The organism is Allobosea sp. RAF48 (genome assembly GCF_052114025.1).
In the GTDB taxonomy this organism is placed as follows: domain Bacteria; phylum Pseudomonadota; class Alphaproteobacteria; order Rhizobiales; family Beijerinckiaceae; genus Allobosea.
Genome location: NZ_JBFRDZ010000010.1, coordinates 114,853 through 171,135 on the forward strand (window position 1 = coordinate 114,853; position 56,283 = coordinate 171,135).

General features: G+C 66.7%; 53 protein-coding genes and 2 pseudogenes (2 of these 55 cut by a window edge). 27 read left to right on the plus strand and 28 right to left on the minus strand.

All coding sequences use genetic code 11. The features are described from left to right. Positions 1-503, minus strand: the beginning of a protein-coding gene (locus AB4Z10_RS18775) for an NAD(P)/FAD-dependent oxidoreductase (RefSeq protein WP_441471906.1). The gene continues 775 nt to the left of window position 1, outside the view; 503 of the gene's 1,278 nt are visible here — the first part of the coding sequence; the start codon lies at positions 501-503; its stop codon lies beyond the left edge, outside the window. 11 nt (positions 504-514) lie between these two features. Beyond that, positions 515-1,183, minus strand: coding sequence for a haloacid dehalogenase type II (locus AB4Z10_RS18780; protein ID WP_441471907.1), 669 nt, complete (start codon positions 1,181-1,183; stop codon positions 515-517). A gap of 321 nt (positions 1,184-1,504) precedes the next feature. Here AB4Z10_RS18780 and AB4Z10_RS18785 point away from each other — a divergent pair, with 321 nt between their 5' ends. The 7 genes from AB4Z10_RS18785 to AB4Z10_RS18815 all read left to right on the plus strand — a co-directional run bounded on the left by AB4Z10_RS18785 (position 1,505) and on the right by AB4Z10_RS18815 (position 9,995). Continuing rightward, entirely contained in the window at positions 1,505-2,356 is an 852-nt protein-coding gene (locus AB4Z10_RS18785; RefSeq protein ID WP_441471908.1) for a GNAT family N-acetyltransferase, read from the plus strand. A gap of 14 nt (positions 2,357-2,370) precedes the next feature. Further along, positions 2,371-3,747, plus strand: a complete 1,377-nt coding sequence (locus tag AB4Z10_RS18790) for an aspartate aminotransferase family protein (RefSeq protein ID WP_441471909.1) — start codon at positions 2,371-2,373, stop codon at positions 3,745-3,747. A gap of 287 nt (positions 3,748-4,034) precedes the next feature. Continuing rightward, positions 4,035-4,751 carry an HAD-IA family hydrolase gene (locus AB4Z10_RS18795; protein WP_441471910.1) on the plus strand — a complete coding sequence of 239 codons (717 nt, stop codon included), beginning with the start codon at positions 4,035-4,037 and terminating at the stop codon, positions 4,749-4,751. Positions 4,752-4,815: 64 nt separating this feature from the next. Further along, positions 4,816-6,429, plus strand: a complete 1,614-nt coding sequence (locus AB4Z10_RS18800) for an ABC transporter substrate-binding protein (RefSeq protein ID WP_441471911.1) — start codon at positions 4,816-4,818, stop codon at positions 6,427-6,429. 88 nt (positions 6,430-6,517) lie between these two features. Then, complete coding sequence (locus AB4Z10_RS18805) at positions 6,518-7,468, plus strand: ABC transporter permease (RefSeq protein WP_441471912.1); 951 nt, start codon at positions 6,518-6,520, stop codon at positions 7,466-7,468. Between the two features lie 2 nt (positions 7,469-7,470). After that, on the plus strand, positions 7,471-8,328 hold the full coding sequence (locus AB4Z10_RS18810) for an ABC transporter permease (RefSeq protein WP_199086288.1): 858 nt from the start codon (positions 7,471-7,473) through the stop codon (positions 8,326-8,328). Then, entirely contained in the window at positions 8,328-9,995 is a 1,668-nt protein-coding gene (locus tag AB4Z10_RS18815) for an ABC transporter ATP-binding protein (protein WP_441471913.1), read from the plus strand. Before AB4Z10_RS18810 ends, AB4Z10_RS18815 begins: the two co-directional genes overlap by 1 nt. Positions 9,996-10,135: 140 nt before the next feature. Here AB4Z10_RS18815 and AB4Z10_RS18820 read toward each other — a convergent pair whose 3' ends face one another. Then, entirely contained in the window at positions 10,136-10,624 is a 489-nt protein-coding gene (locus AB4Z10_RS18820; RefSeq protein WP_199086284.1) for an Lrp/AsnC family transcriptional regulator, read from the minus strand. A 219-nt stretch (positions 10,625-10,843) separates the two neighbouring features. On the opposite strand from AB4Z10_RS18820, the gene AB4Z10_RS18825 reads away from it, so the two are divergent. From AB4Z10_RS18825 to AB4Z10_RS18850, 6 genes are all read left to right on the plus strand, one after another. Beyond that, complete coding sequence (locus AB4Z10_RS18825; RefSeq protein ID WP_441471914.1) at positions 10,844-12,169, plus strand: NAD(P)/FAD-dependent oxidoreductase; 1,326 nt, start codon at positions 10,844-10,846, stop codon at positions 12,167-12,169. 143 nt (positions 12,170-12,312) lie between these two features. Further along, complete coding sequence (locus AB4Z10_RS18830) at positions 12,313-13,056, plus strand: ABC transporter substrate-binding protein (RefSeq protein ID WP_441471915.1); 744 nt, start codon at positions 12,313-12,315, stop codon at positions 13,054-13,056. 22 nt (positions 13,057-13,078) lie between these two features. Beyond that, a complete protein-coding gene (locus tag AB4Z10_RS18835) occupies positions 13,079-13,735 on the plus strand; it encodes an amino acid ABC transporter permease (RefSeq protein WP_441471916.1) in 657 nt (218 codons plus the stop codon). A 2-nt stretch (positions 13,736-13,737) separates the two neighbouring features. Then, the gene (locus tag AB4Z10_RS18840; RefSeq protein ID WP_441471971.1) at positions 13,738-14,466 is read left to right on the plus strand and encodes an amino acid ABC transporter ATP-binding protein; all 729 of its coding nucleotides are present in this window, start codon (positions 13,738-13,740) and stop codon (positions 14,464-14,466) included. A gap of 11 nt (positions 14,467-14,477) precedes the next feature. Then, entirely contained in the window at positions 14,478-15,788 is a 1,311-nt protein-coding gene (locus tag AB4Z10_RS18845) for an NAD(P)/FAD-dependent oxidoreductase (RefSeq protein WP_441471917.1), read from the plus strand. A gap of 87 nt (positions 15,789-15,875) precedes the next feature. Then, positions 15,876-16,775 (plus strand): LysR family transcriptional regulator, encoded by a 900-nt coding sequence (locus AB4Z10_RS18850; protein WP_441471918.1) that lies wholly within the window; start codon positions 15,876-15,878, stop codon positions 16,773-16,775. A 10-nt stretch (positions 16,776-16,785) separates the two neighbouring features. Here the strand turns inward: AB4Z10_RS18850 and AB4Z10_RS18855 are convergent, their stop codons facing one another. Genes AB4Z10_RS18855 through AB4Z10_RS18870 form a run of 4 tightly spaced genes read right to left on the minus strand, consistent with a single transcriptional unit; the run spans position 16,786 to position 22,536 of the window. Continuing rightward, positions 16,786-18,168: an FAD/NAD(P)-dependent oxidoreductase gene (locus tag AB4Z10_RS18855; protein ID WP_441471919.1), complete on the minus strand. Its 1,383-nt coding sequence runs from the start codon at positions 18,166-18,168 to the stop codon at positions 16,786-16,788. Next, positions 18,165-18,482: a (2Fe-2S)-binding protein gene (locus AB4Z10_RS18860; protein ID WP_441471920.1), complete on the minus strand. Its 318-nt coding sequence runs from the start codon at positions 18,480-18,482 to the stop codon at positions 18,165-18,167. Before AB4Z10_RS18860 ends, AB4Z10_RS18855 begins: the two co-directional genes overlap by 4 nt. Then, positions 18,479-20,467 carry a hydantoinase B/oxoprolinase family protein gene (locus AB4Z10_RS18865; RefSeq protein ID WP_441471921.1) on the minus strand — a complete coding sequence of 663 codons (1,989 nt, stop codon included), beginning with the start codon at positions 20,465-20,467 and terminating at the stop codon, positions 18,479-18,481. The genes AB4Z10_RS18860 and AB4Z10_RS18865 overlap by 4 nt, the downstream gene beginning before the upstream one ends. 5 nt (positions 20,468-20,472) lie before the next feature. Beyond that, complete coding sequence (locus AB4Z10_RS18870; RefSeq protein WP_441471922.1) at positions 20,473-22,536, minus strand: hydantoinase/oxoprolinase family protein; 2,064 nt, start codon at positions 22,534-22,536, stop codon at positions 20,473-20,475. A gap of 184 nt (positions 22,537-22,720) precedes the next feature. Between AB4Z10_RS18870 and AB4Z10_RS18875 the strand changes: the two genes are divergently transcribed. Further along, positions 22,721-23,863, plus strand: a complete 1,143-nt coding sequence (locus AB4Z10_RS18875) for an NAD(P)/FAD-dependent oxidoreductase (protein WP_441471923.1) — start codon at positions 22,721-22,723, stop codon at positions 23,861-23,863. A 13-nt stretch (positions 23,864-23,876) separates the two neighbouring features. Here AB4Z10_RS18875 and AB4Z10_RS18880 read toward each other — a convergent pair whose 3' ends face one another. Next, entirely contained in the window at positions 23,877-25,931 is a 2,055-nt protein-coding gene (locus tag AB4Z10_RS18880; RefSeq protein WP_441471924.1) for an oxidoreductase, read from the minus strand. A 169-nt stretch (positions 25,932-26,100) separates the two neighbouring features. Here AB4Z10_RS18880 and AB4Z10_RS18885 point away from each other — a divergent pair, with 169 nt between their 5' ends. Then, positions 26,101-27,096 carry a LysR substrate-binding domain-containing protein gene (locus AB4Z10_RS18885; RefSeq protein ID WP_441471925.1) on the plus strand — a complete coding sequence of 332 codons (996 nt, stop codon included), beginning with the start codon at positions 26,101-26,103 and terminating at the stop codon, positions 27,094-27,096. 426 nt (positions 27,097-27,522) lie between these two features. Here the strand turns inward: AB4Z10_RS18885 and AB4Z10_RS18890 are convergent, their stop codons facing one another. From AB4Z10_RS18890 to AB4Z10_RS18900, 3 genes and pseudogenes are all read right to left on the minus strand, one after another. Next, positions 27,523-28,755 carry an anion transporter gene (locus AB4Z10_RS18890; protein WP_441471926.1) on the minus strand — a complete coding sequence of 411 codons (1,233 nt, stop codon included), beginning with the start codon at positions 28,753-28,755 and terminating at the stop codon, positions 27,523-27,525. Between the two features lie 5 nt (positions 28,756-28,760). Then, a pseudogene (locus tag AB4Z10_RS18895) lies at positions 28,761-29,195 on the minus strand (MFS transporter); the annotation flags it as partial. Between the two features lie 246 nt (positions 29,196-29,441). Next, positions 29,442-30,569: a trans-sulfuration enzyme family protein gene (locus tag AB4Z10_RS18900; protein ID WP_441471927.1), complete on the minus strand. Its 1,128-nt coding sequence runs from the start codon at positions 30,567-30,569 to the stop codon at positions 29,442-29,444. A gap of 127 nt (positions 30,570-30,696) precedes the next feature. Here AB4Z10_RS18900 and AB4Z10_RS18905 point away from each other — a divergent pair, with 127 nt between their 5' ends. Genes AB4Z10_RS18905 through AB4Z10_RS18935 form a run of 7 tightly spaced genes read left to right on the plus strand, consistent with a single transcriptional unit; the run spans position 30,697 to position 36,647 of the window. After that, a complete protein-coding gene (locus AB4Z10_RS18905; protein WP_441471928.1) occupies positions 30,697-31,887 on the plus strand; it encodes a M20 metallopeptidase family protein in 1,191 nt (396 codons plus the stop codon). Positions 31,888-31,923: 36 nt separating this feature from the next. Beyond that, the gene (locus tag AB4Z10_RS18910; RefSeq protein ID WP_441471929.1) at positions 31,924-32,787 is read left to right on the plus strand and encodes a transporter substrate-binding domain-containing protein; all 864 of its coding nucleotides are present in this window, start codon (positions 31,924-31,926) and stop codon (positions 32,785-32,787) included. A 19-nt stretch (positions 32,788-32,806) separates the two neighbouring features. Then, on the plus strand, positions 32,807-33,532 hold the full coding sequence (locus AB4Z10_RS18915) for an ABC transporter permease (protein WP_441471930.1): 726 nt from the start codon (positions 32,807-32,809) through the stop codon (positions 33,530-33,532). A gap of 2 nt (positions 33,533-33,534) precedes the next feature. Continuing rightward, positions 33,535-34,236 (plus strand): ABC transporter permease, encoded by a 702-nt coding sequence (locus AB4Z10_RS18920; RefSeq protein WP_441471931.1) that lies wholly within the window; start codon positions 33,535-33,537, stop codon positions 34,234-34,236. Then, on the plus strand, positions 34,233-35,006 hold the full coding sequence (locus tag AB4Z10_RS18925; protein ID WP_441471932.1) for an ABC transporter ATP-binding protein: 774 nt from the start codon (positions 34,233-34,235) through the stop codon (positions 35,004-35,006). Before AB4Z10_RS18920 ends, AB4Z10_RS18925 begins: the two co-directional genes overlap by 4 nt. A 10-nt stretch (positions 35,007-35,016) precedes the next feature. Beyond that, positions 35,017-35,739 (plus strand): GntR family transcriptional regulator, encoded by a 723-nt coding sequence (locus AB4Z10_RS18930; protein WP_441471933.1) that lies wholly within the window; start codon positions 35,017-35,019, stop codon positions 35,737-35,739. Then, positions 35,736-36,647 (plus strand): homocysteine S-methyltransferase family protein, encoded by a 912-nt coding sequence (locus AB4Z10_RS18935; RefSeq protein ID WP_441471934.1) that lies wholly within the window; start codon positions 35,736-35,738, stop codon positions 36,645-36,647. The genes AB4Z10_RS18930 and AB4Z10_RS18935 overlap by 4 nt, the downstream gene beginning before the upstream one ends. 631 nt (positions 36,648-37,278) lie before the next feature. On the opposite strand, the gene AB4Z10_RS18940 is transcribed toward AB4Z10_RS18935, so the two are convergent. The 3 genes from AB4Z10_RS18940 to AB4Z10_RS18950 all read right to left on the minus strand — a co-directional run bounded on the left by AB4Z10_RS18940 (position 37,279) and on the right by AB4Z10_RS18950 (position 38,841). Further along, positions 37,279-37,533 carry a DUF2171 domain-containing protein gene (locus AB4Z10_RS18940; protein ID WP_441471972.1) on the minus strand — a complete coding sequence of 85 codons (255 nt, stop codon included), beginning with the start codon at positions 37,531-37,533 and terminating at the stop codon, positions 37,279-37,281. Between the two features lie 127 nt (positions 37,534-37,660). Then, on the minus strand, positions 37,661-37,942 hold the full coding sequence (locus tag AB4Z10_RS18945; protein WP_441471935.1) for a chaperone modulator CbpM: 282 nt from the start codon (positions 37,940-37,942) through the stop codon (positions 37,661-37,663). Continuing rightward, positions 37,939-38,841: a DnaJ C-terminal domain-containing protein gene (locus AB4Z10_RS18950; protein WP_441471936.1), complete on the minus strand. Its 903-nt coding sequence runs from the start codon at positions 38,839-38,841 to the stop codon at positions 37,939-37,941. The genes AB4Z10_RS18945 and AB4Z10_RS18950 overlap by 4 nt, the downstream gene beginning before the upstream one ends. Positions 38,842-38,975: 134 nt before the next feature. Here AB4Z10_RS18950 and AB4Z10_RS18955 point away from each other — a divergent pair. Next, positions 38,976-39,095 (plus strand): annotated as a pseudogene (locus AB4Z10_RS18955) (IS3-like element ISMxa1 family transposase); the annotation flags it as partial. Positions 39,096-39,108: 13 nt separating this feature from the next. Here AB4Z10_RS18955 and AB4Z10_RS18960 read toward each other — a convergent pair. The 14 genes from AB4Z10_RS18960 to AB4Z10_RS19025 form a co-directional block, all read right to left on the minus strand. After that, a complete protein-coding gene (locus AB4Z10_RS18960; RefSeq protein ID WP_441471937.1) occupies positions 39,109-39,258 on the minus strand; it encodes an enoyl-CoA hydratase-related protein in 150 nt (49 codons plus the stop codon). Positions 39,259-39,333: 75 nt separating this feature from the next. Beyond that, on the minus strand, positions 39,334-39,531 hold the full coding sequence (locus tag AB4Z10_RS18965; RefSeq protein WP_441471938.1) for a Clp protease/crotonase-like domain-containing protein: 198 nt from the start codon (positions 39,529-39,531) through the stop codon (positions 39,334-39,336). Between the two features lie 138 nt (positions 39,532-39,669). Further along, a complete protein-coding gene (locus AB4Z10_RS18970; RefSeq protein WP_441471939.1) occupies positions 39,670-40,962 on the minus strand; it encodes a TRAP transporter large permease in 1,293 nt (430 codons plus the stop codon). Beyond that, positions 40,959-41,504, minus strand: a complete 546-nt coding sequence (locus tag AB4Z10_RS18975; protein ID WP_441471940.1) for a TRAP transporter small permease — start codon at positions 41,502-41,504, stop codon at positions 40,959-40,961. Before AB4Z10_RS18975 ends, AB4Z10_RS18970 begins: the two co-directional genes overlap by 4 nt. Positions 41,505-41,565: 61 nt before the next feature. After that, positions 41,566-42,597, minus strand: coding sequence for a TRAP transporter substrate-binding protein (locus AB4Z10_RS18980; RefSeq protein WP_441471941.1), 1,032 nt, complete (start codon positions 42,595-42,597; stop codon positions 41,566-41,568). A gap of 59 nt (positions 42,598-42,656) precedes the next feature. Next, the gene (locus tag AB4Z10_RS18985) at positions 42,657-44,183 is read right to left on the minus strand and encodes an AMP-binding protein (protein WP_441471942.1); all 1,527 of its coding nucleotides are present in this window, start codon (positions 44,181-44,183) and stop codon (positions 42,657-42,659) included. 4 nt (positions 44,184-44,187) lie between these two features. After that, positions 44,188-44,898, minus strand: a complete 711-nt coding sequence (locus tag AB4Z10_RS18990) for an ABC transporter ATP-binding protein (protein WP_441471943.1) — start codon at positions 44,896-44,898, stop codon at positions 44,188-44,190. Further along, a complete protein-coding gene (locus AB4Z10_RS18995) occupies positions 44,895-45,626 on the minus strand; it encodes an ABC transporter ATP-binding protein (protein ID WP_441471944.1) in 732 nt (243 codons plus the stop codon). Before AB4Z10_RS18995 ends, AB4Z10_RS18990 begins: the two co-directional genes overlap by 4 nt. Then, positions 45,623-46,633, minus strand: a complete 1,011-nt coding sequence (locus AB4Z10_RS19000; RefSeq protein WP_441471945.1) for a branched-chain amino acid ABC transporter permease — start codon at positions 46,631-46,633, stop codon at positions 45,623-45,625. Before AB4Z10_RS19000 ends, AB4Z10_RS18995 begins: the two co-directional genes overlap by 4 nt. After that, the gene (locus AB4Z10_RS19005; protein ID WP_441471946.1) at positions 46,633-47,508 is read right to left on the minus strand and encodes a branched-chain amino acid ABC transporter permease; all 876 of its coding nucleotides are present in this window, start codon (positions 47,506-47,508) and stop codon (positions 46,633-46,635) included. Before AB4Z10_RS19005 ends, AB4Z10_RS19000 begins: the two co-directional genes overlap by 1 nt. A gap of 67 nt (positions 47,509-47,575) precedes the next feature. After that, the gene (locus AB4Z10_RS19010; RefSeq protein ID WP_441471947.1) at positions 47,576-48,796 is read right to left on the minus strand and encodes an ABC transporter substrate-binding protein; all 1,221 of its coding nucleotides are present in this window, start codon (positions 48,794-48,796) and stop codon (positions 47,576-47,578) included. 67 nt (positions 48,797-48,863) lie between these two features. Continuing rightward, positions 48,864-49,916, minus strand: coding sequence for an alcohol dehydrogenase (locus AB4Z10_RS19015; RefSeq protein ID WP_441471948.1), 1,053 nt, complete (start codon positions 49,914-49,916; stop codon positions 48,864-48,866). Positions 49,917-49,933: 17 nt separating this feature from the next. After that, positions 49,934-50,704 (minus strand): SDR family NAD(P)-dependent oxidoreductase, encoded by a 771-nt coding sequence (locus tag AB4Z10_RS19020; protein WP_441471949.1) that lies wholly within the window; start codon positions 50,702-50,704, stop codon positions 49,934-49,936. A gap of 20 nt (positions 50,705-50,724) precedes the next feature. Next, entirely contained in the window at positions 50,725-52,248 is a 1,524-nt protein-coding gene (locus AB4Z10_RS19025; RefSeq protein WP_441471950.1) for an aldehyde dehydrogenase, read from the minus strand. A gap of 262 nt (positions 52,249-52,510) precedes the next feature. Between AB4Z10_RS19025 and AB4Z10_RS19030 the strand changes: the two genes are divergently transcribed. The 4 genes in view from AB4Z10_RS19030 to AB4Z10_RS19045 are tightly spaced (at most 11 nt apart) and all read left to right on the plus strand, a layout consistent with a single transcriptional unit that may run on beyond the window. Beyond that, entirely contained in the window at positions 52,511-53,734 is a 1,224-nt protein-coding gene (locus AB4Z10_RS19030; protein WP_441471951.1) for a CaiB/BaiF CoA transferase family protein, read from the plus strand. Between the two features lie 11 nt (positions 53,735-53,745). Continuing rightward, complete coding sequence (locus AB4Z10_RS19035) at positions 53,746-54,912, plus strand: acyl-CoA dehydrogenase family protein (RefSeq protein ID WP_441471952.1); 1,167 nt, start codon at positions 53,746-53,748, stop codon at positions 54,910-54,912. Between the two features lie 5 nt (positions 54,913-54,917). Beyond that, complete coding sequence (locus AB4Z10_RS19040) at positions 54,918-56,171, plus strand: acetyl-CoA hydrolase/transferase family protein (RefSeq protein WP_441471953.1); 1,254 nt, start codon at positions 54,918-54,920, stop codon at positions 56,169-56,171. Continuing rightward, positions 56,168-56,283: the start of a CaiB/BaiF CoA transferase family protein gene (locus AB4Z10_RS19045; RefSeq protein ID WP_441471954.1), read on the plus strand. Its footprint extends 1,087 nt past the window's final position; the window shows 116 of its 1,203 coding nt (coding positions 1-116); it begins with the start codon at positions 56,168-56,170; its stop codon lies beyond the right edge, outside the window. The genes AB4Z10_RS19040 and AB4Z10_RS19045 overlap by 4 nt, the downstream gene beginning before the upstream one ends.

Genomic DNA, 56,283 nt, shown 5'->3' on the forward strand with positions numbered 1-56,283 from the left:
AAGCTATCGGAGCCGATCTCGCCCGCAAGCTCGGCCCGGCTCAGCATGGCTGTATCGGGATCGGCCTCGCGATGCAGCACCTCGAAATTGCGGGTGAGCGAGGCGACATGTTCCGGCTTCGAGGCGAGCTTGAGCTTGCCGGCGCGCCGAAAGGAGCAGTCGATGCCCTCCTCGGCGACGATCCGCTCGATCGTATCGACGGAATCGTCGAAGGCCTTGTAGAGGGCGACGGCACGCTCAGTGCCCATCGCCGCCTTGGCGGCGATAAAGCTGTGGGCGAGGCCATTGTTGAGATGGCCGCCATTGCGGCCCGAGGCTCCGTATCCGACGCTTTCCGCCTCCAGCACCACGACCCTGGCGCCGGCCATGGCAAGTTGGCGCGCAGCGGCGAGGCCGGTGAAGCCGCCGCCGACGACGGCCACGTCATAGATGCCTTCGACCGGCCCTTCGGCGGCGCCGGAGAAGCTGTTGGCCGTATCATGCCAATAGGATTTGAACTGCATCGGCCGCGGCCTCAGAGCCCGAACACGCCGGGCAGCCCGCCGATGTCCTTGATCTCGGTGTAGCCGTAATAGGGGTTCGCCGGCTCGTGCCCGCGATTGACCCAGACCTTGTTCTTGATCCCGAGGTCATGCGCCGTCATCAGGTCGTAGCGGAACGAGGAGGAGACGTGGCAGACGTCCTCCGGGCCGCAGCCGAGCATATCGAACATGTATTCGAAGCCCTTCATACGCGGCTTGTAGGACCGGGCCTGCTCGGCCGTGTAGACGGCATGGAAGGGCGCGCCGAGCCGAGCGACGTTATGCGGGATCTGGTCGTTCTGGGCATTTGACAGGATGACGAGCGGGATTTCCTTCGCCACCTTGGCGAGGCCAGCCGGCACGTCCGCATGCGGCCCCCAGGTCGGCACCTGCTCATAGATCCAGCGCGCATCCTCGGGGCGGAAGGCGACGCCGTTACGGCGACAGGTGCGCTCCAGCGAATTGTAGACGACCTCTTCATAGGGCTTCCAGTCGCCGAGGATCTCGTCGAGCCGGTAGGCCGAGAAATTCGTGATGAAGGTCCGCATCGCCGGCTCGTCCAGCTTGTCGCCGTAAAGCGCGCGCGCGGCCTTATCCATCGCGAAATAGATCAGCGTGCCGTGGCAGTCGAAGGTGACGAATTTGGGCTTGAAGACAGTCATCCGCTGAAATCCCCTATGGCGAAACGGTTGTGTCCGTTAGCGGGGATCATAGACGGGGGCAGAACGGCGCGAGCACCGCATTGCCCGCGGCAGGAAGCACAAACTGCCGTCCGTCCATAAGGCTGTGGCAGAGAGTTGCGCCCGCATCGCCGCCCGGCCCCGCTCTGCCCTGTGACTACCGACTCCGTCTGGGGGTTCGTGGCATTCCATGCGGTCGCCCCGCATTCCTACGGTCGAAGATATCGCCCGGCACCGTTCCTTAGGAGCAACTGCGCCGGCGCACGGCCTATCCATGATGCAACGGATACGAAGTGAAGCATCATGAACCCGGAAACGATCGATCTCGTCGCATTCGACGAACACCATCTCGATGGCGCAGTTCTGCTTTCACGCGAGGCTGGCTGGCCCCACCGGCGCGAGGACTGGGCGATGCTCCTGACCCTCAGCCACGGCTTCGTCGCGCTTCAGGGCGATGTCGTGGTCGGCACCGCCATGTTGACGCCGTTCGGGGACAATTGCGCGACCGTGAACATGGTGATCGTCGCAGCCAGCATGCGCGGACGGGGCCTTGGCCGGAAGCTCATGGATGCCGCCCTGCATGCCTGCGGCGCGCGCGAATGCCGGCTCACCGCGACCGCGGACGGCCTGCCCCTCTATGAAAAGCTCGGATTCAACGCGACTCACGAGATCCGTCAGCACCAAGGCATTCCCGCGCCGCTGCCGGCGGATGCGGCGAACGACGCCATCGAACTGGATTGGGTCGGTTCGGAAAACTTCCCTGCGGTCGCCGCGCTCGATCTGGAGGCGCAGGGGATGGATCGCCGCCCTCTGCTCAGGCTCCTGGCCGAAGCCGGGCGAATGGTCATCCTCCGTGAAGCCGGCCGGGTCGTCGGCTATGCCGCGCTGCGCCCTTTCGGCCGCGGCGAGGTGATCGGCCCCGTCGTCGCGAATACGCTGGAACAGGCGCAGAGCCTCATGAGCTTTCTGATCGCCAGCCGCCCGGGCGCCTTCCTGCGCGTCGACACCGCCGAGTGGCCCGAGCTTTCGCCATGGCTTTCCGCGCGCGGCCTGGTGGGCGTCGGCGGCGGCATCGTCATGGACCGCAACGCGACCGGCCGGCAGCCGCCCGGCCCCGCCAAACCCTTCGCTCTCGCCAGTCAAGCGCTCGGATAGTCTGGAGAACCGCCATGTTGAGCAATTCCCTGATCGAACTCGATCGCGAACATTGGATTCACCCGGTCGCCTCCTATCGCGGCCATGAAAAGGCCGGTGTGCGCGTGCTGCGCTCGGCGAAGGGCGCGACCATTACCGACGCGTCCGGCAAGCAGCTCATCGACGGCTTTGCCGGGCTATGGTGCGTGAATGCCGGCTACGGGCAGGACAGCATCGTCGAGGCCGCGGCGAACCAGATGCGCGAGCTGGCCTATGCGACGGGCTATTTCGGCCTAGGCTCCGAGCCCGCGATCCGGCTGGCGGCCGAACTCGCCGAGCGTTCGCCCGGGGATCTCAACCGCGTCTATTTCACACTCGGCGGTTCCGACGCGGTCGACAGCACGGTCCGCTTCATCCGCTATTACCAGCAGGCCCGCGGCAAGCCGCAGAAGGACCAGTTCATCTCGATCGAGCAGGGCTATCACGGCTCCTCGACCGTCGGCGCCGGCCTCACCGCCCTGCCCGCCTTCCATGCTGGCTTCGGCGTGCCCTATGATTGGCAGCACAAGATTCCGTCGCATTACACCTACCGCAACCCGGTGGGCTCCGCGCCGGAAGCCGTCATCGCCGCCTCGCTGGCGGCACTGCGGGCCAAGGTCGAGGCCGTCGGCGGCACCGATCGTGTCGCAGCCTTCTATTGCGAGCCGATCCAGGGTTCCGGCGGCGTGCTCGTTCCGCCACCAGGCTGGGTCAAGGCGATGCGCGAGCTCTGCCGCGAGCTCGACATCCTCTTCGTCGCCGACGAGGTCATCACCGGCTTCGGGCGCACCGGCCCGCTCTTCGCATGCGAGGACGAGGACATCGTCCCCGACCTCATGACGGTCGCGAAGGGGCTGACCTCGGGCTACGTGCCGATGGGCGCCGTGCTGATGTCGCAGAAGGTCTACGACGTCATCGCGGACGGCTCGGGCGCGGCGGCGGTCGGCCACGGCTATACCTATTCCGCCCATCCGGTCAGCGCGGCCGTGGGCCTCGAAGTGCTGCGTCTCTATGAGAACGGCCTCCTCGACAATGGCCGCAAGGCCGGGGCGCGCTTGATGGCAGGCCTCGAAAGCCTACGCGACCACCCGCTGGTCGGCGAAGTGCGCGGCCGCGGCATGCTGGCTGCCGTCGAGCTCGTGACCGACAAGGCGAAGAAGACGYCGCTGCCGGCCGCTGCCCTCCCGGCCCAGCGCGTCTTCGACCGCGCCTGGGACAAGGGCCTCGTCATCCGCGCCTTCGGCAACGGCGTGCTGGGCTATGCGCCGCCCTTGTGCTGCACCGATTCCGAGATCGACGCGATCGTCGAGCGGACCCGCGCGACGCTCGACGAGACGCTGGCCGATCCGGATGTGCGCGCTGCGATGGCCTGACATTCGCAGGATCTGCGGGGATCGAGCGGAGGTAAGGGTGGCCCCCGCCTCCACTCTTCACCTCCGAGATTCCGCGAAGGCTGCGAATACGGAATTTTGTGCCGCCGGGTTTTGGACATTCAGCGTATCCGGCGACCATGGCGTGGGAAACTCCCATACGGCCGACGGAGATCGGCCGGGGAACACAAGCGCGACCGTCGCGACCAGCGACCGAATGATCCGAAAGCGACGCGACCGCGCTCGGTGACGATTGCCCGCACGCAACAGGCGGGAGAAGCGGAGAGGCGATGGCTAAGAGTTTCGGCGACTTCCGCTATATGACGTTCGACGTCGTGGGCACCCTGATCGATTTCGAGGGCGGCCTCGTCGATAGCCTGGCGGCCATCGCTCGCGAGGCCGGGGTGCCGTTCGATGGCGAGGAAGCCCTCAGTCTCTACCGGGCGGCCCGGTATATGCCCGATGTCCAGCATTTCCCTGATGATCTCGTCCGCGTCTACGGCGTCATCGCGCCGAAGCTCGGCCTGCCGTCCGGCGAGAGCCATGGGCAGCGCCTGCGGGACGCCGTCAAGGACTGGCGCCCCTTCCCGGACAGCATCGATGCCCTGGCCCGGCTGTCGAAGCGCTACAAGCTGATCGCGATGACCAATGCCCAGCGCTGGGCCTTCGAGCATTTCTCCCGCGCCCTCGGCAACCCGTTCTATGCCAGCTTCACCGTCGACGACACCGGCACGGAGAAGCCGGACCCCGCCTTCTTCGAGCAGGTCTTCTCCTTCGTCGAGAAGGATGGCGGCTCGCGCGCGCAGATCCTGCATGTCGCGCAGAGCCAGTATCACGACATCGGAATCTCGCGGAAGCTCGGCCTGACCAATTGCTGGATCCAGCGGCGCCACGCCCAGCCCGGGTATGGCGGCACGATCGAGCCGGAACGCTTCACCGAACCCGACTTCCACTTCACCTCGATGGGCGCGCTCGCCGACGCCGTCGAGGCCAGTCTGGTGGCCTGAAGGAACCCGTAACGAAGAAGACCAACGCCGGAACAACGGCGCAAATCAGAACAGGGGAATGAGCATGACCGACAAGATTTCTTCCAGCTGGACGAGCGCCGACGACGCCATCGTCGAGAATGCGATCCGCCGCGGCGCCAGCCGCCGCGACCTCCTGCAGATGCTCATGGCCGGCGGCCTGGCAGCCTCCGCCAGCAGCCTCGTGCTGGCGCGCGCCACCTCCGCGCTCGCGGCGACACCGGTCAAGGGCGGCAACCTGAAGGCGGCCGGCTGGTCCTCCTCGACCGCCGACACGCTCGATCCGGCCAAGGCTTCGCTGTCGACGGACTATGTCCGCTGCTGCGCCTTCTACAACCGCCTGACCTTCCTGGACGGGGACGGCAAGCTGCAGATGGAGCTCGCTGACAAGTTCGAGACCAAGGATGCCAAGGTCTGGACCGTCACGATCAAGAAGGGCGTCACCTTCCATGACGGCAAGCCGCTGACCTCCGCCGACGTCATCTACTCGCTGAAGCGCCATCTCGACCCGGCCGTCGGCTCGAAGTCGAACTCGCTCGCCAAGCAGATGACCGAATTCAAGGCCGTCGATCCGCTGACGGTCGAGATCACGCTGGCGGCGCCGAACGGCGACCTGCCGACCATCCTGTCGACGCACCATTTCATGATCATCGCCGACGGCACCACGAACTTCGCCAAGGCGAACGGCACCGGCGCCTTCACCTGCGAAAGCTTCGAGCCCGGCGTGCGCTCGATCGCGGTCAGGAACAAGAACTACTTCAAGTCCGGCGGCGCGAACCTCGACTCCTTCGAGTTCTTCGCGATCACCGACGACACCGCGCGCGTCAATGCGCTGCTCTCGGGCGACATCCAGCTCGCCGCCGCCATCAATCCGCGCTCGATGCGCCTGGTCGAGAGCCAGCCCGGCGTCGTGCTGTCGAAGACCACGACCGGTAACTACACGAACCTCAACATGCGCCTGGACATGGCACCGGGCAACAAGATGGATTTCGTGACGGGCATGAAATACCTGCTCAACCGCGAGCAGATCCAGAAATCGGCGTTGCGCGGCCTCGCCGAGATCGCCAACGACCAGCCCGTTCCGCCGATGAACGTCTATCACAACAAGGATCTGAAGCCGAAGGCGTTCGATCCGGAGCGGGCGAAATCCCTCTTCCAGAAGGCAGGCGTCCTCGGCCAGTCGATCCCGATCGTGGCCTCGGATGCCGCCGGTTCCTCGGTCGACATGGCCGTACTCGTCCAGCAGGCCGGCAACGCGATCGGCATGAAGTTCGACATCCAGCGCGTTCCCTCGGACGGCTATTGGTCGAACTACTGGCTGAAGGCCCCGGTCCATTTCGGCAACATCAACCCGCGGCCGACGCCGGATATCCTGTTCTCGCTTCTCTACGCCTCCACGGCGCCGTGGAACGAGAGCCAGTACAAGTCCGAGAAATTCGACAGGATGCTGCTCGAGGCGCGCGGCTCGCTCGACGAGGCCAAGCGCAAGCAGATCTACGGCGAGATGCAGGTGATGGTCGCCGACGAGGCCGGCACCGCGATCCCGGTCTACATCTCGAACGTCGACGCGATCTCGAACAAGCTCAAGGGCCTGCTCCCGAACCCGCTCGGCGGGATGATGGGCTACGCCTTCGCCGAGTACGTCTGGCTCGAAGGCTAAAGCCTTTTTCTCCTGCGGGCCGGGCGCGTGCGTCCGGCCCTCATTTCGTGTCACACTCCGATCGGAGGTGTCAGCTGCGGGAGCGTCGATGAACCTTCACCTGTTGTCCCTGCTTGGCGGACGGCTGCTCGTCGCACTGCTGACGCTGCTGATCGTCTCCTTCGTGGTGTTCTGCGCCACCCAGATCCTGCCCGGCGACGTGGCGGAGGTGCTGCTCGGCCAGGCGGCGACGCCGGAAGCCGTGGCGGGCCTGCGCGCAGCGATGCACCTCAACGACCCGGCGATCCTGCGCTTCTTCCGCTGGCTCGGCGGAATGCTGACCGGCGATCTCGGCATTTCCTACGCCAATAACCGGCCGATTGCGGAACTCATCGCCGGGCGCCTGGGCAATTCGCTCCAGCTCGCGGCGGCAACCGCGCTCTTCTCGGTTCCGATCGCGCTCGCGCTCGGGATCAGCTCCGCCATGCTGCGCGGTTCGCTTTACGACCGCTCGATCACGATGGCGACGATCACGGTGATCTCGGTGCCGGAATTCATGATCGCGACAGCAGGCGTGCTGATTTTCGCGGTCTGGCTGAAATGGCTGCCGGCGCTCTCCTTTGCGCGAGACATCCACTCCTTCGGCGAGATGCTGCGGATCTACGCGATGCCGGTCTTCACGCTGAGCTTCGTCATTTCCGCCCAGATGATCCGCATGTCGCGCGCCGCCGTCGTCGAGGCGCTCAACACGCCCTATGTGGAGATGGCGCAGCTGAAGGGCGCATCGCGCCCGCGAGTCGTGTTGCGCCATGCGCTGCCCAACGCGCTCGGTCCTATCGTCAACGCCGTTGCGCTGTCGCTCTCCTACCTGCTGGGCGGCGTCATCATCGTCGAGACGATCTTCAACTATCCCGGCATCGCCAAGCTGATGGTCGACGCGGTAGCGACGCGGGACCTGCCGCTCATCCAGAGCTGCGCGATGATCTTCTGCGTCGTCTACCTGCTCCTTATCACGACGGCGGACGTCATCGCCATCCTGTCGAACCCGAAATTGCGCTGACCATGGCCATCGACGCAGCCAATACGACAACCGCCAGCCAGCGCCGCGCCGGGTATCGGTTCAACCTCACCGGCTGGATCAGCCTGATCGTCATCCTCGCCTGGGCGCTGATCGCGATCCTCGCGCCCTATGTCACGCCCCACGGCATCAGCGACATCGTCGACACCGACTATTTCGGCCCGATGAGCCTGCAGTTTCCGCTCGGCACCGACTATCTCGGGCGCGACATGCTCTCGCGCATCCTGTTCGGCGCGCGCTACACGGTCGGCATATCGCTGGCCGCCACCTTGATCGCCTGCAGCATCGGCGTCACGCTCGGCATGGCTGCGGCCGTGACCGGCGGCTGGTTCGATACGGCGCTGAGCCGCTTCATCGATGCGTTGAGCTCGATCCCCAGCAAGCTGTTCGCTCTCGTCGCCGTTGCCGGCGTCGGCTCCTCGATCCCCGTGCTGATGCTGATCCTCGGCATCATCTACACGCCCGGCTCCTATCGCTTCGCCAGGGCGCTCGCGGTCAACGTCAACACTGCGGATTTCGTCACGGTGGCACGCATTCGCGGCGAGAAACTGAGCTACCTGATCCGCGCGGAAATCCTGCCGAACATCATCGGCCCGGTGCTGGCCGATGTCGGCCTGCGTTTCGTCTTCATCGTGCTGCTCCTGTCCGGCCTGTCCTTCCTCGGGCTCGGCGTGCAGCCGCCGGAGGCCGATTGGGGTTCGCTGGTGCGCGAGAATATCGGCGGCCTGCCCTTCGGCTCGCCGGCCGTGATGGCGCCCTCCTTCGCTATCGCGAGCCTGACGATCGCGGTGAACATGCTGATCGACAACCTGCCGCAGAAAATCCGCGACCGGAGCGAATGATGAGTCCTCTCGTCGAAATCCGGGACCTGAAGGTCGAAGCGACCACCGATGCCGGCCGCCGCGTCGAGATCATCAAGGGGGTAAGCTTCGAGATCGCGCCCGGCGAGATCGTCGCGCTGATCGGCGAGAGCGGCTCGGGCAAGACCACGATCGCGCTGACCCTGCTCGGCTACACCCGCGCGGGCTGCCGCATCACCGGTGGCAGCGTCCGCGTCAACGGCCGCGACATGGCCGGCTTGCCCGAGAAGGAGCGAGCGAAGGTCCGTGGCGTCACGGTCTCCTATGTGCCGCAGAGCGCGGCCGCCGCCTTCAATCCGGCGCAGCGGATCATGGACCAGGTGATCGAGATCACCCGCATCCATGAACTGATGCCGCGTGCCGAGGCCGAGGCCAAGGCGGTGGACCTGTTCCGAGCACTGTCCCTGCCCTCGCCGGAGACGATCGGCGGGCGCTATCCGCACCAGGTTTCCGGCGGCCAGTTGCAGCGTTTGTCAGCGGCCATGGCTCTCATTGGCGATCCGAAGGTCGTGATCTTCGACGAGCCGACGACGGCGCTGGACGTCACCACGCAGATCGAAGTCCTGCGCGCCTTCAAATCCGTGATGCGCCAGAGCCGGATGGCCGGCGTCTATGTCTCGCACGATCTGGCCGTCGTCGCGCAGATCGCCGACCGCATCGTCGTCCTGAAAGGCGGCGTCATCCAGGAGATCGGTGCCACTGCACAGATATTGTCGGCGCCGAAACACCCCTACACCCAGGAATTACTCGCAGCCTTCGCGCCGCCCGGCCGCGTCCCTGCACAGGTGGCGAGCCCGGAAGGCGCGGCTCCCCGCCCCGTGCTCGAACTTGCATCCATCAGCGCCGGTTACGGCAAGCTGCAGGCGGATGGAACGCCGCTGATCCTGGCCGTCGACAAGGTCAGCTTCAAGCTGGAGCGCGGGCGCAATCTCGGCATCATCGGCGAGTCCGGCTGCGGAAAATCGACGCTCGCCCGCTCCATCGCCGGCATCATCCCGCCCTCCTCAGGCACGATCGCCTTCAACGGCAAGCCGATGGCGCCGCGGGCGCAGGACCGCAGCGCCGATGAATTGCGCAAGCTCCAGATCGTGTTCCAGTCGGCCGATACCGCGCTCAACCCGGCCAAGTCGATCGAGGACATCCTGGGCCGGCCGCTCACCTTCTACCATGGCCTGCGCGGCGCCGCCCGCGATGCGCGCATCGACCGCCTGCTCGAACTGGTGCATCTGCCGCGTGCGCTTAAGCATCGGCTGCCAAGCGAATTGTCGGGCGGGCAGAAGCAGCGCGTGAACCTGGCACGCGCGCTCGCCGCCGATCCCGAACTGATCCTCTGCGACGAGATCACCTCCGCGCTCGACACCGTGGTGGCCGCGGCCATCATCGAATTGCTGAAAGACCTGCAGCGCGAACTCGGCCTGTCCTACCTCTTCATCAGCCATGACCTGACGACGGTGCAGGCGATCTGCGACGAGGTCGCGGTGATGTATCGCGGCGTAAAGGTCGAGCAGTTGCCGGCCGACCAGGTCGGCAAGGCCGGCGGCCACCCCTATGCGCGGCTGCTGATGTCCTCGGTGCCCAAGCTCGACCCATCCTGGCTCGACAAGCTCGAACGCGATCCGGAACTCGTAGCCGCCTTCGCAAAACGCTGAGCTTTCCCAAGGAAGCACGCCGCCATTCCGGACAAGCCACGAAGCGGCGCAGATCCGGAATCCATCATAAGATCTGCACTCCACGATGGATCCCGGGTCAAGCCCGGGATGACGGCCTGTCCGCGCGAGATCAGCAGGGCCTAGCTCGTCGCCGTAACCGGGAACAGGCTGGTCAGTGGCATATGCGGCTTCACGATCGGCGATTTCAGCACGACGAAGCTGAAATACTTGTCGATGCCGATGTCGAGGTCGATCAGCCGCTCCATCAGCGTCTGGTATTCGATGATGCCGCTGGTGACGAACTTGACGAGATAGTCGTAGCCGCCCGAGACCAGATGGCATTCGATCACCTGGTCGAGCTTCTCGATGGCGGCAAGGAAGCGCGCGAAATCGATCTGCCGGTGGTTCTTGAGCGTCACCTCGGTGAAGACCGTCAGCGTCTGGCCGAGCTTGCCGATATTGATGCGGGCGGAATAGCCGGTGATGTAGCCGTCCTGCTGCAGCTTCTTGACGCGCATCAGGCAGGGGCTCGGCGACAGGTTCACCAGCTCGGCCAGCTCGACATTGGTGATCCGGCCATTCTTCTGCAGCTCGTAGAGGATCTTGATGTCGATCTGGTCAAGCTTCATGGGGGTCCCCTTCGATCGACAGATGGCCACGCCGCGCCTTCCGGCCCGGCGCTCCGGCAGCAGATCATGCCGCGAACCATGCGCAGTGTCTAACAGGTGCCAGGCGCAAGCGATGGCAGAATTGGGCTGTCGAAACGGAAGGAAATGCTGCGGCGATCCGATCTGCGGTGCACATGCCCGGTGGCCGGCGGATAGTCTCCTCTCCGCAAGGAGACCGCGATGCCAGCGCCACTGTCCGAGATCGAGACCAGCCCTGCCCTGCCCGAGCGTGCCGATGTCGTCATCATCGGCGGCGGCATCGTCGGCGTCTCCGCGGGCTACTATCTCGCGCGCCGCGGCTTGAAGGTCGCGCTCGTCGAGAAGGGCCGCATTGGCGCCGAGCAGTCGAGCCGCAACTGGGGCTGGTGCCGGCAGCAGAATCGCGATGCCCGCGAGCTGCCGATGGCGACGGAAAGCCTCACGCTCTGGGATCGCTTCGCCGAAGAGATCGGAGAGGATCTCGGCTTCCGGCGCTGCGGCCTGCTTTATCTGAGCGATGACGACGCGCAACTGGCTGCCTGGGCGAAATGGCGCGATTTCGCGGTCGGCGAGGGTGTCGTCACCCATATGCTCTCCGCTGACGAAGCCTCGGCCCGCGGCAGCGCGACCGGCAAGCGCTGGAAGGGCGGCGTGTTCTCGCCGACGGACGGCACCGCTGACCCCGCCCGCGCGGCGCCAGTGATCGCGCGCGGCATCCTCAAGGCTGGCGGCAGCGTACATCAGTTCTGCGCCGCGCGCGGTCTTGAGACGGAGGGCGGGCGCGTCTCGGCCGTCGTGACCGAGAAGGGCACGATCCGCACGGCGACGGTCATCCATGCGGGTGGCGCCTGGGCCTCGTCCTTCCTCAACCAGTACGGCATTCGCTTCCCGCAATCTTCTGTCCGCTCGTCGATTCTGTCCGTCGCGCCAGGCGCAATCGGCCTGCCCGACGCGCTGCATACGGCCGCAGTCTCGGTGACGCGGCGCAGCGATGGCGGCTACACGCTGGCCATCAGCGGCGGTGCCCGCGTTGACCCCACGCCGCAGCAACTGCGCTTCGCCCGACAGTTCGTGCCGATGTTCCTGCGGCGCTGGCGCAGCCTCGCCATCGGCGGGTTCGAAGGCTGGAAGGCCGGCCACGAGACGCTTGGTCGCTGGAAGCTCGACGCACCCACCCCCATGGAGGCCAACCGCATCCTCGACCCGACGCCCGATCCGCGCCAGATCGCCGAGACCCACGCGCGCGCCCAGCGCCTGCTGCCGGGCCTCAAATCCGTGCCGGTCGCGGCACGCTGGGCCGGCTACATCGACAGTACGCCGGATGGCGTGCCGGCCATCGGCGAACTCGCGGGCCTGCCGGGGTTCATTCTCGCGGCCGGGTTCAGCGGCCATGGCTTCGGGATCGGCCCGGGCGCAGGTCACATGATCGCGGATATCGTGACCGGCGCGAAGCCGATCGTCGATCCGCGACCCTACCGGCCCGAGCGGCTGGAGGGCTCAGCCTTCGGCAAGGTGGCGGAGTTCTAGGTGGCGGTGCTGCTCGCAGCAAACCGCATAAGTCCGTCTTATGGTTCCGAAACAAATCCGTCTTGTCGTTCGCTCCGGCAGGTACGGATGCTGCATGGCCCGGCTCCGATTCTGGGTAACTTCAACGCAAAAAGGGGAATGGGATGATCGGGTTCAGAACGGTTGCAGCGCTCGGCATGATGATTGCCGCGGCGACCGCCCAGGCACAGACAGTCTACAAGGTCGGCTCAACGCCGACGGGGACGCCCTTCACCTTCCTCGACGCCAAGACCAATACCATCCAGGGGATGATGGTCGACGTGATCGAGGAAATCGGCAAGGACGCCGGCTTCAAGGTCGAAATCCAGCCGATGCAGTTCTCGACGCTGATCGCCTCTCTTACCTCGGGCAAGATCGATATCATTTCCGCCGCCATGTACGGCTCTCCGGAGCGCGCCAAGGTCGTCGACTTCAGCCAGGACGTCTACGCCTATGGCGAGGGTCTGGTGGTTCAGTCGGGCGATGCCAAGGACTATGTCGGCTTCGAGGATCTCAAGGGAAAGAAGGTCGGCGGCCAGATCGGCACCCGCTATATCGACGCCCTCAAGGCATCGGGCGCGCCGGCCGAGGTGAACGCCTATGACAGCCTGCCCGACATCCTGCGCGACGTCTCCAACGGCCGCCTCGACGCCGGCATCGGCGACTATCCGATCCTGGCCTACAATCTCGCGCAGGGGCGCTTCCCGCAGCTGCGGCTGGTCAAGTCCTACAAACCTTCGGTGCCGGGGCCGATCAACATCGCCGTCAAGCAGGGCAATGCCGAGCTGCTGGCGAAGATAAACACCAGCCTCGCGAACATGAAGAAGGATGGCCGCTTCGAGACGATCCTGAAGAAGTGGGGTCTCTAAGCGCTAGGCGTCCCATCCGGCCATGACGCATTTTCTCACCCAGGTTCCGACGTATCTGCCGATCCTGATGCAGGGCGTCTACCTCACTCTGCTGGTCACGCTCGGCGCCTTCGTCCTCGCGACGGTGCTCGGCCTGGCCTGGGCCTTCATGCGGGTGAGCGGCATCGCGCCGCTCGCCTGGACGGCGCGCACGATCATCGTGATCGTGCGCGGCATCCCCGGCATCGTCACCCTGTTCTACATCTATTTCGTGCTGCCGGATCTCGGCCTGTCGCTGAGCGCCGTGCAGGCGGCCGTCATCGGCCTCGGCATCGCCTATTCGCCCTACATGGCCGAAGTCTTCCGCGCCGGCATCGAGGCGATCGACCGCGGGCAGACGGAAGCCGCGCTCTCGATCGGCATGGGCTGGGGGCTGCTGATGCGGCGCGTCGTGCTGCCCCAGGCGATCCGCGTGGCGCTGCCGCCCTATGGCAGCACGATGGTCATGCTGCTCAAGGATTCCTCGCTGGCCTCGACGATCACGGTCGCGGAGCTGTCGCTTCAGGGCAAGCTCCTGGCATCCTCGACCTTCGAGAACACCACGATCTTCACGCTGGTGGCGCTGATCTACCTTGCCATGAGCTTGCCGCTCACGGCCTTCAACAGCTGGCTCGAACGCCGCATGAGGCAGGCCCGATGAGCATCATCGAACTGCGCAACATCCGAAAATCCTTCGGCACGCTCGAGGTCATCCACGACGTCTCCTTCGCGGTCGAGAAGGGTGAGGTGGTCTGCATCATCGGGCCGTCCGGTTCCGGCAAGTCGACGCTCCTGCGCTGCATCAACGGCCTGGAGACCTATCAGGGCGGCGAGATCACCGTGCATGGCGAGCGCGTCGACACCGGCTCGTCGAGTATTCGCCAGGTGCGGACCCGCGTCGCGATGGTCTTCCAGCGCTTCAACCTGTTTCCACATCGGACAGCGCTCGAAAACGTCGCGGAAGGCCCGGTCTTCGTGAAGAAGGAGCCGCGCGACAAGGTTCTCGCCCGCTCGCGTGAGCTGCTGACGCGAGTCGGGCTCGGCACCAAGATCGACGCCTATCCCGCCCAGCTCTCCGGCGGCCAGCAGCAACGTGTCGCGATCGCCCGCGCGCTCGGCATGAAGCCCGACGCCATCCTGTTCGACGAGCCGACGTCGGCGCTTGACCCGGAGCTGGTCGGAGAGGTCCTCGCCGTCATGCGCTCGCTTGCCGACGAGGGCATGACGATGGTCGTCGTCACCCACGAGATGGGGTTCGCCCGCGAGGTCGCGGACCGCGTGCTGTTCCTCGATGGCGGCGTCCTCGTCGAACAGGGCTCGCCCGAAGCCGTGCTGAGCCGGCCGCAGCATCCGCGTACGCAGGATTTCCTGCGGCGCATCCTGCCATCCTGAGGGTTACGCGCATGGCACGCCTGTCCGGTCCGTTCTTCAGCGACGACGCGGTCGACACGCCCTATTGGTGGGACGCCGCGAGGCCCGCGGCGCAGGCCCCGGTAGAACTTCCCGCACAGAGCGACGTCACCGTCGTCGGCGCCGGTTTCACCGGCCTCAATGCCGCGCTGACCCTGGCGCGTGCCGGCAAGCAGGTGACCGTGCTGGACGCGGAAGCGCCCGGCTGGGGCGCCTCCTCCCGCAATGGCGGGATGCTCGGCCCCGGCTGGGCGACCTTCGACACCGCGATGGCCTATGGCCCGGACAAGGCGCGCGCCATCGTCGAGGAGAGTTTTCTCGCATTGCAGCACGTCAAGGATGTGGTGGCGCGGGAGGCCATTGACTGCGATCTGGCGGTGGTCGGCTATTTCCGGGGAGCGATGACGCCGCGTCTCTACGAGGCGATGGGGCGCAATCTCGACCGCATCCGGCAGGTCATGCCCTGCGATGCCTACCTGGTGCCGCGGGCCGAGCAGCAGGGCGAGATCGGCACCGAACTCTACCATGGTGGCCTCGCCATGCCCGGCTATGCCGGCCTACATCCTGCCCGCTATGTCGCGGGTCTCGCCGAAGCCGCGCGGCGGCTCGGCGTGCATATCGTCAGCGGCGCCCGGGTCACGGCGATCTCGCCCCAGGCCGGCGGGTTCAGCCTTTCCGTCGGGCGACAGAAGACGGCGACGAAGCAGCTGCTCGTCGCGACCAACGGTTACACCGGGGCGCTCCTGCCCTTCCTGCAGCGGCGGATCATTCCCATCCGCAGTGCGCTGATCGCGACCGGCCAGCTCCCGGCCGAGGTGATGGATCGCCTCATGCCGAAGCGGCGCATGCTGGCGGGCAGCCAGCGTGTCGTGACCTATTACCGCCCCTCGCCCGACGGGACCCGGATTCTTTTCGGCGGACGCGTGCTCAAGGTGACCGGGGAGAATGTCGCCCACGCCAATGCCGGGCACCTGCGCAAGCAGATGCTGCAGGTCTTCCCCCAGCTGGAACGGACGCCGATCACCCATTACTGGCACGGCCAGACCGGCTTCACCTTCGACAAGCTGCCCCATCTCGGCGAGCAGGAGGGTGTCTTCTATGCCTGCGGCTACAACGGCACCGGCATCGCTCGGGCGAGCTGGTTCGGCCACAAGATCGCGCAGCGCATGCTCGGCAACACGGATGCGCCGAGCGCCTATTCCGATCTACCCTTCCGCAGCCGCCCGCTCTATTTCGGCAAGCTCTGGTTCCTGCCGCTCGCCGTGCTCTTCTACGAAATGCGGGATCGCTGGGACCAGCGATAGACCGGGAGCAAACCCGAGGGCGGTTGAGGCTGGACATCCGCGCCGGCGGCGGCGATGTCTGCGCTATCGCCGTTGATGGGAGGACAGATGCGGGCGCGCCAACTCGAAGTCTTCTGCACGCTGATGCGCTGCGGCACGGTCACCGGCGCGGCCGCGATGCTGAACATCTCGCAGCCTGCCCTGAGCCAGATCCTGCTTCATGCCGAGGACCAGCTCGGCTTCAAGCTGTTCAACCGCGTGCGCGGCCGGCTTGTGCCAACGCAGGAGGCGGAGGAGCTGTACTCCCAGGCCGAGCACATCTTCGGCGAGCTCGATGCGCTCAGGCGACGGACGGTCGACATGCGGCACGGGCGCACCGGCCTCGTCCGGCTCGCCGCGTCGGCTCCGCCTTCCATGTCGATCGTGCCGCGCGCCCTGACCGCTTTCCGGGAGGAGCATCCCGAGATCGTGGTGCGCTCGCTCATCGCCTCGCAGACATCCATCGTCGAGATGCTGCGCAATGGCGAAGTCTCCCTCGGCATCGCCATGAACAACCTGCCGCATGCGGGCATCCATGCCGAGACGGTCGGGCGCGCCACGCTGGTCTGCGTCGTGTCGGCCGGGCATCGGCTGGCCGGGCTCGACCGCGTCTGCTTCGCCGACATCTGCGACGAGACGCTGATTTCCTACCGCGCCGACACGTTGCCGGGACGGTTGCTGGCAGCATCGGCTGAGGCCGAAGATTTTGCTTACGCCCCGGCGATCGAGATCGACCTATCGATCACGGCCCTGCCCTATGTGCGGGACGGGCTCGGCATCGCCATCGTCGACAGTCTCCTGCCCTGGGAGCAGTTCAACGGCGTCGTGACCCGGCCGTTCGAACCCCGGATCGAAGTGCCCGTCGCCATCCTGACCAGCAAAGACCGGCCACTCTCGGCCAGCCATGAGCTGATGCGCAATTGCCTGCGTGCCGCCTGCCGGGACCTCAATCACCCGCCCGGCGCCTGAGCTCTCGATCCTATCCGTCGGCAGGCGCATCCTGAATCAGGGCAGCGATCGGCGCTGGCCTCACCGGCGCTTGTCCGCGCAGCCGGCCCGCCGCAGCCGCGCAAGCATGCCCCGCGCTGCCGGCGACGATTTCCGCGGCGGCCAGTTCGCAATAGCGGCCCTGGCAGCGCCCCATGCCGGCGCGCCCGAGCGATTTGACGCGATTGACCTCGCCACCACCAAAATCGACGGTCCGGCGCAACTCGCCGGCCGTAACACCTTCGCAACGACAGACCACCGTCTCATCCGGCAATTCGGCCGCCGTCTCGGCCGGCCAGGGAAAAGCCTCCGCGACGCCGCGCGCGAAGCGGCCGAACCGGGCCAACCGGCGCTTATCCGCCGCCATGTCCGGTGCCGGCAGACCGAGATCCTTCAGACAGGCCGCCGCGGCGAGCCGCCCTGCGACCTCGGCCCCATCGGCGCCGAGTATCCTGAGCCCGTCCCCGGCGAGATAGACGCCGCGTCCGGCCCGCCCCATGGCGTCGGCCTGCGGCAGCCATTGCCGCCAGGTCTCGTCATAGGCGAAGTCGCAGCCGGCCAGGTCCGCAAGACGGGTCTCTGCCCGCAGGTGCCAACCCATGCCGACCGCATCACAGGCCGTACGCTGGCTCCGGCCCGCTTCATCGCGCCAGAACAGGGCGACCGGGCCGCGCTCATCCACCTCGATGCGATCCAACTGGACGCCGGCATGGTAGAGTCCGGCCAGGCGCCGGCGCATCATCAACCCGCGCAAGGCAAAGAGCGGCCTTGCCGAGAGGCCTGAGAAGCCGCGAAATTGCTGGCGCATGGACGCGGTATCGAGGACCGCCGCGATCTGCCCTCCGGCCTTGAGCAATTGCACCGCGAGCAGTGTGAGCAGCGGGCCGGAGCCGGCCAGCACGATGCGCCGTCCCAACGCGGCCCCCTGCGCCTTCAGCGCGATCTGCATCGCGCCGAGCCCGTAGACGCCGGCATTCTCCCAGCCCGGCACGGGCATGATGCGATCCATGGCTCCCGCAGCGAGGATCAGCCGGTCATAGGAAACCCAGCGCGCCCCTGCGTCGCCAATGACCTGCAATCGCCCGTCCGCAATGGCGATGACGGAACTGCGTGAATGATGAAGGAGGCTGCCGGCCGCCGCCAGGGAATCGAAGGTCTGGTGCAGCGCGATCGCCTTGGCAGCCTCGGAGCCATAGAGGGCCTCTGGCGGGCGCGTGAAACCCTGCGGCGGCCGGCGATAAATCTGGCCTCCGGCGCGCTCGCCCTCGTCGATGACGATGGGCATCAGCCCGCCGACAACGAGTGCCTCGGCAGCCCGGATGCCAGCCGGCCCGGCCCCGACGACAACGACCCGCGGTCCTGCCGCGTCGCTCATGGCCATTCGCCCGGCGCGTCGGACAGGAGGCGCATGCCTTCGGCCAGCGGCGTCGAGCACGCCCGCAGCCTTGGTCCATCCTCCTGCCAGATCCAGCAGTCCTGGCAGGCTCCCATGAGACAGAAGCCTGCACGGGCCTCCGGGCCGAATTCCGAGCGGCGCAGTGCCGACGCGACCGACAGCACCGCGCTGAGCACGGTGTCGCCCGTCAAAGCCCGGTGCTCGCTGCCATCGAGGAAGAAGCACAACGGGGCGCGATCGACCTCGGCCAATCGAACCAGCCTGCCCGCCCCTTCGCTCGCGGCTGTGCTCATTCGGCCGCCTCGGCATGGACCAGCCGTGGCTCCGGCATCTCGGGAAACCGCAGCTTGGCCGCGGCAAAAGCCTCGTCGACACCATCAGCGCCGGCCCTGCGCTTCATGCGGCGGAAGATCTCGGTCTTCGCGAAGAAGCGCCAGTGGATCGGCAGGCCGGCGAGGATCGCCGTCAGCCTGTCATAGGCGTCCCGCGTCCATTGCGCCTCGTAGCCCTCGCGCTCCGGGCCGAAATGGAAGTGGCCGGCGATGGGCGCTCGGTCGGCGCGCCGCGCCTTCGTCGCTTCCTCGTCCAGGACTCCGTCCTGCGTGACGACGCCATAATCCCGCTCCGCCGCTTCCGGCGAAACATAGCCGCGCACGACATCCTGCACCACGCGCCAGGCCTCCCGGTCGAAGGGATGGCCGCGGCCGCCACCGCCGGCCGAGCGGATCTCCAGCACATCGCCGGGCTGCAGGACGGCGGTGTCGATATTGCCGAGCCGCCGCTCCTCCGGCTGACCCGGATTGACCACCATGTCCGACAATCCTGCCGCCCGGCCGCCCAGCACGCCCCAGGGCCGGAAGAAGCTGCGGTCGCGATTGCGGGCGGTGATGCGGCTGTCCGGCGCGAAGACGCGGAAGGCCATGTCGGTGGCAAGCCCGCCGCGCCAGCGCCCGGCGCCGCCGCTATCCTTGGCCAGCCCGTATTTGACGAATTCCACCGGCGTCTCGGTCTCGGTGATCTCGATGGGCGTGTTCTTGAGATAGGCCGCGTCGGCACCGGAGCCGTTGGTGCCGTCGCGATGCGGCATGCCGCCGCCGCCGCCCACCACCGGGTTCACAGCGGCGATGACGGTCCGGCTCGTGCGCTCGTCCGTCGTCATCACGTTGACGATGCAGTTGTTGCCGGCGGGCGCCGCGGGCAAACGCTCCGGCACGGCCTGCGAGAACGCACCGAAGATCACGGAACGGAGCCTGGCACAGGTCAGCGAGCGCATGCCGACCGCGGCCGGGAAGACCGGGTTGAGCACCGTTCCCTCCGGCGCGATGCAGGTGAAGGGGCGCGTCAGGCCGGTATTGAGCAGGATCTTCGGGTTCAGCGTGTAGAGGACGTAATAGACCCCGACGAGCAGGATCGTGTGCCGCGGATTGCCGCCGCTCGGCACGTTGAGCGAGGAAGCGAGCTGCGGGTCGGAGCCGGTGAAATCCAGCACCGCCTCGTCGCCGCGGATGGTGAGCTTGAGCTTCAGGCGGCAGGGATTGGCCTCGACCGAATCCTCGTCGGCATAATCCGCGAATTCCCAGGTGCCGTCCGGCATGCCGCACAGCACCTCGCGCGCCTGCGCCTCGGCATGGTCGAGCAGCGCCTCGACGCCGCCGAGGAAGGCCTCGCGGCCGAACTTCTCGATCATGGCCAGCACCTTGCGCTCGCCGGTGTTGAGCGCGCCGACCAGGGCCTTGATGTCGCCGATGTTCAGGTCCGGCTTGCGGACATTGGTCGTCATGATCCTGAGGATCTGCTCCTCGAAGACACCTTCGTTGACGAGCTTCATCGGCGGAAAGCGGATGCCCTCCTGATGGATTTCGGTCAGTGCCCGCGAGAGCGAGGCCGGCACTGCGCCGCCCATGTCGGTGTTGTGGATATGGCCGCCGGTCCAGGCCACGATCTCGCCCTCGTGGAAGACCGGCTTCCAGAGATGGGTATCGGGCGCGTGGGTGGCGACGAAGCAGGAATAGGGGTCGTTGGTGAAGGCGACGTCGCCGGGCTTATAGTCGTCGACCATCGCCAGCGCCGGCGCCCAGGACAGGCCGGGATACCAGGTCGCGCCCAGCTCCATCGGCACGGCGAAGGTGTCGCCGCTGCGGCTGATCAGCATCACCGTGAAATCCTCCGTCTCCTTGACGAAGGCGGAATGCGCCGTGCGGTGCAGCGTATGCGCCATGTTCTCAGCGGCGGCGCGCGCATGGTTCGCGAGCACCTGAAGCTTCATCCGGTCGAACATCGATATCACCCAGCGAAAGTCAGATGAAGGTTGAGATGGCCGTCGATCCGCGCCATCGCGCCGGCAGGTATGGCCACCGTGGTGTCCTCCTGGGCAACGACAGCCGGGCCGGCGAAGCGGCTGCCGGGCGGCAGGTCGGCGCGGCGGTACAGTCCGACCGCCCTTCGCGCACCGCCGGTATGGATATCGAGCGCGCATTCCGGCGTCGCGACCGCATCGGTTTCGCTGGCCTCCGGGAAGGAGAGGACCGGCCCCGCACCGATGGCAGAGAGGCGCAGGTTGACGATCTCGATCCGGCCGTCCGTATCATCGAAATCATAGATTCGGGCATGCGTCCGATGGAACTCGCGGGCGATCGCCGTCGGGTCGCCGGCCTCGAGCCAGGCCGGCTGCAGGGGAACCTCGATCTCGTAGCTCTGGCCGACATAGCGCATATCCGCCGAGAACCGGAGATCGGCAGGGCCGGCATGTCCCTGGGCCGCAAGCCAGCTGCGCCCCTCCTGAACCATGGCGGCGGCCGCCGCGTTCAGCTGCGGCAGGACCGCGGCGGAGAGTTCGGCGAAGAGCGTGCGGACGAAGTCGCCGCGCAAATCGGCGACGAGGCCGCCGAGCGCCGACACGACGCCCGGTCGGCGCGGGGCCAGCAACCTGGTCATGCCGAGTTCGCGGGCGAGGAAGGCGCCGAGCATCGGCCCCCCGCCGCCGAACGGCATCAGGGTGAACTCCTTCAGGTCGACACCCGCCCGCGACGACAGCTTCTCGACCTCGACGAACATCTCTGAGACAGCGATATCGAGGATCGCCTGCGCCGTGTCGTCGAGGGGCCGTCCGAGCGTCTCGGCCAGTCGCCCTACGGCGGCGCGGGCAAGGCCTGCATCCATCCTGAGCTGGCCATAGGCCATCTCACTATGGCCGAGCCAGCCGCAGACCACCATGGCGTCGGTGACGGTCGCCTGCTCGCCACCGCGCCCATAGCAGGCCGGCCCCGGTGTCGAGCCGGCCGATTCCGGCCCGACCCGGAGCACGCCCTGCCCGTCGACCGTGGCGATCGAGCCGCCGCCGATGCCGATCGAGCTGACCGAGACGGACGGAATATAGAGGGGGAACTCGCCGATCATCTCGCCGGTGCCGTATTGCGGCTCGCCGTCGATGATCAGGGCGAAGTCGGCGGATGTGCCGCCGATATCGAGCGTCAGCACGCGCTTCTCGCCGGCTTGGCGGGCGAACCAGGTCGCGCCGATCACGCCCGAAGCCGTGCCGGAGAGCAGCATGGAGACGCAGGCGCGCTTGCCCTCGGCAGCGTTCATCACGCCGCCATTCGACTTGGTCAGGAGCGCCCGCGCCGGCACGCCGCGATCCGCCAGCCGCTGCTCCAGCGCCGTCAGATAGCCCGCGATGCGGGGATGGACGTAGGCGTTGAGGATCGCCGTCGTCGTCCGCTCGTATTCGCGGATCACCGGCCAGACCTCGGCGGAGGTGAAGACGAAGAGCTCCGGAGCCAGCCGGGCGATCTCGGCCTTCACCGCCTCCTCCTGCGCGCCGTCGCGCCAGGCGTGGAGGAAGGCGATGACGATGCCGACAGCTCCCCGCGCCTTTGCCGAAGCGATGGCGGCAGCGACGGCTTCGAGATCGGGCTTCACCGTCTCGCGCCCGTCCGAACGCATGCGGACCGGAATGCCGAACACCCGATCGCGGGTGATGAGCTGCTCCGGGCGGCAGCAGAACAGCGAATACGTCTCGGGCATGCGCAGGCGGGCGAGCTCGATTACGTCCTCGAAGCCGGCATTGGTGAAGAGAGCGAGCTGCGCTCCCTTGCGCTGGATGATGGTGTTGACGCCGACCGTCGTGCCGTGGACGAAACGGGTGACGGCCTCGGGATCGAGCCCCTCACGCTCGGCGAGCAGCGAGAGGCCCGTCATCAGCTCGGCGCCCGGATCGTCGGGCGTCGTCAAGACCTTCAGCGACGCGACCTGGCCGGAGCGCGTCTCGAGCGCGCAGAAATCGATGAAGGTGCCGCCGATATCGACGCCGACCTTCCAGTCCGCACTCGGCACAGTGCCATCGTCCATGTCCGCTCCTCTTGCTGGCGGCCGGAAGCTGACACGGATGCCGCGAGATGGTCCAAGAGACATGCGGGGCAGGACCATAGGCTCGACTTATGGCCTGCCGGCCATCGCGTCTTTGACGGCTCCGCGCGCCCGCGTCAGGTTCGGCCGCGTGTAAAATTGCCGCCGCAGTGGCAAGAGGCTGGACATGGATGTGATCGTGCTCGGCGGCGGCCTGATGGGAACCRCCGCAACCTTCTTCCTGAAGCGGCGCGGCCTGAAGGTCACGCTGATCGAACGTCACCGGGTCGGAACGGGCGCCACCGTCGCATCCTTCGGCAATATCCGCCGGACCGGGCGGCATCTCACGCAATTGCCGCTCGCGCATCGCTCCCGCACGCTATGGGGCGATGCGGAACGGTTGCTCGGCCGCGATGTGGAATTCCGCGCGACCGGCCATCTCCGGCTCATCTTCGAAGAGGATGCGCTGGCCGATATGCGCGCCTATGCCGAGGCGGCGCGGCCCTGGGGGCTCGAGCTCGAAGAACTGGGCGCCAACGAGATCCGCGCGCGCTTTCCCGGCCTCGGCCCCGGCGCGATCGCAGCCTCCTATTCGCCTCAGGATGGCTCGGGCAATCCACGCCTTATCGCGCCCGCATTCGCCGACGCCGCGCGGCGGCTCGGCGCGGAGATCGTCGAGGATTGCGAGGTCGGCAGCATCGAGAAGACCGAGGCAGGCTTCCGCGTCACGACATCGAAGGGCGTGTTCGAGGCCGGCAGGCTCCTCAACACCGCCGGCGCCTGGGGTATGCGGATCGCCGCGCAATTCGGCGAGCCGGTGCCCCTCACCCCGCGCGGTCCGCAGATGGGCGTCACCGAGCCCTTGCCCCATCGCATCCTGCCGGTCGTCGGCATCTGGACACGCCGGCACGGAACCGACGCCTATTTCCGTCAGGTCGAGCGCGGCAACATCGTCTTCGGCGGCGCAGCCGAGCGTGTCGACGTCGCCTTGGACCCCGGCCATGCAAAGGCCGATCCGACGCGGCTGCCTGCCCAGCTCCGTGCCTTGCGGCAGCTCTTACCGGCTCTGGAGAAAGTCTCGGTAATCCGCACCTGGTCGGGCTGCGAGGGCTATCTGGCCGACATGCTGCCGGTCATGGGCCCGTCCGGCACGACGCTGGGGCTGTTCCACGCCTTTGGCTTCAGCGGGCACGGCTTCCAGCTGGGCCCGGGCGTCGGCGACACGATGGCCGAGCTGATCGCGACGGGCACGACCGAAATCCCGCTCCACGACTTCCGGATCGAGCGCTTCGCCGACGCGGCGAGCGGCCGAAGCCCTGCCGCGGCTTGATTGGACCGATCGCTCAAAGCTTGGAGCAAAGCCGGTAGGCCTCGTAGATCGCGGAATAGAGGTCGCGGCTCGAAACGGCGTCGCCGATACGGTGCAGGAGGAAGTGCCCCGGCGCCGGCGCGGCCGCCTCCTCGCTCCCCAGCATGAACGCGATATCGGTCACCCCGTCATTGGCCGAGAGATGTCGCAACTCGTGATAGATTTCGGCGGCCGGCAGCGTGCCGTATTCGACGACGATCTGGCTGGCCTCGACTTGGCTTTCCGCGCCGGTCAGCTCGTTGCGGAACGTGGCCTGCAAGGCGTTGCCCCGGCGCTCGACCTTCTCCAGCCTGACATCGACGAGCGAGCGGATGCCGAGCTCGGCGAAGCGCTTCCTGAAGCTCGACTTGTCGATATAGGACATCTCGACGGCAAGCGCGTCATCGGGCGTGGCGATGCAAACCGACCGGCCCTGCCGAGCAAGCTGCAACGCGCAGGATGCCGCGGCCTGACGCCCCGTCCCATCATAGACGAGCACGTCGCTCTTGCCGGGCACCGTGCCGGTCAGCACGTCCCAGGCGCTGTCGCAGAGCTCCGAACCTTCGAACCAGTCGGTATCCGGAATGCCGCCTGTGGCGACGATCACGAGGCCCGGCGCCTCGGCGCGAACCGTGTCGGCCTCCGCATAGCAGTTCACCCGCATATCGACGCCGAGCCGATCGAGTTCCGCGATGCGCCAATCGACGATGCCGATCAGGTCGCGACGCTCGTGGGCAGCGCTGGCCACGAGCAACTGCCCGCCCAGCTTGGCGGCAGCCTCGAATAGCACGACCGAATGCCCTCGCTCGGCACAGACGCGGGCGGCTTCCAACCCGGCCGGCCCGCCGCCGACCACCACGGCCTTCAGGCTTCGCGAGGCCGGCGCGACTTCATGGCCGAGCACGGTTTCGCGCCCGCTGGCGGCGTTATGGATGCAGTTGACCTTCTTGTAGAGGCAGTAGGAGGCGCCGACGCAGGGGCGGATCTGCTCCTCCTCCCCGCGCCTGATCTTGTTGACCAGATGCGGGTCGGCAATATGAGCACGGGTCATGCCGATCAGATCGACGACGCCCTCGCGGATGGTGTGGCGAGCGGTCGCGACGTCGCGAATGCCGCCGGCATGGATCAGCGGCAGCTTTGTCTCGCGGCGAAACTGCGCCACCGAAGCGAGATAGGGCGCGTTGCGCTGGAACATACCGGGCATGTTGTCCTCGGCCAGCGCGAGATCCGTGTCCATGCGGCCGTAGATGCAGTTGAAATAGTCGATATAGCCTTCGCGTTCGAAGATCCGGGCGAGTTGCAGGCAATCCTCGAAATCCGACCCATCGGCTACGCCCTCGTCGATCACGAAGCGGATGCCGACGACGGCGTCGTTGCCGACGCGCTTGCGGATCGCCTCGTGGACCATGAGCCCGAAGCGCGCCCGGTTCTCGTGCGAGCCGCCGAAACCGTCGGTGCGCTTGTTGGTGCGCGGCGACAGGAACTGGCCGATGAGGTGGCCGCCGGTCACCGTCTCGATGCCGTCAAGCCCACCCTCCATGCAGCGCAACGCCGCATCGGCATAATCCCGGATGATGCGCGCGATGTCCGCATCGTCCATCTCCTTGGGAAAATTGCGGTTGCGCGTCTCCCTGACGCGCGACGGCGCCAGCACCGGAAGCCAGTTCCAGCCATAGGAGGTCGCGCGGCGGCCGAGATGCGAAACCTGGCACATCACGGCCGCACCATGGCCGTGAATGCGGTCGGACAGCGCCGCGAGATGCGGAATGATGCGGTTGCTGGAGAGGTCGAGCTGGCCACCGCCCCAGCTGGAATCCGGCGACGTCATAGCGGAGCCGCCGATCATCGTCATGGCGAGGCCGCCACGGGCCTTTTCCTCGTGATATCGCTGGTAGCGTTCGAGCGGCAGGCCGCCATCGTCCAGCATCGAGGCATGGCTGGTGCTGACGATGCGGTTGCGAAGTCGCAGCTTCTTGATGGCAAACGGCTCCAGAAGTGGGTCGCGCGGTGCAGCGAGGGGCCGATCCGGCATGGAAACCGTTGCGCTCATCGAATGGCTTCCCTGTGATCGAACCGGAGTGGGACGACTGCGCTATTTCAGTCCGGGAGCACCGGCAGCCCCCGAAACTGCGGCGCTGCTGAACAACTTCGGCGATCGTGGCGGGAAGTCTGGAACCGGACCAGATTGAAAAACCTTGGGAGAAGCATACGCTGGGCGTATGGCTCCGCTCTCCCGCCTTATCCCCTCCGCGAGGGGGCTTCTGGTTTTCGAGGCCGCGGCCCGCACCGGCAGCTTCACGGCTGCGGCCGCGGAATTCAACGTCAGCCAGCCCTCGATCAGCCGCAGCGTCGCCGAGTTGGAGGCTGCGGTAGGAGCCAGACTCTTCGAACGGCGGGCACGCGGGCTCGAACTTACCGCGGATGGCAGCGATCTCTTCGGCGTCGTCGGCGAGGCCGTCGGGCGCATTGCCGATGCGGTCCAAGCGATCCGGCAGCGGCAGAATACGACGAAGCCGGTCGTCACCCTCTCCATGTCCAGCTCGTTCGTGGCCCACTGGCTGTTGCCGCGGCTGGGCGAATTCCATGCGGCTTTTCCGGAGATCGATATCCGTTTCGACCTCATCCCGGGCGTCCTGCGCGGCATTCCCGACAATGTGGATCTGGCAACGCGCATCGTCAAAGACGACGACGCGCGCTACCATCGCTGGTTCTTCGCGCCGGAGATCATCTTCCCCGTCTGCAGCCCGGCCTATCTGAAGGCGCGCGGCAGGCTCGATCACGCCGGGGACGGGTTGGGGCATGTGTTCTTGTGGCTCACGGACCACGCTATGCCCAAATGGGCGCGGGAATGGGGCAATGTCGCCCAACGAAACAGTTCGAAAGGCGTCTGGCACGAGTTCACGGATTACTCCGTCATCCTGCAAGCCGCCCTGAACGGGGAAGGCATCGCTCTCGGCTGGCTCAGCGTGGTCTCGAGCGCCTTGCTGAAGGGAACTCTGATTCCCGCCTCCGACCTGATCATCCGCACGGGGCAGCACCACAGCTTGATCGCGCCGCGGTCGAGGCCTCTCAATGCGATGGTCGAAGGGGTGGCGCTATGGCTTCGGACCCAGATCGCGACGGAATTGGATGCACTCGACGAGGCGCTCCGGCCACGCCCGAAATGCTCGCCCGACATCTCGGATGGTCAGAGCCAAGACCATGAGCGCCGATAGCTGGCTCGCGCTAAAGTAACCCGGCACAACAACTTAGAACATTTATAATGTTTCCGGCTCGACTAGCCCTTTTCGCGCAGGGGCGTAAAGAGCTCGCCGCACAGACTACATTTCCTGGACATAGCGCGTTGGCCGACTCAGGGGTGGGAGAGCATCATTGCGGCGAAGCCGGACGTCGTCACAATACTATGAGCGAGATCGGCTTCCACGAGCGTAGAGATTTCATCCAATTGTAGATCGCGTTAACGACCTTGTTGGAGCGATATCGTGAAGCGCGAAGAACGTTATCCTCTGCAAAGCGCGCGAACCGCTTGAGCTTCACGCCGGCCGGATTTTTCCAACACAATCGGGGCGAGCCGGCCTCCAGGCACCGCCAGCGGCTGTGATTTAGGTGGACTGCCAAGCCTCCCAGACAGTTTTTTGAATTCAGGGCAGCATGATGATACCGATCGCCAACGTCGCGAGCGTCAGCGGCGCGCCGACCTTGAAATAGGTCCAGAAGTCGATGGTGATGCCGTCCTTGGCGGCGCGCTCGGCGACGATCAGGTTGGCGACGGAGCCCAGGAGCGTGAAGTTGCCGGCGAGAGTCGAGGCCATCGCCACGACGAGCCAGGCGCGCTGGGGATCGTGCAGCTGCTCGACGAAGGGCTTCAGCACGAGAACCGCTGGGACGTTGCTGACGAGGTTGGACAGCACCGCGGTGACGCCGGTCAGGGTCGCCGCGTTGCCGAGGTCGAGGCGGGCGGCCTGCGCCAGCAGGTCAGGCGTCAACACCGCTTGTTCAAGCCCCCGCACCACGACGAAGAGCCCGGCGAACATCAGCAGGAGCGGCCCGTCGATCTCGGCGTAGACCTTGCGCGGCTCGATCCTGCGGGTGAGCAGCAGCAGCGCTGCCGCGCAGATCGCCACCTTCGCCACCGGCTGGCCGAGGAAGAACAGGGCGATCATCGCCACCGAAACCAGCGCTGCCTTCGTCGCGAGCCAGCCGTGATAGTGAGCGGGAACGGTCACGCTGCGCAGCGCCTGCCGCGTCATGTATTCGCGCGGATTGAGCAGGAGCACGAGCAGGATCGTCACCAGCAGCCCCAGCACCGCGATCGGCAGCAGCGCGCCGGTGAAGGCGCCATAGGAGATGCCCGAGAGATTGCCGATGATCATGTTCTGGGGGTTGCCGGTGATCGTCGCCGTCGAGCCGACATTGGAGGCGAGCGCCACCGCGATGAGATAGGGCACCGGGTTGCGGTCGAGCGCGCGGGTCAGCGTGATCACGATCGGCGCCATCACCAGGCAGATCGCGTCGTTGACGAGGAAGGCGGAGAGCACGCCGGTCGTCATCACTACGACCGACAGTAGCAGCACCGGATGCCGCGCCCGGCCTGCGGCCCAGCCGGTCACCATGCGGAAGAAGCCCGAGAGCCGCAGATTGGCGACCACGATCATCATGCCGAGCAGCAGCGTGATGGTGTCGAGATCGATCGCCCGATAGGCATCCTCGAGGGAAAGCACCCCGCAGCCGACCATGAGCGCAGCCCCGATCAGCGCCGCTCCCGCACGGTCGACGCGCAGGCCGGGCATACGGCCGATCGCGATGGCGACATAGGTCGCGAGGAAGATCGCGATCGCGAGGATCTGCGTCGCGTTGAGGCCCCAGCCGGTCATGCAGATCAGGCCATTCTCTCGCTCGCCGCCGGCACCGGGCGGGCGCCGCGGTCGGTCGGCGGCTCATAGCCGTGCGTTTCCGGCATGGCAACGACATAGAGAACGAGGCCGCAAGCCGCGATTGCCGCAAGCGTGACGAAGCCGGCGGAATAGCCGGCGGTGACGATGATCACGCCCGCCGGCAAGGCGGAGATCGAAGCCCCCACGCCCTGGACCGTCGCGACGGCACCTTGCGCGGCGTTGAAGCGGCCGGTGCCTCGGGTCAGGTCCGCCACCACGATGGGGAACAGCGCACCGAAGATGCCGGCGCCGACGCCGCTGAGCGCCTGCACGGCCACCAGCCAGAACGGGTTGTCCGAGACGACATAGGGCGCGCCGCTCAGCGCCCGCACGCCTAAGGTGACCAGGAAGATCGGCTTTCGGCCCCGGGCATTGACCTTGAGCGGGCTCGTCCGGTCCCAATGTAGAAATTTCGTTCCTATGCGGGCGAAGAGGGCGCCTCGCTTGGGGCGCTTCACTAGCAACCGAAGAGCGTTTTCTCCGCCGCGCGCCGACCCAGCTTGAACTTCAAGCCCYCCGGATTTTTTAACACAATCGGCGCGAAGCCGCTTGATGCTTCTAATGGATAAGAAGCCAACTGCGAAGGCTAGCTGAGAGCCAGTTTCGCCATTCGCCGCTCCCAAGAATCAGCGAGGCGCTATACTGCGGAACATCTCCATTAAATCTGCCAGGAGATCGTCCGGATGCTCCAGTCCGATCGCCAGCCGGATCAGTCCCGGCGGGCAATCGGATTCCTCGCCTTCGGTGCTCAACCTGTGTTCGATCAGGCTCTCGGGCGACCCGAGCGAGGTCGAGGGGCGGAAGACCCGCGTCCGGGCGCAGAGATCTACGGCCTCGGCCGCGTCGGCGAGTTCGAAGGAGAGCATGCCGCCGAAGCCCTCCCGGAATTGCCGGCAGGCCAGTCCGTGCTGCGGGTGCTGTGGCAACCCCGGATAATGCACCTTGCAGACGCGCGGATGACGGTCGAGCCAGCCCGCGAGCGTCAGAGCCGTCGTGGAGACACGCTCCATCCTAAGTGCCAGTGACCGCATGCCGCGCAGCAGCAGCCAGGCCTCGAAGGGCGGCAGGATGCTGCCATGCGCCTCGCGGGCGGCTAGCATCTCATGCCACCACCCATCGTCCTCTGCCGCAACGAGCACGCCGGCGACCAGATCGCCATGGCCGTTGAGGTATTTCGTCGCCGAATGCAGCACGAGATCGGCGCCCAGCGTCAGCGGCCGGCAGAGCACCGGGGTCGCCACCGTCGCATCGACCAGCAGCCTTGCGCCGTGCCGATGCGCCAGCGCTGCCAGCGCAGCGAGATCCGGCACGCGCCAGAGCGGGTTGCTCGGGCATTCGGCCCAGACGAGCCGCGTCGGCGCGGCACCGAGGCTCAGGGCGACCGCATCGAGATCGCAGAGATCGGCCCGCGCCAATCCCAGACCGAAGCGTTCCGCGAAGGCGCCAATCATGCGTCCGAACTCGTAGTAGAGGCCGGTGTCGATCAGCACCCGGTCACCGGGTCGCAAGGTCGCGAGCACGGCCTGGGCCGCTGCCGCTCCGGCCCCGAACGCCGCGGCCACGGCGCCACCTTCGAGCTGACAGAGGATGGTCTCGACAAGCGCCGCGCCGCTGTTTCCCGAGCGGGCATAGCCCAGGGCGATGTCGCTTCCGGGCCGGACATAGGTCACGCCGGGATGGATCGACGGCACCAGCCCGCCCGTCGACGGATCCGTGACGTGGTCGAGCTGGGCCAGGATGGTCGCGGCGTGCATCGGAATATCATGCTCCGGGGAGCGCGCATTTTAGAAGTCTATTGTCGATTGTCGATCCTCGGTCCAATTGCGGCGGCTAATGATCTGTGCGAAGTTCAGGTCTCCTTACCGTCCGTCAGAGCCTCTGATGTCTGCCGACCGCCAGAACGACCTCTCACTCGCGATCGAACGCCATGTCGCCGAGATCGAGCCGCAGCTGATCGCCATCCGCCGCGACATCCACGCCCACCCCGAAATCGGGTTCGAGACCGCCCGGACCGCCGAGATCGTCGCGCAGGAGCTGGAGCGCATCGGACTCGTGCCGCAGCGCGGCGTCGGGCGCAGCGGTGTGGTGGCCGAGATCACCGGCGGCGCTCCCGGGCCCTGCCTGCTGATCCGCGCCGACATGGATGCCCTGCCGATGGAGGAGCTGACGGGGCTGCCCTTCGCCAGCACCGTGCCCGGAAAGATGCATGCCTGCGGCCATGACATTCACACCGCCACGCTGCTCGGCGTCGGCTCGGTGCTGCAGGCGATGGCGCCCCGGCTGCGCGGCAGCGTCAGGCTCGTGTTCCAGCCGGCGGAGGAGACGGTCGAGAGCGGAGCCGCCGCCATGGTCGCGGATGGCGCGGCCGACGGCGCCGCCATCGCGCTCGCCTTCCACAACCGGCCGGAGATGCCGGTCGGTCGCTTCGGCTATGTCCGGGGGGCGTCCACGGCGTCCAGCGACGAATTCGACGTGGTCGTGCACGGCAAGTCGGGCCATGCGGCGCGCCCGCATTCGGCGCTCGATCCGATCGTCGCCGCCTCCGCGATGATCATGCAGCTGCAGACTGCGATTTCGCGCGTGATGGACCCGACCCGCTCGGCGGTGCTCACCATCGGCCACATCCAGGGCGGCTCGACGCACAACATCATCCCCGACAGTTGTCTGTTCCAGGGCACGGTCCGCTGCCGCTCGCCCGAGAGCCGCGACACGATGGAAGCCACCTTCCGGCGCATCTGCGACGGCGTCGCTGCAGCGATGGGCGTAACCTGCGAGATCGACTACAAGCGCGGGGCCCCCGCGCTCATCAACGATGACGGCGTCGTCGATGCGGTGATCCGCTCGGTGTCCGAGCAATTCGGCGGGGACAAGATCGACCAGCTCGAGGGACGCTTCGGCGCCGAGGATTTCTCCTATTTCTCGGAGCGGATCCCGTCCTGCCAGTTGCTGGTCGGCTCGTCGCAGCCCGGCCGCGACGACCGCGTGCACAATTCCGACTATCAGCCGGACGAGCGCTGCATCGGACTGGGCGCCGCAGCCCTCGCCCGCACCGCCTTCGACATCCTGTCCTGATCCCGCCCGCATTCTCTAAGGCCCTGGAGACCCGACATGACGATCACCCGCTCCGACTTCCTCAAGCTGGGCCTCGGCGCGGCCGCCGGCCTCGCTCTGGGCGTGGCTCCCCGTGCCGCCGCCGCCAAGGAGTGGAAGGTCATCCGCGTCGCCACGGAAGGCGCCTTCCCTCCCTACAACATGCACGCGCCTGACGGCCGCCTGATCGGCTTCGAGCCTGACCTGCTGCAGGAGCTGTCCACCCGCATGAACGTCAAATGCGAGATGATCGCACAGGCCTGGGACGGCATGATCGCCGGGCTGACCGACGGCAAATACGACGCGATCATGGACGCGCTCTCGATCACGCCCAAGCGCGAGGAGGTGATCGCCTTTTCCCGTCCCTACGCCTCCGCCGGCTCGGGCTTCGCGATCATGAAGGAAGGCAGCATCAAGGCCATGCCCGGCACCGGCACGCGGGTACCGCTGACCGACGAGGCCGCCGCCAAGAAGGCGATCGATGAACTCGCCAAGTCGCTCGCTGGCAAGACCGTCGCGGTTCAGGTCGCGACAATCCAGAACGACGTGCTCAACCGCTACTTCAAGGACGTCCTGACCATCCGCACCTATCCCTCGGGGCCGGACACCTTCCTGGACCTGAAGAGCGGCCGCGTCGACGCCGTGATGGCCTCCCAGATCAACATCCAGGCGACGGCGAAGAAGTCGAACGGCGAGATGATCCAGTCCGGCTATCTCTTCGCCGGCGGTCTGCTCGGGCTGGGTTCGGCGGTCGGCCTGCGCAAGGGCGATCCCGAGCTCAAGGAGATGTTCGACAAGGCGCTGAAGTCCGTCATCGACGACGGCACGCTGAAGAAGCTGGCGCTGAAGTGGTTCGAGATGGACATCACGCCCGCGAGCTGACGCAGGCGGGCAGGACGAGATGGATGACAGCCTGACATTGCTCGGCTTCGGCCCGGAGGGCTGGGGCCATGCTCTGCTGAACGGCGGGCTGATGACGCTCGCCGTCTCGGCCAGCGCCTTCGCGCTCGGGCTCGGGCTCGGCACGCTCTGCGCCTGGGCGCGGATCGCCGGCTCCGCGCCGGTGCAACGCCTCGCGCAGGGCTATGGCGTGGTCATGCGCGGCATCCCGGATCTGCTGGTCATCTATCTCTTTTATTTCGGCGGCCGGCAGATCGCGTCCACCGTCGCCAAGCAGTTCGGTCATGTCGGTCCGGTCGAGATCAGCGGCTTTGCCGCCGGCTGCCTCGCGATCGGCCTGCTTTCAGGCGCCACGCAGGCGGAAGTGCTGCGCGGCGCCTTCCATGCCATCGCGCCCGGAACGCTAGAGGCGGCGCGCGTCACCGGCATGGGCCGCTGGACGATGTTCCGGCGCATCATCGCCCCGCTGGCCCTGCGCACCGCGCTGCCGGGCCTCGGCAACCAGTGGCAGTCGGTCATCAAGGAATCGGCGCTGGTCTCGGTCACCGGGCTCGTCGAGACGCTGCGCGCGGTGACGGTGGCCGCGAACTCGACCGAGCTGCCCTTCCTGTTCTTCCTCGCCGGCGGCGGGATCTATCTCGCCATCACCACGGTCTCCGGCTTCCTCTTCCGCATCGCCGAATGGCGCTCGATGCGGGGGCAGGCAGCAACGACCGGCAGGGGGTAGCGATGGATATCGCATTCATCGCCCAGATCTTTCCCAAGCTGCTCGCCGGGCTGCCGCTGACGCTGCTCCTGGCAGTGCTGGCGCTTCTCGGCGGCGGCTTCATCGCGCTGGGGCTGTCGGGCTTGCGCGCCTCCTCCTGGATCGGCGCGCGGATCGCCGACTTCTACGTCTACATCTTCCGCGGCACGCCGCTGCTGATCCAGATCTTCCTGATCTATTACGGTCTCGCCCAGTTTCCGGCGGTGCGTCACTCGCCGCTCTGGCCGCTGCTGCGCGAGCCGTATGTCTGCGCCGTCCTCGCGCTGATGCTGAACGACGCCGCCTATACCTCCGAGATCCTGCGCGGCGGCCTTCGCGCCGTTTCCACGGGTGCGATCGAGGCCGCGCGCGTCTCCGGCATGACGCGCCTGACCATGCTGCGCCGGATTGTGCTCCCCCTCGCTTTCCGCCAGGCGCTGCCGGCCTATGGCGCGGAGATCACCAGCATGGTCAAGGCGACCTCGCTCGCCAGCGTCGTGACGCTGATGGAGATCACCGGCATCGCGCGCGCGGAAGTCTCCGAAACCTACCGCGCCATCGAGATCTTCCTGTGCGCGGCGGTGATCTATCTCGTCTTGGTGACGGTGATCGCCCGGGCGGTCGATTGGCTCGAGCAGCACCTCTCCCCCTATCGCCGGCCGACCGGCGCCCGGAGCGTGGCATGAAGCCGATCACGGTCAGGCTGACCGACATCCGAAAGAGCTTTGGCGGGCAGGAGGTGCTGCGCGGGGTCGACCTCGCCGCCCGCGACGGCGACGTGATCGCCATCATCGGCGCGAGCGGCTCGGGCAAGAGCACGCTGCTGCGCTGCATCCCGCTGCTCGAAATCCCGGATCGGGGCGAGGTCAGCGTCGGCGATGCGCAGATCCGCATGAGGAATGCCGGCCATCGCTTCTCGCGGGCCGAGCGGCAGACCGTGCGCCGGCTGCGCGGCCAGCTCGGCTTCGTCTTCCAGAGCTTCAATCTCTGGCCGCATATGACGGCGCTGCAGAACGTCATGGAGGTCCCGCTCCACGTCCAGGGGCGGCCGCGCGCCGAATGCCGCGAGGAGGCTGAGGCGATGCTCGCCAAGGTCGGGCTCTCCGACAAGTTCGACGCCTGGCCGGCCCATCTCTCCGGCGGCCAGCAGCAACGCGTCGCCATCGCCCGCGCTTTGGCGATGCGGCCCCGCGCGCTGCTCTTCGACGAGCCGACCTCGGCCCTCGACCCGGAACTGGTCGGCGAAGTGCTGCGCGTCATCCGGGCCTTGGCGGAAGAGGGCCGCACGATGCTGATCGTGACCCATGAGATGACCTTTGCGCGCGAGGTCTCCAACCACGCCATCTACCTTCAGGACGGGCGCGTCGAGGAACAGGGCCCGCCCGAGCAGGTCTTCCTCGATCCGCAGTCGGAGCGCTGCCGCCGCTTCGTCGGCATGCATCGCAGCGGCGTGTGAGGAGCGGCCAGTGCCCCTGACCGACGACCAGCAGCCGATCGAGCGGCTCAGCCTCGCCGATATGGCGATGCGCCGCCTGCGCGATGACATCGTCCACGGCCGGCTGCTGCCGGACGAGGTGCTGACCGAGATCGCGCTGGCAGGCCGCCTCGGGGTCGGGCGCGGCACGGTGCGGACCGCCCTGTTTGCGCTGGAGGCCGACGAACTCGTGGTCCGCGCGCCCTATTCGAACTGGCGCGTCGCCAGCCTCAACGACCAGGTGATCTGGGAAATCTACACCCTGCGGGAAGCGATGGAGGGGCTGGCGGCGCGCATCCTGGCCGACCGGGGCGAGACGCGGCCCAAAGAGCTGCTGGCCGCCGCCTTCGCGAAGCTGGCGCCGGCGGAAGCGAGTTCGATCGACGACCGCGTCGCGGCCGATCTCGGCTTTCACCGAGCGATCGTTGAGGCGACCGGCCACCGCCATCTGATCAAGCGATACGCTGCCCTCTCCACTAAGATGGAATGGCTCTACCGCTGGTCGGAGATGCATTGGCCCGCGCGTTTTCCGCTGGAAGCCGATCATCGCGCCCTGTTCGAGGGCGTGATGCGCGGCACGCCCGACGAGGCGGAGCGCGCCGTGCGCGCCCATATCGATCCCAGTCTCGCCGCCGATCTCGAAGGATACCGCAGTCTGGTCTCAGTGGACGACTTAGGTTCAGAAGCCGCAAAGAGGACACGCGATCCGGCATGAACGAGAGAATGATCCTCCTCGATGGCGGCATGGGCCGCGAGCTGAAGCGCATGGGCGCCCCGTTCCGGCAGCCGGAATGGTCAGCGCTGGCGCTCATGGAAGCGCCGGAAACGGTCGTCGCGGCGCATCGCGCCTTCATCGAGGCAGGCGCCACGGTCATTACCACCAACAGCTACGCGGTCGTGCCCTTCCATATCGGCGAGGAGCGCTTCGCTCAGGACGGCGCGCGTCTCGCCGCGCTGTCCGGCGAACTGGCCCGTCGCGCTGCCGATGAGGAGAGGCTGCGCAGTGGCCGCGGCATCGCTGTCGCCGGCTCGCTGCCGCCGCTGTTCGGCTCCTACCGCCCCGATCTGTTCGATCCGGCGCGGGCGCCCTCCCTGCTGGCGGTGCTGATCGAGGCGCTTCTCCCCTCCGTCGATCACTTCCTCGCCGAGACGCAAAGCTGCATCGCCGAGGCGCTGGCGGCCTGCGCCGCCGTGCGCCCCACCGGCAAGCCGATCTGGGCGTCCTTTACGCTGCAGGACGAGGGCGCGGCCGGCGGCCTGCCCATGCTGCGCTCCGGCGAATTCGTCGCGGAAGCCGTCGCCGCCGTCCGAGACGCTGGTGCCGCCGCCGTGCTCTTCAACTGCAGCCTGCCGGAGGTCATGGGCCCGGCCGTCGACGTCGCCCGCTCCGTGCTCGGCGACGCCGAGCTTCCGATCGGCGTCTATGCCAATGCCTTCCCCGAAAAGACCGGAGATGCCGCGGCCAACGAGGGCCTGAGCGATCTGCGCGACGATGTCGGGCCGCTGCGCTATCGCGACTTCGGGCGGGACTGGCGGCGCCGCGGCGCCGGTATCATTGGCGGATGCTGCGGCATCGGCCCCGACGCGATCTGCGCGCTGCACACCGAATTAAGAGCTGATTGAACGCGCGCTTACCGGCAGTGTGCCAAGTTCCGCATCTGGCGCACGGCCGACTGGTTACCAGAGAGGGGCCGCAAAAGCCGCCTCGGGCCGGAAGCGGACCTGTTTGCTATCAACTCGATTAGCCAATCCAGCGGATGGGCTGCACGGCGGCGGCCATAAGGGAAGCCGCCGACTCGACGACAACTTGGCTCGTCGGCCCCGCTCCATGAATGTGAAATACCGAGCCGATCTTTCGTCGCCCGCCCGTCCGCGACAGGGGATAGCTGGCTGCACCCTGGTTCATCCACCATCCATTTCCCGGCTTGCCCGGAGAGAGCCGCCGATCCGCGGGAGCCATCATCAACGGCCACCACAAAGCGCTGTCGAAGATCTCACGCCATGGCGCGTCCGGAAAACCTCGACCCCAAATCCGTAAGCCACTGGCGCGGCGGTTACGTCAGCAACGCCACGACGGGCTGCGAAATTATGGAAAGAACGCCTGATTTAGTCGACGACCAACTCGATAACCTTCATTCAAATCAAGCCGGTCGCCCGGACTTGATGCTGCTGATGATGCGATACGGCGGCCACAAAAATAACCCGAAGGAATTGGTGGCCCGGCGTCATGCAGGATGTGAAGTCGCTGGTTTCTTCACAGATCGACCGGCTTTCCCGATCCCTCCTCCTCAAGCTTCACGGCGATATCCGCATTGGCGGAAAGGCGCACCTTGTTGCCTTGGACACCGGCGACGAAGCCGAGCTCAATATAGTGATGGTGGCCCTCATGACGGCCGTAAGCATCGCTTTTCTTGAGCTTGATGCGCCCTCCCTCGACACGATCGACCGTTCCGACATGGACGCCGTCGGCGCCGATGAGTTCCATGTTCTCCCTGATCTCGTCCGTCATCCTGAACTCCTCCTGGTTTGAAGCGTGGCCACGCTCGAACGCCGTGCCGGCGGTCATGCCGCCCGCGGCTCCAGCCGTAACCACCGGCGGCTCGGACGGGTTCCATGCGTTTCGCCAGTGGCGTGCTTCAACCCTGGCGCTCCTTCATTCCCTCCCGTAGTTCGGCGAGGACGCGCCGCAGCCCGTGGACCTGGTCCATGAGATTCAAGATCACATCGATGCCCTCGTCGTTGGCGCCGATATCGTCCTTGAGCTGCCGAATGAGACGGGCGCGCGCGATGTCGATATCGTGGAAATGCATCTCGCCGTCCGCCTCCTCCGGGACCAGCCAGCGCTGCTCCAGCCAGAACTCCAGCACCTGCGCCTGCAGCCCCGACGAGATCAGGAACTCCTGCTTGGTCATCCTCATGACACGCCGCCCTCGCGCGGATCGTAGTCCTTGCCCTTCCAGCTCGACACGAAGGCTTCGAGCTCCGGATCCACAGTCTTCGGCAGCACCACCTTCAGCTTGACGAACTGATCGCCCTGGCCACCACCGCGCTTCGGGGCTCCCCTGCCGCGCAATCGCAGCCTGGTCCCAGCATTCGATCCCTTCGGCACAGACATCGTGACGTCGCCCGTCGGCGTTGGCACCCTGACCTGTCCGCCGAGAACCGCCTCCGTGAGCGAGACTGGCAGCTCGAATGTGATGTCGTCACCCTCGCGGGTGAAGCGGCGATCCGGCCGGACCTCGACCTCGATCAGCGCATCCCCTGCCCCGCCCTTGCCTGCGCCGGGTGCGCCCTTGCCCTTCAGCCGGAGCGTCTGGCCATCGACGAGGCCCGGCGGGATTTTCACGTCAATCGTGCTGCCATCCGGCAGATCGAGTCGCTTGGTTCCGCCGGTGATCGAATCGGCAAAGTCGATCACCAGATGGTAGTGCAGATCCTGCCCACGCCGGTTCGCCCGCGCCCTCTGGCTGCGCCGGAGAAGCTCGGCGAAGGCATCGTCCTGATCCATGAAGTCCGCAAAGCCGGAGGCATCGGCATAGGGGTCTCCCTGAGACGAGGTCGCAAAATCCCGATAGTAGTGGTGCTGCGGCCGTTCGGCGCCAGAGGCGTCGATATCGCCTGCGTCGAAACGCCGGCGCTTGTCGGCATCGCTCAGCAGATCATAGGCGACCGCCACCTCCTTGAATTTGTCCTCGGCGGTCTTGTCGCCGGGGTTGAGGTCAGGGTGCAGCTTTTTCGCCAGCTTGCGATAGGCGCTTTGGATCTCGGCGGGTGAAGCCGTCGAGGCAACACCGAGAACCTCGTAGGGATTTTTCACGGGTTACTCCGAAGGCCTATTCGGTGGCGAAGGTGCGAGGCGAATTGTGTCACTTCGCGTGAAATTTGATAGCGGCATGCGTCCCATCTCAGAATGACTTGTGCCCCGACCTGCCGCAACGGCACAGCGTCACCCGCTGCAAGGACGCCGGCGTGCGGCCATCGACCGGCTCCGTCGGCCACGCCTATGACAACGCCATGTGCGAGGGCTTCTTCGCGACATTGGAATGCGAACTGCTCGATCGGCATCGCTTCCGAAAGTGGCCTTTTAAAAACCCTGTCGGCAGCATCGGAGCCTCGGCCTTCTGCCCACAACACGCGGCAGAAACCAGGCTCCGCCATCTCCCGGAATCAGGCCAAGCTTGACGAAATTCTCACCGAAGCTCGCATTCTCGGAGGCGATGCGAAGGTCGCACATCAATGTCAGGTCGCAGCCCGCCGATCGCCGCCCCGTTGACCGCCGCGATGATCGGGATTTCGAGCGCTTCGAGCGTCAGGGCAGGTTCTGGATTCCGCTGCGATAATTGCCCCGCGTTCGCACCAGCAGCCGATCGTTGAGGCCGCTGCCGCTGCCCATCTTCTTCAGATTGCTGCCGCAGGAGGATGCCGTGCCGGCTCCGGTCAGGATCGCGACGCGGGCAGCCGCATCGGCTTGGAGCCTATCCCACGCGGCAAGCAGCGCTGCGACCATATCCTCATCCGAGATCGGATTACGGAGCTTGGCCTGTTCAGAGGCAGGGTGACGATCCCCTGAGGGTCGTCCCGGGAGCGAACCGCTTCGGTCATTTTGCGCCACGTTGAACTGCTGAAATGCGTGAGAGAAGGGCCGTCAGCCGGCCATCATCTTGCGCGGCAGCCAGAGGATGATCTCCGGCCACGCGACCAGAACCGCGATGACGACGATGTGGGCGATGAAGTGCGGCAGCGAACCGCGGAAGATCTCCTGCACCGGCCGCCCCGAATAGCGCGCAACGACGAAACAGTTGAGCCCGATCGGTGGCGTGATCATCCCGACTTCCGCGGTGACGATCTTGATGATGCCGAACCAGAGGGGGTCGAAGCCGAGCACCTTGATCAGCGGCAGCACGATCGGCACGGTCAGGACCAGGATCGCGATCTGGTCCATGAACATGCCGAGGATGATGTAGCCGCACAGGATGAGCGCGATGATCAGCCAGCGCGAGACCTCGAGCGCGCCCACCCAGCCGACGAGCGTCTGTGTGACCTGGGTCAGCGTGAAGAAATAGCCGAAGATCTGGGCGCCGAGCAGGATCATCACGATCATGCAGGTGCCGTTGGCGGAGCGGCGCAAGACGCGCACCAGCGCCGGTAGCGTGACCTTGCCGTACCAGGCCGCAATGGCGAGCGCGCCGGCGGCGCCGAGCGCCGAAGCCTCTGTTGGCGTGGCGATACCGGTATAGATGACGCCGGTCACTGCTCCGAACAGGACGACCATAGGGCCGACAACCCTGAGCCAGGCGATCTTCTCGCGCCACGGGACGGGTTTTGCCGGCGGGGCGCGGGAGGGGTCGAGCAGCACCAGTACGTAGACCGTCGCCATGATCGTGAGCATGACGAGAATGCCGGGAATGATGCCGCCGATCAGCAGCGCGCCGATATTAACCTCGGCAAGCAGGCCGAAGATGACGAGCGCGACACTGGGCGGGATCAGCATTGCGAGGGTGCCGGAGATCGCGACGACGCCGCCGGCCATCGCCGGCTCGTAGCCCTGCTTGAGCATGGCCGGCAGGCTCGTCGCCGAAAGCGTCGCAGCCGAGGCGGTGCTCGTGCCGCAGATGGCGCCGAAGCCGGCGCCGGCCAGCGCCGTCGCCATGGCCAAACCACCCCGCACCCGCCCCATCCACGCTGCCGTCGCGCGGAAGAGATCGTCGGCGACGCCGCTGAGGAGCACGAGCTCGGCCATCAGCAGGAACATCGGGATGGTGATGAGCTCATAGGCTCCGACGGTCGAGAGCGGCGCAGTCTCGAGGATGCCCGAGAGCATCGACATGCCGCCCACCAGCCACAGGCCAAGGACGCCCGATGCGATCATGGCGAAGCCGACAGGTGTGCCGATGGCGAGCAGGAAGAACAGCACGCCCAGTCCGATGGCGACGATCATTCGAAATGTTCTCCCTCGCCATGCCCGATCCTGACCGGCACGAAATCCCGGCCCGTGGCGAGACTGAGCAACTGGGCGATGAACTGGACTGCAAGCCGCACCGTCATGAGCCCGCAACCGAGCGGCACCAGCGCGAGCGACGGCCATGTCGGCCAGGGAATGGCACCTGACAGCACGTCGCGGGAGGCATAGGCATCGATCGTCCTCAGCGCACCGAAATAGGTGATGAGCGCGAAGACGAGTGCGCCGATCGCCGCGGTGACGAGTTCCGTCAGCCGGATCGTGCTGGGCGGAAACGTCTGCTGCAGGATATCGACATTGACATGCGCTCCCTCGGTATAGGCGGCCGACAGCGAGAGAAAGAACACGGCGGCGACGAGATAGAGCGAGATCAGGTCATAGGCCCAGGACAGCGGGCTGTGGAAGAAGTAGCGCATGATGACGTCGCAGAAGACGATCAACATGATCACGAACATCGCGGCAGCCGACAGCCAGCCGAGAGCATTCTCGACCACGGACAACGCACGCAGGACCGACTTCATCTGAGTTCCTTTCGGCAGAGGCAGGCGACGCGGGCTGAGCTCCCGCGCCATTTGCGGCAGCTCAGCCGCCAGCCTGCTTCTTCAGCAGAGCCCGGAACTCCTTCAGCACCTCGCTGCCCTTCTTGCCGCGCCCGTCGAGGCCCTTGGCCCATTCGTCACCGACCGCGCTGAGCTTGCCTGCTATGCTGGCATGCATCGCTGCCGGCAGAGGAGCGAAAGTGACGCCGGATGTCTTCAGCTTCTGCCGGGTCTCGTCGTCCTGGCGATCGACCTCGGCGCAGGCGCTCTTGTTAACGACCTCAGCCGCCTCGGCCATGGCCTTCTGCGTCTCGGGGGCAAGCTTGCTCCAGGCGGCGTCGCTGATCGAATAAGCGACGATGAAGCTGCCGAAATTCTCGCCTTCGGTGGAGTGCTTCACCAGCTTGTCGACATTGTAGGAGATCACGCTGTCGAGCGGGAACAGCACGCCGTCGAGCGTGCCGCGCGAGAGCGACTCGTAGGTGTCGGGCGCGGCCATGCGCACCGGCGTCGCACCGATGCTGCGCAGGGTCAGGTCCTGCGCGCCGCCTGTCGTGCGTAGCTTCAGTCCCTTCAGGTCCGCATCGGATGCCACAGGCGCCTTCACCGTCAGAATCTGATAAGGCGGCAGCGCGACGGCGAGCAGCAGCTTGATCTTGTTGGGCGTGTAGTCCTCGGCCGCCACGAGCCCGTTGCGCGCCGTTTCCAGATAGGCCTTCGTGCCCTCGCAAGCCGTGGTGAAGCCGCCCGGCAGCATCGCGACCTCGGAAGCCACCATCTTGTCCGACACATAGGCCGGCGCGACATAGCCGATATCGACCACGCCCGATTGCGTCAGCTTCAACATGTCAGCCGCCTTGCCGATCTGCTGGCTCGGGAAATAGTCGAAAGTGACGCCGCCGTTCGTGCGCTTGGTGACCTCCGCCATCCAGGGCTGGATGATCAGCTTCACAAGGTAATGACCCGCAGGGAAGGAATCCGCCACGCGCAGCTTGCGGGTCTCCGCCTGGACGGAGGCGCTCAGCACGCCGAGCGCCGTCACGGCAAGGCATGCCGCCATCAGGGTCCTGTTCATGTGTTGTCCTCCGTCTCGAATGGGGGCGCGTTGCGGCCGCGCTCTTGAGGTGGGTGGCTTCAACCGGCCTGTCGGCGCAGCTCCGTCTTCAGGATCTTGCCGTAGGAGTTCTTCGGCAGGGCCTCGAAGAACCGGTATTGCTTGGGCTTCTTGAAGCGAGCGATGTGAGCCTCGCACAGGGCGTCCAGCTCTGCGGTGACGACGGAAGCGCCTTCATGCAGGCTGAGCGCCGCGACGACTTCCTCGCCCCAATCCGGGTGTCTGCGCCCGAAGACCGCGACTTCCGCGACGGCCGGGTGCAGGAGCAGCACCTCCTCGACCTCGCGCGGATAGATGTTCACGCCGCCGGAGATGATCACATCCTTGGAACGGTCCTTCAGCGTCAGCAGGCCATGCTCGTCGAGCGAACCGAGATCTCCGGTATGAAGCCAGCCGTCGTGCAGCGCCGCCGCGGTCGCCTCCGGATTGTTCCAGTATCCGCTCATGACGCTGTCGCCGCGGACCAGAACTTCCCCGACCTCGCCGGCGGGCAAGGACGCGCCGTCACTGCCGGCGACCCGCAGGGAGACGATGGCCTGCGCATAGCCGACGGACCCGAGCCGGTGATCGAGCAGACCGTCGCCCGTATCCTTGTGAAGGCCGCGCGGCAGCACCGTGATCGTCATCGGGCTTTCGCCCTGACCGTAGATCTGGACGAGGCGTTGGCCGAATACCTCGAGCGCACGCCGGCTGTCCTCCACATACATCGGACCTCCGCCATAGATGATCGTCTTCAGGCCTGCGCGTTCGGCATCGCCAATCACGCCGGCATTCATCAGGCGGGTAACGATCGTCGGCGCGGCGAAGAAGGCGCAGCCTCGATGGCTGCGCAGCAGCGAGGCGAGCTCGGCCGGGTCGAACCGGCCGCTCTCGGGCACGACCTGGGCAGCCATGCCGGCGACATGCGGCAAGGCATAGAGACCCGAGCCATGCGAGAGCGGCGCCGGGTGCAGGATGCAATCCCCGGGCGAAACCGTGTCGACCTCTGCCAGGTAGCCCAGCGTCATCGCTAACAGGTTGCGGTGGGAGAGCACCGCCCCCTTCGAACGGCCCGTCGTGCCGCTGGTGTAGAACAGCCAGGCTGGATCGCCGGCGATGACATCGCGTTCAGCAGCTTCCTCCGATTGAGCGAGAGTGCGATGATCCCGGCTGCCAATGGCGACGACCGGGGGCAGGCGCTCCCGCATGAAGCCCAGCGCCTCCGAGACCGTGCCGGCCAGATCCGCGGTGGAGAAGACGAGGGCCGCGCCGGAGTCGTCGAGGATATGAGCGACCTCCCTGGCGTGGAGCTTCGCGTTCACCGGCACGCAGATCAGCCCGGCGCGCCAGCAGGCGAAGAGCAGCGCGAGATAGTCGGGGCAGTTGCGCATCACCAGCGCGACGCGGTCACCGGGCCGGAGGCCGTGGCTTTCGACGAGCCCCCCTGCGAGCCGCGCCGCCAGCGCAGCCCATTCCGCATAGCTCCAGACCGGCGCCGTGCCCTCGTAGACGGCGATGCGGCCGGGGGTCAATTTGGCGGCGCGGCGGAGGAGGGCTGCGATGTTCATGGCGTCATTGTCCCAGATAGGCCGCGCGAACCTGGGGGTCGGCCAGCAGCTGAGCCGCTTCTCCGCGCAAGACGATCTCGCCCTGGCGCAGGACATAGCCTTCGTCGACAGAGCGCAAGCTGAGCTGGACGTTCTGCTCGACCAGAAGCAGGCTGAGCCCCTCCCGGGTGAGCGTGCTCAGGACCTCGAAGATTTCAGCGACGACCTTGGGGGCGAGGCCGATCGAGGGTTCGTCGAGGACGAGCAGGCGCGGGCGCGTCATAAGCGCCCGGCCGATCGCGACCATCTGCTGCTCTCCGCCGGAGAGTGTGCCGGTGCGCTGGCCGGCGCGCTCACGCAGGCGCGGGAACAGCCCGTAGACCCGCTCAAGCCCCTGCTCGCGATGCTCCTTCGCGCTTCCGAAGGTGCTGGCTGCGACGAGGTTCTCCTTCACCGTGCATTCGGGGAAGAGCATCCGCCCCTCCGGCACCGTGCCGATCCCGGCGCGCGTCCTGTCGGAGGCCTTCATCGCGCCGAGCGTGGTTCCGTCCCAGGCGATTGTGCCGATGCGCGTGGGCAGCAGACCGTTGATCGCCTTGACGATCGTGCTTTTACCCGCGCCGTTGGAGCCGATCAGCGCGACGCGCCGGCCGCTTTCGATGGTCAGGTCGATGCCGCGGATGACATTGGCCTTGCCGTATCCGGTGGCAACGCCTTGCAGGACGAGGCRGCTCACGAGACGGCACTCCCGAGATAGGCTTCCTGCACCTGGGCATCGGCCAGCACCGCGCGGGTTGCGCCTATTGCCAGCATCTCGCCGAAATTGAGCACGATGGCGTTTCCGCAGAGTTCACTGATGATCGGCACGGAATGCTCGACCATCATGATGGTGACCCCTTCCGCGTTGATCCGCCGGATCTGTTCGCAGAGTGAGGCTGCCTCCGTCGCGGTCAGGCCGGCCAGCATCTCGTCGAGCAGCAGCAGGCGCGGCTCCGTCGCGATGGCGCGCGCGATCTCGAGGCGGCGCATCTCCGCGACGCTGAGCCGCTCGGCGTCGAGATCGGCGAGATGCGACATGCCGACCCGCCCCAATGCCAGCCGGGCATGCTGCTCGGCGGCGGCGGACGCATGGTGACGGGCGAAGGCCGCGACCTTGACGTTCTCCAGCACGCTCATGCCGTGGAAGGGGCGCACGATCTGGAACGTCCGGGCCAGGCCGAGCCGGCAGATCTCGTGCGGGCGCAGGCCGTCGATGCGGCGCCCGTCGAGAAGCACCGTGCCGGCAGACAGTGGCAGCAGCCCCGACAGGCAATTGAACAGGGTCGTCTTGCCGGCGCCGTTCGGCCCGATGATGCCGAAGATCTCGCCGGGCATCACCGTGAAGCCGACATCGGAGACGGCCTTTAGCCCACCGAACGACTTGCCGAGCCCTGCGACGGCGAGCAGTGGCTGCTGCTGGCTCACGGTGCCGCCTCCATGGCGAGGGCCCTCCCGGCCGCGTTCCGCTTCCCCGGAAGGATCCGCCGGAGGCGCGCGCTCAGCACGCCGCCGAGCCCTTGCGGCAGCACCAGCGCCAGCACGATCATCAGCAGCGCATAGGCGACGATGTTGACGCCGTGGAAGCTGGAGCCGAGATAGGTCCGCAGCAGCTCGCCGGCCGGGATCAGCAGCGCGGCGCCGAGCAGAGGCCCCCAGAGCAGGCCGAGGCCGCCGATGATGCCGAAGACCAGCAGCTGGATCGAGAGCTCGACGCCGAGCGTCGAGCGCGGATCGACGAGGGCGAAGGTGTTGGCGAAGATCGCGCCGCCGAGCGCGGTCAGCGCGGCGCTGAGCGCGAAGACCACCAGCTTGTAGCGCATCGCCGGCACACCGAGCGCTTCAGCCGCCCCCTCATTGTCGCGCAGGGCGCGCCAGTAATACCCTGGCCGGGCCGTCAGGAACGCCTGGGAGAGGATAAGCGTCAGGGCGAGGAAGGCGACGATGATCAGGCCATAGGGCCATTTCTGGTCGAACTGCAGGTAGCGCAGCGTCTCGGAGGAGGAAGGCAGCATCATGCCGTCGGACCGGCCAAGCCAGAGCGCGGACGAGACGAGCAGGAATGCCACCTCGCTGAAGGCGAGCGTGGCGATCGAGAAGAAATAGCCGCGCAGCCCATAGCGGAAGCAGAGCAGCCCGATGAAGAGCGCGCTCGCGACAGCCAGCAGGACCGCGATCGGCCAGGTCGCGAGTGGGCCGAGCCCGAAGCCGACCTGGCCGTAGGCGACGGTGTAGGCGCCGATGCCGAAGAACAGCGAATGGCCGAGCGAGACCAGGCCAGTGAAACCCGCCATCAGGTTCCAGGCGACGGCCACGGTGCCGATCAACCCGACCATGATGAAGATTTCCATGAAGTACGGGTCGGTGAGGCTGAAGCCGAAGCCGGCGATCGCGAGCAGCGTCGGTATCAGCGCGGGAAGGAAACGGCGGAGCATCAGCGCGACCCTCCCGCCGGGACGAGGCCTTCCGGCCGCAGCAGCATGACCAGGATCAGCAGCGCAAAGGGCACGGCAGCGGCGACCGAGGCGGTCAGCCAGGACGCAGCGATGCTCTCGGCGATGCCGACCAGCAGCGCCCCGATCAGCACGCCGCCGAAGGAGCCCATGCCGCCGACAATGACGATGACGAAGGCCTTCAGGGTGAAGAGCTGGCCTACATGCGGGTTGACGTAGAGCGCCGAGACCATCAGCGGCCCGGCGATTCCGAGCGTGCCGAGGCCGATCGCCATCGCCCAGCGATAGGTGCCGCCGATATCGATGCCGGAGAGCGCCGCGCCGTCGCGCGACTGCGAGACGACGCGCATGATCAGGCCGAGATCGGTCTTGCGCAGGACGACGTAGAAAAGCCCGAGCAGGATGATCGAGGCGAGAGCGGCGATCGCCTGCGGCATCTGGATCAGCACCGGACCGAGCCAGATGCTCGCGGTGGAACGCTCTTGCGTCACCAGCAGGTTGTCGGCCTTGAAGACGACGAGCGCGAGATACTGCAACAACAGCGACAGGCCGAGCGTGACCGCCATCTGGTTGATCTCCGGCACCTTCAGCGCCGGGCGGATCAGGCCGCCGAAGAGCAGATAGCCCATCAGCATCAGCACGGGCGCGACCAGGAAGACGGCCAGGATCGGGTCGACTCCCAGGAAGGTGAAGGCGAGGTAGCCGCCATACATCGCGAGCATCAGGAACTCGCCATGGGCGAAGTTGACGATGCGCATGACGCCGAAGACCAGCGTCAATCCCACGGCGACGAGCGCGTAGATCGCTCCGTTGGTGAGCCCGCTGAGCATGGCCTGGAGAAAGATGGTCGTCGACATGCGGCTCCTCGCGCACCGCGCCTCTGCCTCGCGGCGAAGGCACGGCGGATCGTGACGGGTCGGCCGGTCAGCCCTGGACGGGCGCCGGCGGGCGGACGGCGACGGCTTCCGGCCAGACGGTGACGAACTTGCCGTCGATGGCCTGAACGATGACGCAGGTCGCGGGCGATTGCCCTTGCTCGTCGAAGGAGAGCACGGGGGCGGGCAGCACCGCGGCGGGCCCGTCCGTGATCTTCAACGTGGTCAAAGCCTCGCGGATCGCGTTGCGATCGGTCGATTTGGCGGCGTCGGCGGCGAGCGCCAGCGCATAGGTCGCGACGAAGGCCTGGGCCTGGTTGCTGAGCGGGGTTTCGCCCGGATGGGCTTCCGCGAAGGCCTTCACGAAGGCCAGGCTCGCCGGCCTGTTCAGGTCGGGGGACCATTCGACGACGCCGAAGCTCCGGTCGCTCGGCTTGCCGGCGGCGAGCACCGTCTGGTTCACATGCGCGCCGCCGAAGCCGACATAGAGCGGCCGGAAGCTCTGGGCGGCCAGGGCGCGCAGCAGCACCGTCGAATCCTCGGCATAGGCGCAGGTCAGGAGCCCTTCGGCTCCGCTGGTGCGCAGCTTGGTGGCGATGGTGCTGAAATCGGGCGTGCCGGTGCGGAAGGTCTCGTCCGTCAGGATCGGATAGCCGCGCCCAGGCATGACCGAGGTGTAGTTGCTGCGCACCGCCTGGCCGGCCGGACCGTCCTCGGTGGCGAGCGCGATCTTGCCGACCGAGATCCCCTTCGACTTCTGATAGTCGAGGAAATCGGCGATATACCCGCCGAACCACTTCGCCTTCACCGCCGTCCGGAAGACATATTTCATGCCCTGCTCGGTCAAGGCGTCGTTGACCGCGCTGGTGATCATGAAGGGGGTGCGGTTGCGGTCGGCGATCTGTGCCGCAGGAATGGTCGTGGCCGAGGCCCAGGCGCCGGTCAGCGCGCTCACCCGTTCGCGGCTGATCAATCTCTCCGCCTCGGCGCGCGAGACCTCAGGCTTCGACTGGATGTCGGTGACCAGCAGCTCGACCTTGGCGCCTCCGAGCGATTTGAGGCCGCCCGCGTCGTTGATCATCTTGGCGGCGAGTTGATGCGCCTTGAGCATGCGGATGCCGTCCGAGGCGTGGACGCCGGTGGTGGGCACCAGGACGCCGATCTTCAGCGCTTCCGTCGCGGCGCTGCCGCGGGAGGGGATGATGGCCGGCATGGCTATCGCCGCCCCCATTAGCAGCGTCTGCCTGCGGTCGATTCCGGATTTCGTCATGGTTGCCTTCCCTCCCTCATGAATGCGGCGACGGGTTCCTTCGCCCGTTGCCGTTCTGGTTGTCAGCTCATGGGCACAGCACCGCGCGGCCGACAAAGCGGCCCTCGCGAAGACCGACCAGGGCATCGTTGGCGCTTTCGAGCGGCAGCCGCGTCACCGGGATCGGCGCGATCTTGCCGGCGCGGGCCAGCGCGAGGAGCTCCCGCAACTCGGCGAGATTGCCGACCAGGCTGCCCTGGATGCGGGCCGCCTTCATCGGAATGAGCGGCAGCGACCATGGCGCCGTGCCTCCGAACAGCCCGACGATCACCAACGTCCCGCCCTTGGCGAGGGCGTCGAAGCCCAGGGCTGCCGATTTTTCGTTTCCGACGAGATCGACCACCGACTGGGCGGGACCCCCGACGGCCTCGGCGATCTGCGCCAGTGYATCGGGCGCCGCGCCGTCGATCGCCGCGATGGCGCCCGCTTCCAGGGCCGATCGGCGCTTGGCCGGGTCGAGGTCGACGAGAACGGCGCCGACGCCGCCGAGGGCGCGCAGGATTTGGATGCACATCAGCCCGAGGCCGCCGGCGCCGATCACCAGGACGGGCTGACGCTCGATCTGGTCGCCGAGCTTCCTGAGGGCGCTGTAGGTGGTGACGCCGGAGCAAGCGAGGGGAGCCACCTGCGCCGGGTCGAGATCACCGATCGGCAGGAGGTAACGGGCATCCGGCACGCGCAGGTATTCGGCATAGCCGCCGTCGCGGTGGACACCGAGATAGCCGGCCTTGGCGCAGTAGTTCTCGAAACCGTCCCGGCAGGTCTGGCACTGGCCGCAGCCGATCCAGGGATAGGCGAGGCATCGTTCGCCCAGGGCGACGCCTTCGGCCTCCGGCCCGAGCGCAACGACCTCGCCGACCGTCTCATGCCCCATGGTGATCGGCAGCGCCACACCGCGGTCCCGGAGCGAGAGCTTGCGTCCGGCTCCGAGATCGTAGCCGCCTTCCCAGAGATGGATATCGCTGTGGCAGACGCCCGCAGCCTTGACTCGCATCACGACCTCGCGGCCGGTCGGAACCGGCTGCGGCTTCTCGGCTGCGGCGAGCGGAGCGCCGAACTCCTCGATGCAGAAGAAGCGCATGCTTTCCCCTTTGACGTTCAGCGGGCCGTGAAGCCGCCGTCGACCGGCAGGGCGACGCCGGTGACGAAGGACGCGTCGTCGGATGCCAGCCAGAGCGCGGCATGGGCGATTTCGTCCGGGCGGCAGAGCCGGCCGAGCGGCACGGCTGCGAGCAGCTTCTTCTCGTTCGCGGCGGCTTCGGCCGGATCGCCCGAACGGCTGGTGAAATTGAACGCCATCGGCGTGTCGGTGAGGCCCGGGCAGATCACGTTCACGCGCACCTTGTCGGGCGCGAATGTCTGTGACAACGACTTGGTCAATCCGACGACGGCGAACTTGGCAGCCGAGTAGACCGGGCTGAACATCGAGCCGACGAGCCCCGAGACCGACGCTGTGAAGATCAGCGAACCGCCCCCGCGGTTGCGCATGTGCTTGATGACCTCGCCGGCTGCGAGCGCTGCCGAATCGACGTTCAGCGCCATCGCTCGGTCATAGGCCCCGAGATCGAGATCCTCGATGCCGGCGGGACCGGGAATGCCGGCATGCGCCCACATGACGTCGATACCGCCGAGGCGTGCCGCCGCCTCATGGACGGAGGAGCGCATCACCTCCTGCCGGGAGAGGTCCGCCTGCAGCGTCTCGACATTCTGCCCTCTTGCCTTCGCTTCGGCAGCAAGTTGCGCGAGCGCCTCGGCGTTGACGTCGATCGCGACGACCTTCGCACCTTCGCGCAGGAAAAGCTCGACTCCGGCCTTTCCCATTCCCGACGCCGCCGCGGTGATGACGGCAAGCTTGTCCGCAAGACGCATGGTCGTTTTCTCCGGCTGTTCTATTGTGCGTAGGCGTCCGGGAACTGGCCGGTCGTGCTGACGACCGTGGTCCGCGTTTCCAGGAAGTTGTCGAGCGCTTCGAGCCCGTTCTCGCGTCCCCAGCCACTGCTCTTGAAGCCGCCGTAAGGCGTCGACCAGCGGATGTAGCGGTAGGTGTTCACCCAGACGATGCCGGCCTGAATGCGCGCGGAGACGCGATGCGCCCTCCCGACATCGCGGGTCCAGAGGCCGGCGGTCAGCCCGTAGGCCGTGTCGTTGGCGATCGCGACCGCCTCCTCCTCGCCGGAGAACGGGATCAGCGCGGCGACCGGGCCGAAGATCTCCTCGCGGGCGATACGCATGTTGTTGGCGACATTGGCGAAGACCGTCGGGGCGACGAAGAAGCCCTTGGCGAGCGGGCCGTCCGACAGACGGTTGCCGCCGGCGACCAGTTCCGCGCCCTCGGACTTGCCGATGTCGATATAGGAGAGCGTCTTGTCGAGCTGTTCGGCATGGGCCTGCGGCCCCATATGCGTGGCTTCCTCGAGCGGCATGCCGACGCGGACCTTCGTGGCACGCTCGGCGAAGGCCGCGACGACGCGGTCGTAGATCGGCCGCTCCACCAGGACGCGCGAGCCCAGGGCGCAGCTCTGGCCGCAGACGGCCCAGGCCGACGAGGTCGCGGCATTGACGGCCTGGTCGACATCGGCGTCGGCGAAGATGATGTGCGGTGCCTTACCGCCGAGCTCGAAGGAGAAGCGCTTCAGATTCTCGGCACCATTGCGCAGGATCGTCTTGGCCGTGCGCCCCTCGCCGGTGAAGGCGATCTTGTCGACGCCCGGATGGGCGACGAGATGGGCGCCGGCATCATGGCCGTTGCCCGGAACGACGTTGAAAACGCCGGGCGGGAAGCCGGCCTTCTCGATCAGCCTGGCGAGCTCCAGTGCCGTGACTGGCGTTTGCTCGGCCGGCTTCAGCACGACGGCGCAACCGGCCGCGAGTGCCGGCGCGACCTTCCAGGTCGTCGTCAGCATCGGCGCGTTCCAGGGCGTGATCGCGCCGACCACGCCGACCGGCACGCGTGTGGTGAAACAATGCACCGAATCGTCGATCGGGATGGTCCGGCCGGAAATCTTGTCGGCCAGCGACGCGAACCACTGATACCAGTGGTGATGCGCGCCGACGTCGCTGCGCGCCTCGCGGATGGCGCGGCCGGAATCCCGTGATTCCAGCACGGCCATCTCGCCGGCGAACTCGCGGTAGAGATCGGCCAGGCGCCGCAGCAGCGCCGCCCGCTCCCAGCCCGGCATGCGGCGCCACGGTCCCTCGAAGGCTTCGCGGGCCGCGGCGACCGCGCGATCGATGTCGCGCGGTCCACCGAATGCGACCTCCGCCCAGGGCAACCCCGTCGCCGGGTCGATGCTTTCGACGAGGCCGCCATCGAGTGGCGCGACCCATTCGCCGCCGATGAAGAGACGATCGTAGCGGCGGAGCGAACCCGCGGGCTTCTGCGATTGCAATTCGGAGTTCAACGCAACGGCCACGGGCGCCTCCCGTTCATGGGCTGGGCAAATATGTACACAGTCATGAATTCGGGTGTCAACCGACAGAACCGGGCAGGGCAAAATTCGAATTTGAATTTATCATGTTGATTCCACTGCAGTAATTTTTCCTGCGGGTCACAGTCGAAGGTCTTGCATCGCAGCAAATCGTCGCCGCGGCGCAGCATAGATTTCATCTTTTCTGAACAATAAATCTCTGTATATGAATTATGAGCAGGCCGCCGAGGCTTGGAAAGGACGAGGCATGGGTCCACTCGAAGGCATCAAGATCATCGACATGACGTCGGTCCTGATGGGGCCCTATGCGACCCAGATGCTGGGCGACATGGGGGCGGACGTCATCAAGGTCGAAGCGCCCGACGGGGACGTCACACGGCAGATCGCTCCCTCGCGCAACCCGGGCATGGGCGCGATCTATCTCAACGCCAACCGGAACAAGCGCAGCATCTGCCTCGATCTCAAGCAGAACGCGGGACGGGAAGCCCTTCTCCGGCTGGCGGCCGATGCCGACGTACTGGTCTACAACATTCGTCCGCAGGCGATGCGGCGGCTGGGGCTGGGCTACGAGACGCTAGCAGGCATCAATCCCCGCCTCGTCTATGCCGGGCTCTTCGGTTTCGGGCAGGGCGGCCCCTATGCCGCGAAGCCGGCCTATGACGACCTGATCCAGGGCGCCTCGGTGATGTCGTCGCTCATCGCGAAGGCGGGTGACGGCACGCCGCGCTATGTCCCTTCCGCCATCGCTGATCGCGTGGTCGGCCTCGCCGCGGTCGGCGCGATCTGCGCCACGCTAGTCAATCGCGACCGGACCGGCCTCGGCCAGCAGGTCGATATCCCGATGTTCGAGACGATGGTCGGCTTCGTGCTCGGCGACCATCTCGGCGGCCTGACTTTCGAGCCGCCCATCGGCGGCGGCGGCTATGGCCGCCAGCTCTCGCCCGAGCGCCGCCCGTATCGGACCAGCGACGGCTATGTCTGCGCGCTGATCTACACCGACAAGCAATGGGCGAGCTTCCTGGAGGCGATCGGCCAGGCGGACCTGCCGCAGCGCGATCCGCGCTTCGCGAATTTCGCCAACCGGATTGCCAATATCGACCATGTCTATGGCGAATTGGGACGCATCTTCGCGCAGCGCAGCACGGCCGAATGGCTGGAGCTGCTGGAGCGCGCCGACATTCCGTCGATGCCGATGCATGATTTCGACAGCGTGCTGAGTGATCCGCATCTCGCGCAGACCGGCTTCTTCCAGCCTGTCGACCACCCGACCGAAGGGCGCCTGCGCATGATGCGCCTCGCCACGACATGGTCCCGGACCCCGTCGGAAATCATGCGTCTGCCGCCCCACAAGGGCGCGGACGGCATCGCGATCCTGCGCGATGCGGGCTTTTCGGATGACGAGATCGACGAACTCGCGGCGCAGCGGGCTCTGCTCGCCACGGAACGCACGCCGGACATGGCGGATAGTTGAGGGACGACCCGATGGATTTCAGGCTGAGTGACGACCAGGAAGCGATTCGCGACGCGATCTCCGCGATCTGCAAGCGCTTCGGCGACGACTACTGGTTGAAGCGCGATCGCGAGGGCGGCTTCCCGCAGGACTTCTATGCGGCCTTCGCAGAGGCCGGCTGGCTCGGCATCTGCATCCCCGAGGAGTATGGCGGTTCGGGACTCGGCATCACCGAAGCCGCGATCATGATGCGCGCCATCGCCGAATCCGGCGCCGGCATGTCGGGCGCCTCCTGCCTGCACATCAACATCTTCGGCCTCAATCCAGTGCTCGTGAACGGCACCGAGGAGCAGAAGCGGCGCATGCTGCCGCCGATGGTGCAAGGCAAGGAGAAGGCCTGCTTCGCCGTGACCGAGCCCAATACCGGCCTCAACACGACGCAGCTCAAGACGCGCGCCGTTCGCAAGGGTGACCGCTATGTCGTGGACGGCCAGAAGGTCTGGATCTCGACCGCGCAGGTCGCCGACAAGATCCTGCTATTGGCTCGCACCACCCCTCTGGAGGAGGTGAAGAAGCCGACCCATGGCTTGAGCCTGTTCTACACCGATTTCGACCGCAACCGGATCAAGGTGCACGAGATCGAGAAGATGGGCCGCAAGGTCGTCGACTCGAACGAGCTCTTCATCGAGGGCTTCGAGATTCCAGTTGAGGACCGCATCGGAGAGGAAGGTCGGGGCTTCGAATATATCCTGCACGGCATGAATCCCGAGCGGGTGCTGATCGCGGCCGAAGCAATCGGCCTCGGCCAGCTCGCGCTCTCGCGGGCGACGGCCTATGCGAAGGAGCGCGTCGTCTTCAACCGCCCGATCGGCCAGAATCAGGCGATCCAGCATCCGCTCGCTCGCAACTGGATGCAGCTTGAGGCGGCCTGGCTGATGGTGATGCGCGCGGCCTGGGAATATGATTCCAGCCTGCCCTGCGGCGCCAGTGCCAATGCCGCGAAGTATCTCGCCGGCGAGGCCGGCTTCGATGCCTGCCAGCAGGCCGTCATGACCCATGGCGGCTTCGGCTATGCCAAGGAATTCCATGTCGAGCGCTATCTGCGAGAGGTGATGATTCCGCGCATCGCGCCGATCAGCCCGCAGCTCGTGCTCTGCTTCATTGCCGAGAAGGTGCTCGGCCTGCCCAAATCCTACTGAGCGGCATGCGCAGTATCGGAACAGACGCACTGGATCTGGCCGCGTTCATCAGACCCGGTGACCGGGTACTGTGCGGCCAGGTCTCGGCCGAGCCGCAGACATTGGCTGCGGCGCTGCCGGCCGCCTTCGGGACCGTCGGGCCGTTCGAGACCTTTCTCGGAACGGTGGTGTCGAACAGTTTCGATACCGTTCCGGCGGATATGCCTTTCGCGGGCTACGGCGCCATGGGCCGGGCGAGCCGCATCGCCCGGCGCGGGCGGCTGGATGTCTGGCCTCTGCACTACAGCGCGCTCGAGGCCGGCTTCGCATCGGGCGCCATTCGTGCCGATGTCGTGTTGATCCAGATCGCAGAGGGGCCCGGCGGCCGATGCGCGACATTGGCCAACGACTATGTCCTGGCCGCCGCCCGTCAGGCGCGTTGCGTGATCGCGGAGGTGAACGCGCGGGCGCCCTGGTGCGCTGGGGCGGAAGTCCCGTCGGACCTCCGCATCGACGCGGTCGTCGAGACGGACCGGGAACCGGTCTCGTCGTCGGCCGCCGCGGCAGGAGGGGTCGAGCGCGCGATCGCGAAGCATGTGGCGGCACTGGTCCCGGATGGAGCGACCATCCAGATCGGCATCGGCGCCATTCCGGATGCCGTCCTCGACGGCCTTGCCGATCACCGCGAGCTCGGCATCCATTCCGGCGTCTTCGGCGACCGGATGGCGGCTCTCGTTGCGCGCGGCGTCTTCACCAATGCCCGCAAGACCGTCGATCCGGGGCTGGGCATCGCCAATGTCGTCGTCGGCTCCGGCCGGGCCTTCGGCGTGCTCGATTGCAATGAGGCGATCCGATTGCGCCCCGCCGCCCATACACATGCCTTTGCCGTTCTGGCGCGGCAGAAGCGGATGATCGCCGTCAATGCGGCGATCGAAGTGGACCTGTCCGGCCAGATCAATGCGGAGGCGGTCGATGGCGCTCCGGTCGGCGGGACAGGTGGGCTCTGCGACTTCTCGCGCGGGGCCAGCGCTTCACAAGGTGGGCGCGCGATCGTCGCCCTGCGCGCGACCGACCGGACGGGCGCGATCTCGCGAATCGTGCCGCGCGTCGGAGCCGTCACGCTCGCCCGCACCGATGCCGATACGATCGTGACCGAATACGGCGTAGCGGAACTCGCCCATCGCGGTGCGGCCGAGCGCGCCCGCGCCCTGATCGCGATCGCGGCGCCGCAGCATCGCGAGATGCTGGAGCGCAGCCTCGTCGAGGGAGCCGCGAAATGACGCAAACCCGCAAGGGCCCGCTCGCCGGCCTGAAGATCGTCGAGTTCGCGGGCATCGGCCCCGCTCCGATGGCCGCGATGCTGTTGTCCGATCTCGGCGCCGATATCATCGT

Excerpts from the sequence above, each read along its gene's own strand:
- AB4Z10_RS18800 (WP_441471911.1), top strand. The coding sequence starts at position 4,816 with ATGACCGACAAGATTTCTTCCAGCTGGACGAGCGCCGACGACGCCATC.
- AB4Z10_RS18825 (WP_441471914.1), top strand. The coding sequence starts at position 10,844 with ATGCCAGCGCCACTGTCCGAGATCGAGACCAGCCCTGCCCTGCCCGAG.
- AB4Z10_RS18855 (WP_441471919.1), bottom strand. The coding sequence starts at position 18,168 with ATGAGCGACGCGGCAGGACCGCGGGTCGTTGTCGTCGGGGCCGGGCCG.
- AB4Z10_RS18845 (WP_441471917.1), top strand. The coding sequence starts at position 14,478 with ATGGCACGCCTGTCCGGTCCGTTCTTCAGCGACGACGCGGTCGACACG.
- AB4Z10_RS19030 (WP_441471951.1), top strand. The coding sequence starts at position 52,511 with ATGGGTCCACTCGAAGGCATCAAGATCATCGACATGACGTCGGTCCTG.
- AB4Z10_RS18975 (WP_441471940.1), bottom strand. The coding sequence starts at position 41,504 with ATGAAGTCGGTCCTGCGTGCGTTGTCCGTGGTCGAGAATGCTCTCGGC.
- AB4Z10_RS18850 (WP_441471918.1), top strand. The coding sequence starts at position 15,876 with ATGCGGGCGCGCCAACTCGAAGTCTTCTGCACGCTGATGCGCTGCGGC.
- AB4Z10_RS18940 (WP_441471972.1), bottom strand. The coding sequence starts at position 37,533 with ATGACGGACGAGATCAGGGAGAACATGGAACTCATCGGCGCCGACGGC.
- AB4Z10_RS18865 (WP_441471921.1), bottom strand. The coding sequence starts at position 20,467 with ATGTTCGACCGGATGAAGCTTCAGGTGCTCGCGAACCATGCGCGCGCC.
- AB4Z10_RS18815 (WP_441471913.1), top strand. The coding sequence starts at position 8,328 with ATGAGTCCTCTCGTCGAAATCCGGGACCTGAAGGTCGAAGCGACCACC.
- AB4Z10_RS18860 (WP_441471920.1), bottom strand. The coding sequence starts at position 18,482 with ATGAGCACAGCCGCGAGCGAAGGGGCGGGCAGGCTGGTTCGATTGGCC.
- AB4Z10_RS18785 (WP_441471908.1), top strand. The coding sequence starts at position 1,505 with ATGAACCCGGAAACGATCGATCTCGTCGCATTCGACGAACACCATCTC.
- AB4Z10_RS18920 (WP_441471931.1), top strand. The coding sequence starts at position 33,535 with ATGGATATCGCATTCATCGCCCAGATCTTTCCCAAGCTGCTCGCCGGG.
- AB4Z10_RS19020 (WP_441471949.1), bottom strand. The coding sequence starts at position 50,704 with ATGCGTCTTGCGGACAAGCTTGCCGTCATCACCGCGGCGGCGTCGGGA.
- AB4Z10_RS18835 (WP_441471916.1), top strand. The coding sequence starts at position 13,079 with ATGACGCATTTTCTCACCCAGGTTCCGACGTATCTGCCGATCCTGATG.
- AB4Z10_RS18925 (WP_441471932.1), top strand. The coding sequence starts at position 34,233 with ATGAAGCCGATCACGGTCAGGCTGACCGACATCCGAAAGAGCTTTGGC.
- AB4Z10_RS18905 (WP_441471928.1), top strand. The coding sequence starts at position 30,697 with ATGTCTGCCGACCGCCAGAACGACCTCTCACTCGCGATCGAACGCCAT.
- AB4Z10_RS18935 (WP_441471934.1), top strand. The coding sequence starts at position 35,736 with ATGAACGAGAGAATGATCCTCCTCGATGGCGGCATGGGCCGCGAGCTG.
- AB4Z10_RS18820 (WP_199086284.1), bottom strand. The coding sequence starts at position 10,624 with ATGAAGCTTGACCAGATCGACATCAAGATCCTCTACGAGCTGCAGAAG.
- AB4Z10_RS18795 (WP_441471910.1), top strand. The coding sequence starts at position 4,035 with ATGGCTAAGAGTTTCGGCGACTTCCGCTATATGACGTTCGACGTCGTG.
- AB4Z10_RS19000 (WP_441471945.1), bottom strand. The coding sequence starts at position 46,633 with ATGCTCCGCCGTTTCCTTCCCGCGCTGATACCGACGCTGCTCGCGATC.
- AB4Z10_RS18900 (WP_441471927.1), bottom strand. The coding sequence starts at position 30,569 with ATGCACGCCGCGACCATCCTGGCCCAGCTCGACCACGTCACGGATCCG.
- AB4Z10_RS19010 (WP_441471947.1), bottom strand. The coding sequence starts at position 48,796 with ATGACGAAATCCGGAATCGACCGCAGGCAGACGCTGCTAATGGGGGCG.
- AB4Z10_RS18780 (WP_441471907.1), bottom strand. The coding sequence starts at position 1,183 with ATGACTGTCTTCAAGCCCAAATTCGTCACCTTCGACTGCCACGGCACG.
- AB4Z10_RS18960 (WP_441471937.1), bottom strand. The coding sequence starts at position 39,258 with ATGTGCGACCTTCGCATCGCCTCCGAGAATGCGAGCTTCGGTGAGAAT.
- AB4Z10_RS18945 (WP_441471935.1), bottom strand. The coding sequence starts at position 37,942 with ATGAGGATGACCAAGCAGGAGTTCCTGATCTCGTCGGGGCTGCAGGCG.
- AB4Z10_RS19035 (WP_441471952.1), top strand. The coding sequence starts at position 53,746 with ATGGATTTCAGGCTGAGTGACGACCAGGAAGCGATTCGCGACGCGATC.
- AB4Z10_RS18810 (WP_199086288.1), top strand. The coding sequence starts at position 7,471 with ATGGCCATCGACGCAGCCAATACGACAACCGCCAGCCAGCGCCGCGCC.
- AB4Z10_RS18910 (WP_441471929.1), top strand. The coding sequence starts at position 31,924 with ATGACGATCACCCGCTCCGACTTCCTCAAGCTGGGCCTCGGCGCGGCC.
- AB4Z10_RS18915 (WP_441471930.1), top strand. The coding sequence starts at position 32,807 with ATGGATGACAGCCTGACATTGCTCGGCTTCGGCCCGGAGGGCTGGGGC.
- AB4Z10_RS19005 (WP_441471946.1), bottom strand. The coding sequence starts at position 47,508 with ATGTCGACGACCATCTTTCTCCAGGCCATGCTCAGCGGGCTCACCAAC.
- AB4Z10_RS18965 (WP_441471938.1), bottom strand. The coding sequence starts at position 39,531 with ATGGTCGCAGCGCTGCTTGCCGCGTGGGATAGGCTCCAAGCCGATGCG.
- AB4Z10_RS18870 (WP_441471922.1), bottom strand. The coding sequence starts at position 22,536 with ATGGACGATGGCACTGTGCCGAGTGCGGACTGGAAGGTCGGCGTCGAT.
- AB4Z10_RS18890 (WP_441471926.1), bottom strand. The coding sequence starts at position 28,755 with ATGACCGGCTGGGGCCTCAACGCGACGCAGATCCTCGCGATCGCGATC.
- AB4Z10_RS18830 (WP_441471915.1), top strand. The coding sequence starts at position 12,313 with ATGATCGGGTTCAGAACGGTTGCAGCGCTCGGCATGATGATTGCCGCG.
- AB4Z10_RS18970 (WP_441471939.1), bottom strand. The coding sequence starts at position 40,962 with ATGATCGTCGCCATCGGACTGGGCGTGCTGTTCTTCCTGCTCGCCATC.
- AB4Z10_RS19040 (WP_441471953.1), top strand. The coding sequence starts at position 54,918 with ATGCGCAGTATCGGAACAGACGCACTGGATCTGGCCGCGTTCATCAGA.
- AB4Z10_RS18980 (WP_441471941.1), bottom strand. The coding sequence starts at position 42,597 with ATGAACAGGACCCTGATGGCGGCATGCCTTGCCGTGACGGCGCTCGGC.
- AB4Z10_RS18880 (WP_441471924.1), bottom strand. The coding sequence starts at position 25,931 with ATGAGCGCAACGGTTTCCATGCCGGATCGGCCCCTCGCTGCACCGCGC.
- AB4Z10_RS18805 (WP_441471912.1), top strand. The coding sequence starts at position 6,518 with ATGAACCTTCACCTGTTGTCCCTGCTTGGCGGACGGCTGCTCGTCGCA.
- AB4Z10_RS18885 (WP_441471925.1), top strand. The coding sequence starts at position 26,101 with ATGGCTCCGCTCTCCCGCCTTATCCCCTCCGCGAGGGGGCTTCTGGTT.
- AB4Z10_RS18985 (WP_441471942.1), bottom strand. The coding sequence starts at position 44,183 with ATGAACATCGCAGCCCTCCTCCGCCGCGCCGCCAAATTGACCCCCGGC.